Annotated in this window: 50 protein-coding genes (2 of these 50 only partly in view); 21 read left to right on the top strand and 29 right to left on the bottom strand. The window is 66.2% G+C overall.

Annotated elements, in window-relative coordinates:
* Window positions 1–738, top strand: partial view of a DNA polymerase III subunit delta gene (holA, locus tag ACLBKT_RS13290; RefSeq protein ID WP_410183386.1) — the 3' portion only. 327 nt of this gene lie to the left of the window's left edge; 738 of the gene's 1065 nt are visible here — the last part of the coding sequence; its start codon lies off the left edge, out of view; it ends in the stop codon at window positions 736–738.
* A 56-nt stretch (window positions 739–794) separates the two neighbouring features.
* Here the strand turns inward: holA and ACLBKT_RS13285 are convergent, their stop codons facing one another.
* The 3 genes from ACLBKT_RS13285 to ACLBKT_RS13275 are packed head-to-tail and all read right to left on the bottom strand — an operon-like array spanning window position 795 to window position 2689.
* On the bottom strand, window positions 795–1376 hold the full coding sequence (locus tag ACLBKT_RS13285; RefSeq protein ID WP_410183385.1) for an LptA/OstA family protein: 582 nt from the start codon (window positions 1374–1376) through the stop codon (window positions 795–797).
* Window positions 1376–2044, bottom strand: coding sequence for an LPS export ABC transporter periplasmic protein LptC (lptC, locus tag ACLBKT_RS13280; protein WP_410183384.1), 669 nt, complete (start codon window positions 2042–2044; stop codon window positions 1376–1378). The genes ACLBKT_RS13285 and lptC overlap by 1 nt, the downstream gene beginning before the upstream one ends.
* Before the next feature lie 24 nt (window positions 2045–2068).
* On the bottom strand, window positions 2069–2689 hold the full coding sequence (locus ACLBKT_RS13275) for a ribonuclease D (RefSeq protein ID WP_410183383.1): 621 nt from the start codon (window positions 2687–2689) through the stop codon (window positions 2069–2071).
* 103 nt (window positions 2690–2792) lie between these two features.
* Here ACLBKT_RS13275 and ung point away from each other — a divergent pair, with 103 nt between their 5' ends.
* The 3 genes from ung (at window position 2793) to ACLBKT_RS13260 (ending at window position 4658) form a co-directional block, all read left to right on the top strand.
* Window positions 2793–3476 (top strand): uracil-DNA glycosylase, encoded by a 684-nt coding sequence (gene ung / locus ACLBKT_RS13270; RefSeq protein WP_410183382.1) that lies wholly within the window; start codon window positions 2793–2795, stop codon window positions 3474–3476.
* A complete protein-coding gene (locus ACLBKT_RS13265; protein WP_410183695.1) occupies window positions 3476–4261 on the top strand; it encodes an enoyl-CoA hydratase in 786 nt (261 codons plus the stop codon). The genes ung and ACLBKT_RS13265 overlap by 1 nt, the downstream gene beginning before the upstream one ends.
* 139 nt (window positions 4262–4400) lie before the next feature.
* A complete protein-coding gene (locus ACLBKT_RS13260) occupies window positions 4401–4658 on the top strand; it encodes a GIY-YIG nuclease family protein (protein ID WP_410183381.1) in 258 nt (85 codons plus the stop codon).
* 265 nt (window positions 4659–4923) lie between these two features.
* Here ACLBKT_RS13260 and ACLBKT_RS13255 read toward each other — a convergent pair whose 3' ends face one another.
* On the bottom strand, window positions 4924–6162 hold the full coding sequence (locus ACLBKT_RS13255; protein WP_410183380.1) for a polyhydroxyalkanoate depolymerase: 1239 nt from the start codon (window positions 6160–6162) through the stop codon (window positions 4924–4926).
* A 246-nt stretch (window positions 6163–6408) separates the two neighbouring features.
* On the opposite strand from ACLBKT_RS13255, the gene ACLBKT_RS13250 reads away from it, so the two are divergent.
* The 4 genes from ACLBKT_RS13250 to ACLBKT_RS13235 all read left to right on the top strand — a co-directional run bounded on the left by ACLBKT_RS13250 (window position 6409) and on the right by ACLBKT_RS13235 (window position 11832).
* Window positions 6409–8205 (top strand): ABC transporter transmembrane domain-containing protein, encoded by a 1797-nt coding sequence (locus tag ACLBKT_RS13250; protein ID WP_410183694.1) that lies wholly within the window; start codon window positions 6409–6411, stop codon window positions 8203–8205.
* 171 nt (window positions 8206–8376) lie between these two features.
* Window positions 8377–10539, top strand: a complete 2163-nt coding sequence (locus ACLBKT_RS13245) for a M13 family metallopeptidase (RefSeq protein WP_410183379.1) — start codon at window positions 8377–8379, stop codon at window positions 10537–10539.
* A gap of 147 nt (window positions 10540–10686) precedes the next feature.
* The gene (locus tag ACLBKT_RS13240; RefSeq protein ID WP_410183378.1) at window positions 10687–11490 is read left to right on the top strand and encodes an undecaprenyl-diphosphate phosphatase; all 804 of its coding nucleotides are present in this window, start codon (window positions 10687–10689) and stop codon (window positions 11488–11490) included.
* 84 nt (window positions 11491–11574) lie between these two features.
* The gene (locus ACLBKT_RS13235) at window positions 11575–11832 is read left to right on the top strand and encodes a hypothetical protein (protein WP_410183377.1); all 258 of its coding nucleotides are present in this window, start codon (window positions 11575–11577) and stop codon (window positions 11830–11832) included.
* 27 nt (window positions 11833–11859) lie between these two features.
* On the opposite strand, the gene phhA is transcribed toward ACLBKT_RS13235, so the two are convergent.
* Window positions 11860–12798, bottom strand: coding sequence for a phenylalanine 4-monooxygenase (gene phhA / locus ACLBKT_RS13230; protein ID WP_410183376.1), 939 nt, complete (start codon window positions 12796–12798; stop codon window positions 11860–11862).
* A gap of 54 nt (window positions 12799–12852) precedes the next feature.
* On the opposite strand from phhA, the gene ppk2 reads away from it, so the two are divergent.
* Window positions 12853–13626 (top strand): polyphosphate kinase 2, encoded by a 774-nt coding sequence (gene ppk2 / locus ACLBKT_RS13225; protein WP_410183375.1) that lies wholly within the window; start codon window positions 12853–12855, stop codon window positions 13624–13626.
* A gap of 145 nt (window positions 13627–13771) precedes the next feature.
* Here ppk2 and ACLBKT_RS13220 read toward each other — a convergent pair whose 3' ends face one another.
* From ACLBKT_RS13220 to ACLBKT_RS13195, 6 genes are all read right to left on the bottom strand, one after another.
* Complete coding sequence (locus ACLBKT_RS13220; RefSeq protein WP_410183374.1) at window positions 13772–14620, bottom strand: MaoC family dehydratase N-terminal domain-containing protein; 849 nt, start codon at window positions 14618–14620, stop codon at window positions 13772–13774.
* Window positions 14617–15846: an acetyl-CoA C-acetyltransferase gene (locus ACLBKT_RS13215; RefSeq protein ID WP_410183373.1), complete on the bottom strand. Its 1230-nt coding sequence runs from the start codon at window positions 15844–15846 to the stop codon at window positions 14617–14619. Before ACLBKT_RS13215 ends, ACLBKT_RS13220 begins: the two co-directional genes overlap by 4 nt.
* A gap of 74 nt (window positions 15847–15920) precedes the next feature.
* Window positions 15921–17162, bottom strand: coding sequence for a CoA transferase (locus ACLBKT_RS13210; protein ID WP_410183372.1), 1242 nt, complete (start codon window positions 17160–17162; stop codon window positions 15921–15923).
* Window position 17163: 1 nt separating this feature from the next.
* Window positions 17164–18366: an acyl-CoA dehydrogenase family protein gene (locus ACLBKT_RS13205; protein WP_410183371.1), complete on the bottom strand. Its 1203-nt coding sequence runs from the start codon at window positions 18364–18366 to the stop codon at window positions 17164–17166.
* Between the two features lie 47 nt (window positions 18367–18413).
* On the bottom strand, window positions 18414–18638 hold the full coding sequence (locus ACLBKT_RS13200; RefSeq protein WP_410183370.1) for a hypothetical protein: 225 nt from the start codon (window positions 18636–18638) through the stop codon (window positions 18414–18416).
* An 8-nt stretch (window positions 18639–18646) separates the two neighbouring features.
* The gene (locus ACLBKT_RS13195; RefSeq protein ID WP_410183369.1) at window positions 18647–18934 is read right to left on the bottom strand and encodes a hypothetical protein; all 288 of its coding nucleotides are present in this window, start codon (window positions 18932–18934) and stop codon (window positions 18647–18649) included.
* Between the two features lie 109 nt (window positions 18935–19043).
* Here ACLBKT_RS13195 and ACLBKT_RS13190 point away from each other — a divergent pair, with 109 nt between their 5' ends.
* Window positions 19044–20006 carry a right-handed parallel beta-helix repeat-containing protein gene (locus ACLBKT_RS13190; RefSeq protein WP_410183368.1) on the top strand — a complete coding sequence of 321 codons (963 nt, stop codon included), beginning with the start codon at window positions 19044–19046 and terminating at the stop codon, window positions 20004–20006.
* Here the strand turns inward: ACLBKT_RS13190 and ACLBKT_RS13185 are convergent.
* From ACLBKT_RS13185 to ACLBKT_RS13175, 3 genes are read right to left on the bottom strand one after another with little or no spacing between them, the layout of a single operon-like run.
* Entirely contained in the window at window positions 20003–20509 is a 507-nt protein-coding gene (locus tag ACLBKT_RS13185) for a GNAT family N-acetyltransferase (RefSeq protein WP_410183367.1), read from the bottom strand. The genes ACLBKT_RS13190 and ACLBKT_RS13185 overlap by 4 nt on opposite strands.
* Window positions 20506–21534, bottom strand: a complete 1029-nt coding sequence (ribA, locus tag ACLBKT_RS13180; protein ID WP_410183366.1) for a GTP cyclohydrolase II — start codon at window positions 21532–21534, stop codon at window positions 20506–20508. Before ribA ends, ACLBKT_RS13185 begins: the two co-directional genes overlap by 4 nt.
* A 38-nt stretch (window positions 21535–21572) precedes the next feature.
* Window positions 21573–22361, bottom strand: a complete 789-nt coding sequence (locus tag ACLBKT_RS13175) for an exodeoxyribonuclease III (RefSeq protein ID WP_410183693.1) — start codon at window positions 22359–22361, stop codon at window positions 21573–21575.
* A gap of 108 nt (window positions 22362–22469) precedes the next feature.
* On the opposite strand from ACLBKT_RS13175, the gene ACLBKT_RS13170 reads away from it, so the two are divergent.
* Window positions 22470–23948, top strand: coding sequence for an alkaline phosphatase (locus ACLBKT_RS13170; RefSeq protein WP_410183365.1), 1479 nt, complete (start codon window positions 22470–22472; stop codon window positions 23946–23948).
* Between the two features lie 357 nt (window positions 23949–24305).
* On the opposite strand, the gene ACLBKT_RS13165 is transcribed toward ACLBKT_RS13170, so the two are convergent.
* The 5 genes from ACLBKT_RS13165 to pabB form a co-directional block, all read right to left on the bottom strand.
* Window positions 24306–24986, bottom strand: coding sequence for a LolA family protein (locus ACLBKT_RS13165; RefSeq protein ID WP_410183364.1), 681 nt, complete (start codon window positions 24984–24986; stop codon window positions 24306–24308).
* A gap of 81 nt (window positions 24987–25067) precedes the next feature.
* Complete coding sequence (gene rpmG, locus ACLBKT_RS13160) at window positions 25068–25235, bottom strand: 50S ribosomal protein L33 (protein ID WP_017664380.1); 168 nt, start codon at window positions 25233–25235, stop codon at window positions 25068–25070.
* Window positions 25236–25388: 153 nt separating this feature from the next.
* Window positions 25389–25817, bottom strand: coding sequence for an alternative ribosome rescue aminoacyl-tRNA hydrolase ArfB (arfB, locus tag ACLBKT_RS13155; protein ID WP_410183363.1), 429 nt, complete (start codon window positions 25815–25817; stop codon window positions 25389–25391).
* Window positions 25810–26487, bottom strand: a complete 678-nt coding sequence (locus ACLBKT_RS13150) for an RluA family pseudouridine synthase (RefSeq protein WP_410183362.1) — start codon at window positions 26485–26487, stop codon at window positions 25810–25812. Before ACLBKT_RS13150 ends, arfB begins: the two co-directional genes overlap by 8 nt.
* 57 nt (window positions 26488–26544) lie before the next feature.
* Complete coding sequence (gene pabB, locus ACLBKT_RS13145; protein ID WP_410183361.1) at window positions 26545–28359, bottom strand: aminodeoxychorismate synthase component I; 1815 nt, start codon at window positions 28357–28359, stop codon at window positions 26545–26547.
* Window positions 28360–28459: 100 nt separating this feature from the next.
* Here pabB and ACLBKT_RS13140 point away from each other — a divergent pair, with 100 nt between their 5' ends.
* The gene (locus tag ACLBKT_RS13140) at window positions 28460–29998 is read left to right on the top strand and encodes a helicase HerA-like domain-containing protein (RefSeq protein ID WP_410183360.1); all 1539 of its coding nucleotides are present in this window, start codon (window positions 28460–28462) and stop codon (window positions 29996–29998) included.
* Window positions 29999–30128: 130 nt separating this feature from the next.
* Here the strand turns inward: ACLBKT_RS13140 and ACLBKT_RS13135 are convergent, their stop codons facing one another.
* From ACLBKT_RS13135 to ACLBKT_RS13125, 3 genes are all read right to left on the bottom strand, one after another.
* Window positions 30129–30524, bottom strand: coding sequence for a cupin (locus ACLBKT_RS13135; RefSeq protein ID WP_410183359.1), 396 nt, complete (start codon window positions 30522–30524; stop codon window positions 30129–30131).
* A complete protein-coding gene (locus ACLBKT_RS13130; RefSeq protein WP_410183358.1) occupies window positions 30521–30913 on the bottom strand; it encodes a VOC family protein in 393 nt (130 codons plus the stop codon). Before ACLBKT_RS13130 ends, ACLBKT_RS13135 begins: the two co-directional genes overlap by 4 nt.
* A gap of 171 nt (window positions 30914–31084) precedes the next feature.
* The gene (locus ACLBKT_RS13125) at window positions 31085–32890 is read right to left on the bottom strand and encodes an aminopeptidase P family protein (RefSeq protein ID WP_410183357.1); all 1806 of its coding nucleotides are present in this window, start codon (window positions 32888–32890) and stop codon (window positions 31085–31087) included.
* A gap of 135 nt (window positions 32891–33025) precedes the next feature.
* Here ACLBKT_RS13125 and ACLBKT_RS13120 point away from each other — a divergent pair, with 135 nt between their 5' ends.
* Window positions 33026–35248, top strand: a complete 2223-nt coding sequence (locus ACLBKT_RS13120; RefSeq protein WP_410183356.1) for a S9 family peptidase — start codon at window positions 33026–33028, stop codon at window positions 35246–35248.
* 87 nt (window positions 35249–35335) lie between these two features.
* Window positions 35336–35734: an acyl-CoA thioesterase gene (locus ACLBKT_RS13115; RefSeq protein ID WP_410183692.1), complete on the top strand. Its 399-nt coding sequence runs from the start codon at window positions 35336–35338 to the stop codon at window positions 35732–35734.
* 118 nt (window positions 35735–35852) lie between these two features.
* On the opposite strand, the gene ACLBKT_RS13110 is transcribed toward ACLBKT_RS13115, so the two are convergent.
* A complete protein-coding gene (locus tag ACLBKT_RS13110) occupies window positions 35853–37589 on the bottom strand; it encodes a diguanylate cyclase (protein ID WP_410183355.1) in 1737 nt (578 codons plus the stop codon).
* A gap of 246 nt (window positions 37590–37835) precedes the next feature.
* Between ACLBKT_RS13110 and ACLBKT_RS13105 the strand changes: the two genes are divergently transcribed.
* From ACLBKT_RS13105 to ACLBKT_RS13095, 3 genes are read left to right on the top strand one after another with little or no spacing between them, the layout of a single operon-like run.
* Window positions 37836–38897 (top strand): substrate-binding domain-containing protein, encoded by a 1062-nt coding sequence (locus tag ACLBKT_RS13105; RefSeq protein ID WP_410183354.1) that lies wholly within the window; start codon window positions 37836–37838, stop codon window positions 38895–38897.
* 44 nt (window positions 38898–38941) lie between these two features.
* Complete coding sequence (locus ACLBKT_RS13100; RefSeq protein WP_410183353.1) at window positions 38942–40087, top strand: DUF2157 domain-containing protein; 1146 nt, start codon at window positions 38942–38944, stop codon at window positions 40085–40087.
* The gene (locus ACLBKT_RS13095; RefSeq protein ID WP_410183352.1) at window positions 40084–40635 is read left to right on the top strand and encodes a GDYXXLXY domain-containing protein; all 552 of its coding nucleotides are present in this window, start codon (window positions 40084–40086) and stop codon (window positions 40633–40635) included. The genes ACLBKT_RS13100 and ACLBKT_RS13095 overlap by 4 nt, the downstream gene beginning before the upstream one ends.
* A 7-nt stretch (window positions 40636–40642) precedes the next feature.
* Here ACLBKT_RS13095 and ACLBKT_RS13090 read toward each other — a convergent pair whose 3' ends face one another.
* The 3 genes from ACLBKT_RS13090 to ACLBKT_RS13080 all read right to left on the bottom strand — a co-directional run bounded on the left by ACLBKT_RS13090 (window position 40643) and on the right by ACLBKT_RS13080 (window position 46334).
* Window positions 40643–43009 carry a TonB-dependent receptor gene (locus tag ACLBKT_RS13090; protein ID WP_410183351.1) on the bottom strand — a complete coding sequence of 789 codons (2367 nt, stop codon included), beginning with the start codon at window positions 43007–43009 and terminating at the stop codon, window positions 40643–40645.
* 223 nt (window positions 43010–43232) lie between these two features.
* Window positions 43233–45647: a DNA translocase FtsK 4TM domain-containing protein gene (locus ACLBKT_RS13085; protein WP_410183350.1), complete on the bottom strand. Its 2415-nt coding sequence runs from the start codon at window positions 45645–45647 to the stop codon at window positions 43233–43235.
* Window positions 45648–45797: 150 nt separating this feature from the next.
* Window positions 45798–46334 (bottom strand): thiamine phosphate synthase, encoded by a 537-nt coding sequence (locus ACLBKT_RS13080; protein ID WP_410183349.1) that lies wholly within the window; start codon window positions 46332–46334, stop codon window positions 45798–45800.
* 22 nt (window positions 46335–46356) lie between these two features.
* On the opposite strand from ACLBKT_RS13080, the gene ACLBKT_RS13075 reads away from it, so the two are divergent.
* Together ACLBKT_RS13075 and ACLBKT_RS13070 are read left to right on the top strand one after the other, a co-directional pair.
* Window positions 46357–47019, top strand: coding sequence for a YggS family pyridoxal phosphate-dependent enzyme (locus tag ACLBKT_RS13075; RefSeq protein ID WP_410183348.1), 663 nt, complete (start codon window positions 46357–46359; stop codon window positions 47017–47019).
* A complete protein-coding gene (locus tag ACLBKT_RS13070; RefSeq protein ID WP_410183347.1) occupies window positions 47016–47372 on the top strand; it encodes a hypothetical protein in 357 nt (118 codons plus the stop codon). Before ACLBKT_RS13075 ends, ACLBKT_RS13070 begins: the two co-directional genes overlap by 4 nt.
* Before the next feature lie 191 nt (window positions 47373–47563).
* Here ACLBKT_RS13070 and ACLBKT_RS13065 read toward each other — a convergent pair whose 3' ends face one another.
* From ACLBKT_RS13065 to ACLBKT_RS13055, 3 genes are all read right to left on the bottom strand, one after another.
* Window positions 47564–49927 carry a TonB-dependent receptor gene (locus ACLBKT_RS13065; protein ID WP_410183346.1) on the bottom strand — a complete coding sequence of 788 codons (2364 nt, stop codon included), beginning with the start codon at window positions 49925–49927 and terminating at the stop codon, window positions 47564–47566.
* A gap of 117 nt (window positions 49928–50044) precedes the next feature.
* The gene (locus ACLBKT_RS13060; RefSeq protein WP_410183345.1) at window positions 50045–52804 is read right to left on the bottom strand and encodes a [protein-PII] uridylyltransferase; all 2760 of its coding nucleotides are present in this window, start codon (window positions 52802–52804) and stop codon (window positions 50045–50047) included.
* Window positions 52805–52811: 7 nt separating this feature from the next.
* Window positions 52812–54527: a class I adenylate-forming enzyme family protein gene (locus ACLBKT_RS13055; RefSeq protein ID WP_410183344.1), complete on the bottom strand. Its 1716-nt coding sequence runs from the start codon at window positions 54525–54527 to the stop codon at window positions 52812–52814.
* Window positions 54528–54735: 208 nt separating this feature from the next.
* Between ACLBKT_RS13055 and lgt the strand changes: the two genes are divergently transcribed.
* The gene (gene lgt, locus ACLBKT_RS13050; RefSeq protein WP_410183343.1) at window positions 54736–55614 is read left to right on the top strand and encodes a prolipoprotein diacylglyceryl transferase; all 879 of its coding nucleotides are present in this window, start codon (window positions 54736–54738) and stop codon (window positions 55612–55614) included.
* On the top strand, window positions 55518–55734 hold the 5' end (the start) of the coding sequence (locus ACLBKT_RS13045) for a class I SAM-dependent methyltransferase (RefSeq protein WP_410183342.1). The gene runs 1826 nt beyond the window's last position; only the first 217 of its 2043 coding nucleotides appear in the window; its start codon is at window positions 55518–55520; its stop codon lies beyond the right edge, outside the window. Before lgt ends, ACLBKT_RS13045 begins: the two co-directional genes overlap by 97 nt.

The following is a 55734-nucleotide window of genomic DNA, read 5'->3' as shown; positions in this document are numbered from 1 at the left end:
GTCATCGTGGTGGCGACGTCTGCCACCGACAAGTCGCGCACGGCCAAGCTGCTGGAAAAGCGGCAGGATGCGCTGGTGGCGATGTTCCATCCGCCCGAACTCAAGGATGTCGTGCAGGCGGTGCGCGACATGGCCAGCGCGGCGGGGCTGCGGCTTGGCGGCGATCTGGCGGAGCGGATCGCGCGCGGTGCGGGGCTTGATGTCCGGCTGGCGCAGTCCGAGGTCACCAAGCTGGCGCTCTATTGCGATGCCGATCCGCAAGCCCCGCGCGCGGCCACGCCCGAAGATCACGCCGCGATTGGCGCAGCGACCGAAGAGGATGGCTTTGCCCCGCTGGTCAACGCCGTGCTGGGCGGGGAGCTCGGCAAGATTGCGGGCGAGATCAAGCGGATGCGCGAGCTGGGGCTGAACCCGGTCGGCGTGGCGCTGGCGCTGGAACGGCGCGCGGCGCAGCTGGCGCAGATCGCCGCCTACCTTGGCCCGCGCGGCAATTTCGACCAGATCGACAAGGGCGCGGAAATGCGGCTCGGCATCTTCTTCAAGGAGAAGCGCGACATCGGCAACCAGTTCAAGCGCTGGACCCTGCCCGCGGCGCGCGGTTCGGGCGAGACACGGCTCGACCGGCTCATCCCGCGCCTCACCGCGCTGCACCGCAGCCTGCTCGCAAATAGCCAGTCCGCTGAGCTGCTGCTCGCGCAGGAGCTGGCCGAAATCGCGCGGTTTGCCGCGAAGCGGTAGCCGGTTTCCCTCCCCCGCGTACCGCGATCAGGCAGCATCAGGGCAGAGCGGGCGGATCAGTTCTTTTGCGGGACCGTGAAGGTGCCGGTGACGCGGCCCTGACCGGCAGGCGCGCCGGGCGCTCCGATGCTGGAGCCCGAGGCGGTGCCATCAACCGTCGATAGCCCGCTTTCGAGGTCGATCACCAGACGTCCGCCATTCAGCGTATCGGTCCCGCGGCGCAGGCGCACATTGCCTGCCATGGTGATGACCCGGCGGTTGAAATCATAGACCGCATTGTCGCCGCTGGCGCGCTCGTTGCCGCGGGTGACGACCACCCCGCCGGTGGCGGTGATGCGCTGGATCTGGAGCTGTCCGCCCGTATCGGTGAAGTTCACCAGCATGCGATCGGATTCGACCCGCAGGCCCGCCTGCGTGATGATCACACCGCCGCTCCCGATACCCTGATTGGTCTTGTCGTTGAGCACGAACTTGCCCGCGTCATAGGTGACCGGCGCGTTGGAATCGTGGCGCGCAATGCCTTGCGCGTTGAGGCTCATCCCGCCCACCAGCGCGGCGGTCAGCGCGAAGCCGCCGATGCCCCAGATCAGAGCGAGCCGGGCAAACGGGGTGCGGGAAGCGGGGGCATTCTGATCCATCACGGCATCCTCAGCTGGCCGGGTATCATTGTCAGGCGGGCATTGCCTTCGAGCGTGATCGTGCGCGCGGACAGATCGGCACGCATCGTGTCGGCGGAAAAGGTCCCGGCCGGAACCTCACCCGAAACCCCGGCATCGCCCTGCATGGTGCGCGCCTTGAGATCGACCGAAACCCCGCGCGCGGTCATGACATAGCCATCCGACGCCGTCAGGCGGACCGGGCCGTCGACCGTCACGGTCTCGGCATTCAGGTCATAGATGCCGCCGTCCGCGCTCAGGCGCGCCGGCCCTTCGGTCAGCAGCAGTTGCGCCACCAGATCGCGCATCCGCACCAGGCCTTCGACACTGGAGCGCTGCACCGCCTCACCCGCCAGCAGCGAGAAGGGGCGGCCCTGATTGTCGCGCCCGCGATACATCGCATTGTCGACGCTCAGGCGCTCGTCAATCTGGGCGACCTTGTTGCGATCCAGCAGGAAGCTGACCTCGCCGCGCGGGCTCAGAGGCGTGATGATCATCAGCGCCGCGACCACGCCAACGCCCATCGGCAGGGCCCGCGCGAGGAACCGCACCAGCCGATCATGCGAGCCGCCCGGCGCAGCAAAAGTTTGCCGCCGGCTGCGAAGCGCGCGCGCTTCGGAGGTTTCGATGGTGGTTTCGGCGGGGGCCATGACGGGGGTGTGCCTCGGGCGTCCTTACATGTGGCTGAAGATGTCGTTGTCGGCCCAACCGGCGACGTCGAGCAGCGCCCGCGTCGGCAGGAAATCGAAGCATGCCTGCGCCATCGCGGTGCGCCCCTCGCGGTCCAGCCGCACAGTGAGCTCATCGCGCAGCCGGTGGAGATAGCGCACGTCCGACGCGGCGTAATCGCGCTGCGCATCGGACAGCACCGGCCCGCCCCAGTCGGAGCTTTGCTGCTGCTTGGAGATGCTCTCGCCCAGCAATTCCTCGACGAGGTTCTTGAGCCCGTGGCGATCGGTGTAAGTGCGCACCAGCTTGCTGGCGATCTTGGTGCAGAACACCGGCCCGGCCATCACGCCGAGATAGTGGTGGATCGCGGCGAGATCGAAGCGGCCGAAGTGGTAGATCTTCACCCGCGACGGATCGCCCAGCACCGCTTTCAGGTTTGGCGCGTCGTAGCGGCTCCCGGGGTTGAAGCGCACGAGATGCTCGTTCCCCGTGCCGTCCGAAATCTGCACCACGCACAGCCGGTCACGCGCGGTGATGAGGCCCATGGTCTCGGTGTCGACCGCAAGATCGGTGGTGCCGGTCAACACGCCGGCGGGGAGGTCTTCTTCATGAAAATGGACTGCCATGCCGCTCGCCCTACGCCGATTGGGGAAAGAGGGGAAGGGGCGAGTGGCGCGGAGAAAGAACCTGCCTTACCCCGTTCGCCTCGAGGCGAAGGGAGAATTGTTTTTGTCCGAAACCATCCCCGATACCTGGCGCCCAGCGCTCGAGCCGGTGCTGCGCACCCCCGAGGCGCGCAAGCTGGGCGGGTGGCTCAAGGCCGAGGAAGCCGCGGGCAAGCAGGTCTATCCCCCGCGCGGCACCCGGCTCGCGGCGCTGGCGCTGACCCCGCTGCCCGAGGTGCGCTGCGTGATTCTGGGGCAGGACCCCTATCACGGGCCGGGACAGGCGCATGGGCTGGCCTTTTCGGTGCAGGCGGGCGTGAAGGTGCCGCCCTCGCTGGTGAACATCTACAAGGAGCTGGAAGCCGACCTCGGCCTGCCCCGCGCGGCGACCGGCGATCTGACGCCGTGGGCGAAGCAAGGCGTGCTGCTACTCAACAATACGCTGACGGTCGAGGCGGGGCTCGCGGGCAGCCATGCGGGGCGCGGGTGGGATGCGATCACCGATGCCTGCGTGGCGGCGGTGGCGGAGCGGGCGGAGCCGACGGTCTTCATCCTGTGGGGCAGCCACGCGCGGAAAAAGGCGAGCCGCGTGCCCGCCCTCGCCCGCAATTCCCACCATCTGATAGTGGCCTCCGCCCACCCCAGCCCGCTATCGGCGCATAACGGCTTCTTCGGCTCGCGGCCCTTCAGCCAGACCAATGCGTTTCTTGAGGCGAACGGGCGGGGGGCCATCGACTGGAGACTATGATGTCCGACGATGTAATTCTGTGCGACGTGGCTGACGGCATTGCCACCGTCACTCTCAACCGTCCGCAGGCGATGAACGCGCTCAACCGTGCCCTGCGCGCGCGGCTGGCGGAGGTTATGCGCGCGGTCGATGCGGATGATGCGGTGCGCGCGGTGATCCTCACGGGTGCGGGGGAGCGGGCCTTCACCGCCGGTCTCGACCTCAAGGAACTGGGCAGCGAGGCCGGCGCGCTCGGCAGCGCCAATGCGACCGATCCGGCCGACAATCCGGTCAAGGCGATCGAGCTGTGCCGCAAGCCCGTGATCGGCGCGATCAACGGGGTGGCGATCACCGGCGGCTTTGAAGTCGCACTCGCCTGCGACGTGCTGATCGCCAGCACCAACGCCCGTTTCGCCGACACGCACGCGCGGGTCGGGATCGTGCCGGGCTGGGGGCTGTCGCAGAAATTGTCGCGTATGATCGGGATTTCGCGGGCCAAGGAACTCGCCTTCACCGGCAACTTCCTCGACGCCGCGACCGCACACAACTGGGGGCTGGTGAACCACGTGGTCGCGCCCGACGCGCTGCTGCCGCTGGCGCGCAAGCTGGCGGGCGACATGGCGGGCATCGATCCAGCCTTCCTCGGCCTCTACAAGCGCCTGATCGACGATGGCTATGCCGCCAGCTTCGGCGAAGGGCTGGCGCTGGAGGCGGAACGGTCCAGCGCCGCCAATTCCGCTGTCGCCCCCGAAGAGGTCGAAGCCCGCCGCGCCGCCGTGCAGGAACGCGGGAGGGGACAGGGGTAACGGCAGGTTTTGAGCATGCGGCTAGCTCGGCCGCAAATGGCGGGAAATGTGTGGAATCCTGCCACTCCCCTCACCGTCGCCCCGTGCTTGACACGGGGCTTGGCTTTTCTTTCTTCGGCCTTCGCGCGATACTCGGCGTATGGAGAAGGGTGGCTGGGTCTACATCATGGCGAACCGCTATCGCGGCGGCATGTATGTCGGTGTGACGGCGGATGCACTCGCCCGGGTCTATCGACACCGCGAAGGCACGGGTTCGCGCCACGTCGCGGATTTCGCGAAAACGCGGCTGGTCTATGTCGAGCGCCACGACACGATCGAAGGCGCCATCGTCCGCGAGAAGCTGCTAGCCAAGCCCCGTGTCAAGCACGCGGCGACGAAAATGAAAGGTCCGAACTGAGGTCGCTTCCCGAACGGCAGCTCTCGGCAAAACACCCTCGATTGCCGACATTTCCTACATCCCGGCGCACCGCTAGGATCGCGGTCGGCTCTTTGTCATCGTTGTGCGCGGCCTGCGAGGCCGTTGGAAACCCAAGGCATGACAATGCCCCGCGCTCTCCTGTCCGTCCGCTTGGCGAAAGCGGCAATAGATCGTTGTTTATAAAACAAAATTCTTGACGTCATGAAGCGGACACGGTGTCCGCTTTGTAACGCTTATTTCTGCGTCAGCCCGCGTGGGCGGCGATCCATTCTTCCACCACCGGCGCGACCTTGGTGCGCCAGCGGCTGCCGTTGAAGATGCCGTAATGCCCGGCGCCTTCGGCCATGTAATACCGCTTCTTGCTCTCGGGCAGATTCGGCGTCAGCTTGAGCGCCGCCTTGGTCTGGCCGAGGCCGGAGATATCATCGCGCTCGCCCTCGATCGCCAGCAGCGCGGTGTCGGTGATTTGGGTGATGTCGACCAGCTCGCCCTTGTGGCGGAACTCGCCCTTGGGGATCGAGTGCTTCTGGAACACCTCTTCCACGGTCTGAAGATAGAACTCCGCCGTCATGTCGCAGACCGAACGATATTCGTCATAGAAGGTCTTGGTCGCCTGCGCGCTTTCCTCGTCGCCCACGGTGAGGTGTTTGAACATCTCGTAGTGGCTCATCATGTGGCTCGAGAGGTTCATGCTCATGAACGCCGAGAGCTGCATGAAGCCCGGATAGACCCGCCGCCCCGCGCCCGGATATTTCATCGGCACGGTCGCGATCACCGACTGGCGGAACCATTCGATCGGGCGCTGCATCGCCATGTTGTTGACCACGGTGGGGCATTCGCGCGTGTCGATCGGCCCGCCCATCATGGTGAGGGTGGCGGGGGTTGCGGGCGACTTGTGGAGGTTCATCAGCGCGACCGCCGCGAAGGCGGGGACGCTCGGCTGGCACACGGCCATCATATGGATGCGCGAGCCATTCGCGTCGGCGTGCACGTGCTCGGCGAAGGCGATCAGGTAGTCGATATATTCATCGAGGTCGAAACTCCCCGCATCGGTCGGCACCATCTTGGCATCGGCCCAATCGGTGATGAACACGTCGGCGCTTTCCAGCATCCGCTCCACCGTGCCGCGCAGCAGCGTGGCGTAGTGGCCGCTCATCGGCGCGACGATCAGCAGGCGCGGCCGGTCTGCCGGAGTGCCTTCGACAGTGAAGTGGAGCAGATCGCCGAAGGGACGCTTCAGCGCGATGCGCTCGATCACGGGGTGCGACTGGCCGCCGATCTCGACCGCGGTGATGCCGAATTCCGGCTTGCCATAATGCGCGGTCGCATGGGCGAACACGTCAAGCGCGTTCGCCACGATCGGCCCCATGCCCATATAGCCGAAGGGATTGGTGGGATTGTTCAGCATCCCCGCGCTGATCGAAGCCAGCGCGCTGGCGCTGTTCAGCCAGCTGCGCTGGAGCTCATAAGCGTGATAAAGCATCGGTTTACCTCAGGCGACGAACGGTTTGGCGCCTTATCCCGTGGCACCTTGGCGATACAGATGCGCCTTCCCTGACCATTGTGCAATGCACAATTATGGGGAAAGCCCGTGCGGGTGCTTGTGGGCTTGCCGCTTTTTGCACGTGAAATTCATGCTCCGGCCCGCTAGAGCGCTGCGATCATGCAAGCTGACCTCCAGAAGCGCGAACCCTCTGACGTCCCGGCGGATGCTGAGGCGACGGCTGTCATGCCTGAAACGGTGGCGGTGGTTGGAGACGCGCCTGCGCCCAAAGCGCGCTCTCTCGGGCCGCTGCGCATGGTGTTCCGCACCACGCTGCAATACCCGCGCGAGATCGCCTTTGCCCTGCTGGCGCTGGTGATCACCTCGGCGGCGACGCTGGCGATTCCGTGGCGCTTCAAGGTCATTATCGACGAGGCGTTCACCGGCGCGGCCAATGCCGACGATATCGCCCACGCCTTCCAATACCTGCTGATGATCGTCGTGATCCTCGGACTGGGGACGGCCCTGCGGTTCTATTTCGTCAGCTGGCTGGGGGAGCGGGTGGTGGCCGATATCCGGCTGAAGGTGCAAGCCAATCTGCTGCGCCTGTCGCCCGGCTTCTATGAGGTCAACAGCCCCAAGGAAATCTCCAGCCGCATGACGAGCGATACGGCGGTGATCGAAAATGTGGTCGGCACCACGGTCTCGGTTGCGCTGCGCAATTCGCTCACCGCAATCGGCGGGATCGGGCTGCTGGTGTACCTCGCGCCGTCGCTGACCCTGGGCCTGTTGATCGGCATTCCGCTGGTGATCGCGCCGATTGTGTTTTTCGGCCGCAAGATCCGCGCGGTCTCGCGCTCCAGTCAGGACCGGATTGCGGACGTCGGCGCCTATGTCACCGAAGTCCTCTCGGCGATGAAGATCGTCCAGAGCTTCGGGCAGGAACGGCGGGAGAGCGAGCGGTTCGCCAGTGTGGTCGAAGGCACCTTCGAGACCGCGCGCCGCCGCATCCTGCTGCGCGCGGCGATGACGTCGGTGGTGATCCTGCTGGTGTTCGGCGGGGTGGTGCTGGTGATGTGGCGCGGCGCTCTGGCGGTGGCCGATGGGCTGATCAGCGGCGGCACCATTGCGGCCTTCGTGCTGACCGGCGGGCTTGTGGCCGGCGCGCTTGGTTCGCTCACCGAAGTCTATGGCGATCTGCTGCGCGGCGCGGGTGCGGCGAGCCGGCTGGCGGAACTGCTCGAATCCAAGCCCGACATCGCCGCCCCCGCCCGGCCCGAGCGCCTGCCGGTGCCTGCGCGCGGGAGCCTCTCCTTCCGCAATGTCACCTTCCGTTATCCCGCGCGGCCCGAAACCGCCGCGCTCAAGGACTTCACGCTCGAAATCGAGCCGGGAGAGACCATCGCCATCGTCGGGCCCTCGGGCGCGGGCAAGAGCACGATCTTCCAGCTGGTCGAGCGGTTCTACGATCCGCAGGCGGGCACGATCCGCCTGGACGGCGTGCCGCTCACCAGCGCCGATCCTGCCGAGATCCGTTCGCGCATTGCGCTTGTGCCGCAGGAAGGCGTGCTGTTCAGCGCCAACGCCCGCGACAATCTGCGCTATGGCAATTGGGACGCAACCGACGAGGACATCTGGCAGGCCGCTCGCGCCGCCAATGCCGAAACCTTCCTGCGCGCGCTGCCGCAAGGCCTCGACACCTATCTCGGCGAAGGCGGCACGCAGCTTTCGGGCGGCCAGCAACAGCGCGTCGCCATCGCCCGTGCACTGCTGCGGGATGCGCCGATCCTGTTGCTCGATGAAGCGACCAGCGCGCTCGATGCCGAAAGCGAGCAATTGGTGCAGCAGGCCTTGGACGGGCTGATGCAGGGACGCACCACGCTGGTGATCGCCCACCGCCTCGCGACCGTGCGCGCGGCGGACCGGATCGTGGTGCTGGATGAAGGCCGGATCGTCGAACAGGGTCCGCATGAGGTGTTGAGCAAGGCGGGCGGGCTCTACGCGCGTCTCGCGCGGCTGCAATTCGCCGCCGACGCGGCGTGATCCCACACCAGCCTCTCCCCATCCGTGCCGGACGGGGAGGGACAAGGTTCGCCCCACCCTATTCGACGAATGACGACATGCGCCGGACAAAGCGCAACTCTTTCCCTCGTCTGACGTTAATGTGACGTCAGGCCGACACTCTGTCGCCATTCTCAGGGACTCGAGATTGACATGATCCACAAGACCGCCGCCCTCATCGGCGCGAGCCTGCTTGCCCTCGCCGCCGCCCCCGCGCTGGCCGATGACCATGCGCATGATGACGCCACCGAAACGCTCCAGAGCGCCGATACAGGTTCCGCCCTGCCGACGATGAGCTTTGGCAGCTGGGGTGTTGATCCGGCGCTGCTCGCCGATGACATCAAGCCGGGCGATGACTTCAACGCCTATGTCAACAAGCGCTGGATCGACGCCACGCCGCTCCCCGCCGATTTCAGCCGTATCGGCGCTTTCGTGCTGCTGGGCGAAAAGAGCACCTATGACGTCAAGGCGCTGATGGACGAGCTGATGGCCAAGGACGCCGCCAGCCTTTCGGGTGACGAGCGCCGCATCCTCGATACCTATCGCACGTTCCTCGACACGAGCGCGATCGAAGCCGCGGGACTTGCCCCGGCCCAGCCCTATCTCGCGCGGATCAAGGGCGCCAAGACGCTCGACGATCTCGCCATGCTGTGGGCCGAGCCCGGCTTTGCCAGCCCGGTCGGCGGCGGGGTCGGTGTCGATGCCAAGCAGCCTGACCGCCACATCGCCACTGTCGGCTTCGGCGGGCTGGGGATGCCGGACCGCGACTATTATCTCGACACATCCGAGAAAGGCGTCGCGATCCAGGCCAAGTACAAGGAATACCTGACCTTCCTGCTGGGTGAGGCCGGTTACGCCAACCCGGCGGCGATGGCCGAGACGGTCTATGCCTTCGAAGACACCATCGCCCGCAAGGTTGCCTGGGACCGCGCCGTGCGCCGCAACCGCGACCTCACCTATAACCTGCTGACCGCCGACGAACTCAGCGCAATCGGTGGCAAGGTGCCCGTCACCGCAATGCTCGCCGCCATCGGGATCGACAAGAGCCCCGGCTTCGTCGTCAGCCTGATGCCGCCCACGCCGGAGGAAATCGCCAAGTTCAAGCTCGACGAAGCAACGCAGGCCAAGATCGGCACCGGCCTTCCGGGCATGTTCGCGCTGCTTGGCGAAACCCCGGTCGAAACCTTGCAGGCGTGGATGATCAAGGAGTTCCTGTCGGCCAATGCCGCCGTGCTGCCAGCGCGCTTTGATGCGGCGAACTTCGAATTCTTCGGCAAGACCCTGCGCGGCACGCCGCAGCAGCGCCCCCGCTGGAAGCGCGCCATTGGTGAGGCGGAAGGCCTGCTGGGCGAGCTGATCGGCAAGGAATATGTCGCGCGCTACTTCCCGGCCGAAAACAAGGTCGCGATGGATGAACTGGTGGCCAACCTGCGGCTCGCGCTGCGCGAATCCATCGGTGAGATCACCTGGATGGGCGCGGAGACCAAGACGCAGGCGCTCGCCAAGCTCGACAGCTTCGATCCCAAGATCGGCTATCGCCCGAACCTCGAAACCTATGACGGCCTCGCCATCACCGCGGGCGATCCGATTGCCAACCGCATGGCCGCGGCCAGGTGGGGGCAGGCGGACAATGTCGCCAAGCTCGGCCAGCCGATCGACCGCACCGAATGGGGCATGCTGCCGCAGACGGTGAATGCCTATTACAACTCGGTGAAGAACGAGATCGTCTTCCCGGCCGGCATCCTCCAGCAGCCGTTCTTCGCACTCTCCAACGACATCGCGGTCAATTACGGCGCGATTGGCGGGGTGATCGGGCATGAAATGGGCCACGGCTTCGACGATCAGGGCTCCAAGTCCGATGCGACCGGGATGCTGCGCAACTGGTGGACCGACGAGGATCGCGCCGCCTTCGACAAGCTGGGTGACCGGCTGGTGGCGCAGTACAACAGCTTCTGCCCGCTCGATGAGGGCAAGACCTGCGTGAACGGCCGCCTGACGCTGGGCGAGAATATCGGCGATGTCGGCGGGCTCTCGATGGCCTACCGCGCCTACAAGATCGCGACCAAGGGCATGGATGTGCCGGTGATCGACGGGCTGACCGGCGACCAGCGCTTCTTCCTCGCCTGGGCGCAGGTGTGGCGTTCGACCCAGCGCGAGGCGAATTACCGCAACCGGCTCGTCACCGACAGCCACAGCCCCGAGGAATACCGGGTCAATGGTGTCGTGCGCAATCTCGACGAATGGTACGAGGCCTTCGGTGTGAAGCCCGGTGACGCGATGTATCTGCCCCCGGAAGAGCGCGTGCGCATCTGGTAATTCGCATCCTCCGTCCCGGGTTTGACCCGGGACCTCGCTTCTTTCGTTGTCTGATCGAAAGAAAGCGGGGCCCCGGGTCAAGCCCGGGGCGGGGAAATCGAGGTTTGGGTTTGACACCCCGCGCCGCCTCGTCGATGCGGTGCCCCCATGACCGATACCTTAGCCGCGATCCTGCTCGGCATCCTCGAAGGGTTGACCGAGTTTCTGCCCGTGTCATCGACCGGCCACCTGATCCTCGCCACCGAGGTCCTTGGTTTCAACCAGGATGAGTGGGAGGTGTTCAACATCGCGATCCAGCCGGCCGCGATCCTCGCCATCGTGGTGCTGTACTGGCGGACCTTCTGGGATGTCGCCAAGGGGCTGTTCGGGTTCGAGAAAGGCGCGCTGGCCTTCGTGCGCAACTTGCTGGTGGCCTTTTTCCCGGCGGTGCTGCTCGGCCTCGTCTTCGGGGATGTGATTCAGGGCTGGCTGGGCAATCCGGTGTTGGTGTGCTGGTCGCTGGTGCTGGGCGGCGTCGCCATTCTGGCGGTGGAGCGCTGGGCCAACCCGCCCGCCGAAGGCCCGGGCGTTGCCGGCGTGCCCTTGCGCACGTCAGTGCTGATCGGCCTGGTCCAATGTCTTGCGATGATCCCCGGGGTCAGCCGCTCGGGCGCGACCATTCTGGGCGCAATGGCCTTCGGGGTGGACCGCAAGACCGCCGCCGAATTCAGCTTCTTCCTCGCGGTGCCGACGCTGACGGGGGCGACTGTGTATCAGCTCGCCAAGCATGGGTCGAACCTCACCGCGGACGATGCGCAGCTGATCGGGATCGGTTCGATCGCCGGGTTTGTGACCGCGCTGGTGGTGGTCAAGATCTTCGTGGCCGTGGTGACGAAGATCGGATTTGCCCCCTTTGCCTGGTATCGCATCGTGCTGGGCCTCGCCGGTCTGGCCTGGCTGACCTGGCGTTAGAGCACTTTCCCGGAACCGCTTGCCGCTCCACTGGTTAGGGAGTCGAACCGCCGCGCGGCGGCGAAGACGGAGACTGAAGACAAAATGGCGTTGCTGGTGCTGATCGTGTTGGGGGCAAGTCTGGGCTGGCTGGCCTCGATCCTCGCGCGGACCGAGGCGCCGGGCAGCATCCTGCGGCAGGTCGCACTCGGCATGGCGGTATCGGTGGTCGCGGGCGAAATCGCCAATGACGGCACGATGATCGGCAGTCTCTCGTTCCTCAGCCTCGGCATCGCGCTGGCCGCGACCGGGGTTGCGCTGGTGCTGTATCACGCTGTCGCCCGGCGCGGCGCGAAAGCGTAATTCCTTTCGACCTCGGGCCCCGGTCCCCTAGACCGGCACCGCCCCGCTGCCACGACCGCCGCGCAGGTGATATTCCTGCGTCCCCCGGTGCAGCACATTGTCGACATCGATCACCGCGCTGTTCGCATAGGTGAACCCGGCCGGCAGGCTGCGATAGAGCCGGTCGAAATCGCGCTCCACCGTCTGCCGATACAAGTCCGCAAAGCTTTCGATCACGAAGTAGGTCGGCTGCAGGTCGCTGATCACGTAATCGGTACGCATCACCCGGTCGACATTGAGCATGATGCGGTTGGGGCTTTGCGCTTCCACCGCAAAGCGCGCTTCGGTCGGGCCGGAGAGGATGCCTGCGCCGTATGCCCGGACGGAGCCCGCCTCCTCGATCAGCCCGAATTCGACCGTGTACCAGTAGAGCGCCCCCAGAGCCTTCAGCCGGTTGTAGCGCATCGCCTTCCACCCGGCGCGGCCATATTCCTGCATGTAGTCGGCATAGGTGGGATCGGTGAGCATCGGGACATGGCCGAACACGTCGTGGAAGACGTCCGGCTCCTGGATGTAATCGAAGGTTGCGCGCGTGCGGATGAAGTTGCCCGCCGGAAAGCGGCGGTTGGCGAGGTGCCAGAAGAACACGTGATCGGGGATCAGCATCGGCACCGGCACGACGCTCCACCCAGTGAGCGCGCCCAGTTCCTCGGACAGCGCGCCGAATTCGGGTATGCCCCCGCGTCCGAGATCCAGCTTTTCGAGGCCCGCCATGAAGGCCGAGCAGGCGCGGCCCGGCAGCACCTCCATCTGGCGCGCGAACAGATCGTCCCAGACGGCGTGATCCTCGGCGGTGTAGGCGGTCTGCGCAGGCTCCAGCCAGTCCGCGCCCACGTGGGCGGGCTTTACGAGCGGCGCGGTGAAGACATCCGCCGCCATGTCTGGCAGGATGGCGAAATCGGGCTGGGGGTCTGCGAGCGTGGCCATATCGTTGCAGATGATACTACCTTTGCGAAGGCAGCACAAACAGGAGGGACAGCCATGGCGATGAAGCGCAAGGATTACGAGGCGGCGCTCGAACCGCTCAGCCTGGAACTGGTGAGCATGGCGCGCTGGGTCAAGGCTACGGCTGCGCGGGTCGTGGTGCTGTTCGAAGGGCGCGACACGGCGGGCAAGGGCGGTGCGATCAGCGCAGTGCGCCAGGAACTGAACCCGCGCCAGTGCCGCACGGTGGCGCTGAGCAAGCCGACCGAGGCGGAGATGGGTCAGTGGTATTTCCAGCGCTATGTCGCCCACCTCCCCACCGCCGGCGAAATCGTGCTGTTCGACCGCTCATGGTACAACCGCGCGGGCGTCGAGAAGGTCATGGGTTACGCGGATACGGCGCAGGTCGAGGCCTTCCTGAAGGCGGTGCCGCTGTTCGAAAAGCTGCTGGTCGATGACGGCATCCTGCTGTTCAAATACTGGCTCGCCGCCGATCAGGACAAGCAGGAAGAACGCCTGCGTGAGCGGCTGGAGGATCCGCTGAAACGCTGGAAGCTCTCCCCCATCGACCTCGCCGCGCGTGCAAAATACGACGATTACACCAAGGCGCGCGAGGCGATGCTGAAGGCGACCCATGCGGATCACGCGCCGTGGACACTGGTCGATTTCAACGATCAGCGGCGCGGGCGGCTGACACTGGTGCGCGATCTGCTCAGCCGCATTCCCGACACCCACGCTGAGCCGGATGCGATCGACTTCCCCGATCTGGGGCGCGAGCCGGCGAAGGAAAAGTTCAAAGTGCTGAAGCCGATTCCTGATTGGGAGGGGTGAGCGGATAGCCCCCTCCTCTTCAGAGGAGGGGGTTGGGGGTGGTGGCGCGGCGCGTCAGCCTCGCGCTCTGCCGCATTCACCACCCCGCTGCGACTAGGCCGCGAGCGGCCAAGTCTCGCGGCCCTCCTCTGAAGAGGAGGGCGGGTTAGACCCCCGCGCTCGCCTGCGTCACCTGCCGGCCGTCGCCCGCAAACGCCGCCAGCTCATACCCCGCTTCGCCCTTTCGCATCACCAGATGCAGCGACTCGCCCGCGATGGCGGGGGAGAGACCGCGGAAGGCGAAACTGCGCAGCCGGTTCTCGCCGAGTTCGCGCGCGGCGAGTTGCAGCAGCAGGCTTGCGGTCAGCGGGCCGTGCACCACAAGGCCGCGATAGCGCTCAACCCCTTCGGCATAGGGCGCGTCGTAGTGGATGCGGTGGGTGTTGAAGGTCAGCGCCGAGTAGCGGAACAGCAGCCGCGCGTCGGGGGTGAGAGTGCGGTGCGCATCCCAGCCTGTGGGGTCGAATCGTCCGTCACCTAGCGGCGGCGGGCTGAGCGGCGCATCGGGCGCGGCGGCCTCGCGATAGACCAGCGTCTGGGTCTCGATCACCGCGATGCTGCCGTTGGCTTTGGTGACATGCTCGACATCGACAAAAGCGAGGCGGCCCGATCCGCCCTCTTTCTCGCTGACCGAGGCGACCTTGCTGACGCGCTCGATCACGGCCCCGATGGCGATGGGGGCATGGAAGGCGATCTTTGAGGAGGCCCACATCCGGCGCGGCATCGGGAAGGGCGGGAGGAAGCTGTCCGGGCTGTCATCCCGCGCCGGGTGCCCATCCTCGCCGAGCGTGGCGCTGGGGGCCTGCGGGGTGCACAGCGCGAAATGGATGCCCTGCGGCATGATCGGCGGAAGGGGTTTCGCGAGATTGAAGGTGGCGAGCCAGCGTGTCGCCAGCCCCTCGTCGAGCCGGTCCGTCGCGCGCGTCTCGCGCCCGATCCACGCCTCGAAGGTCATTCGGCGCGCTCGAACACCGCCGCGATGCCCTGACCGCCGCCGATGCACATCGTTTCGAGCCCGTAGCGCACCCCGCGCCGATGCATTTCGTACGCCATGTCGGCAAGGATGCGTCCCCCGGTCGCCCCAATGGGGTGGCCGAGGCTGATGCCCGATCCGTTGACGTTGAGGATGTCGCGGCGGCTGTCGTCCGCCGACCAGCCCCAGCCCTTGAGCACGGCGAGCACCTGTGGCGCGAAGGCCTCGTTGAGTTCGACCAGCCCGATATCGTCCCACGAATAGCCGCGCCGTTCGAACAGGCGCTCCACGGCAGGCACCGGGCCGATGCCCATGCGCGAGGGGTCGCACCCCGCCGCCGCCCAGCCGCCGAACCACAGCATCGGGGTAAGGCCCAGTTCCTCGAGCTTGTCCTCCGCGACCACGAGACAGGCGGCCGCCGCATCGTTCTGCTGGCTGGCATTGCCCGCGGTGACGATGGCTTCGGGGTCGCGGCGCAGGTCGATCGGGGCGAGCTTGCCCAAGGTCTCCATCGAGGCATCGGTGCGGTAGCCCTCATCATGGTCGAACACCACCGGGTCACCTTTGCGGCTCGGAATGGTGACGGGGACGAGCTGCTCGGCAAACTTGCCCTCGGCCCAGGCCTTGGCCGCGTTCTGGTGCGAGCGGACCGCGAAGGCATCGGCCTCCTCGCGCGAAATGCCGTAGTCCTTGGCGAGGTTCTCGGCGGTCTCGATCATGCCGGTGATGACCCCGAACCGCTCGACCGGCTGGCTCATCACCCGGCCGCGGCTGAGGCGGTCATGCAGCACCATGTCGCCCATCCGCACACCCCCGCGCGCGGCAAGGGTGTAGTGCTCGACATTCGACATGGACTCAACGCCGCCCGCGACCACGACATCGGCCATCCCGGTCTCGACCATCATCGCCGCCGTCGCCACCGCCTGCACGCCGGAACCGCAGCGCCGGTCAAGCTGGAAGCCGGGGACTTCGATGGGCAGCCCCGCCGCGAGCCAGCTCCAGTGGCCGATCGCGGGCGCCTCGCCATTGCCGTAGCCTTGCGAGAAGACCACGTCATCCACCCGCGCCGGATCGATGCCGGATCGCTCCATCAGCGCCTTGAGGATCACCGCGCCCAACTGGCCCGCGTTCATGCTGGAAAGCCCGCCGAGGAACTTGCCCACGGGGGTGCGCAGGGGCGAAACGATGGCGGCGCGACGAGAGGACATAGGTTTAACTCCGTTCGGGCTGAGCCTGTCGAAGCCCTGCCCTTCTCTTCAAGAAATGCGGCCCTTCGACAAGCTCAGGGCGAACGGGTGGTGTGTTGATCCGAAAGAGCCACCGTCCCCGCATCGACCAGCTTGCCGATCGCGCCGGAGGAGAGGCCCAGCTTGTCGGCCAGCACCTCTTCGGAATGCTCGCCAAGATAGGGCGCGGGTGCGGGGTTGCCCGCCTCGCGGCCCGGCAGGTTCGCGAAGCTGCGGGTGGCAGGATAATCAAATCTGCTCGGGTTGGCAGGAGCGGGGCCGAACAGCGGGTTGTTCGCCACCAGCTGCGCGTCATTCGCCGCCTCGTAGGCTGTGCGATAGCGCTCGAAGGTGCAGGTCTCGGCGGTCATCCGCGCTTCGAGCGTGGCGTAGTCCATCGTCTCGGCAGCGCGCTGGAACAGATCGAACAGCGCGGCGCGGTGCTGGAAGCGCGGGGTGTCGCCATCGGCGAAGCGGACGCCGTGCTGCGCTTCGAGGGCGGCGATGCCGTCCTGCAATCCGAAGGCCTTGACCAGCCCGCTCCACTGCTTGGGCGTGAGCGCGGCGACCATGAAGCGCACCCCGTCCCGGCTGCGGAAATCCCGCCCGAACGCGCCCCAGATCGCATTGCCGAGCCGCTCACGGTCACCCCCGCGATAGAGCACTTCGGCCATCAGCCCCGCGTTGGCCATGGTGCCGATAGCGACGTCGCCCAAGGGCAGGCGCACCTCGCTGCCCTCGCCCGTCCGGTCGCGGTGGCGCAGCGCGGCGAGCATGGCGAAGGCGCCGTAGGCTCCGGTGATGAAATCCCACGCAGGGAGCACCTGGTTGACGGGCGGGGCAGTCGCCGGGTCCCACTCCTCCGGCCCGCACATCAGCGGGTAGCCGGCGGCGGCGTTGACGGTGAAATCCATCGCCTGCCGCCCGTCATGCCAGCCCATGACGCGCAGGGAGATCATGTCGGCCCGCCGCGCCTGCATAGCGGCGTGGCTGAGGAAGGACTGCTCGGGCAGGTTGGTGATGCACTGGCCGACCTTGGCCGCCAATTCGACCAAGAGTTCGCGCCCCTCGGGCGATTGCAGATCGAGCGCGACCGACTTCTTGGCGCGGTTGAGGTTCTCCCAGCTCAGCGAGCGCCCTTCGCGGGTCAGCATGTAGCGGTTGTAATCGAGCCCGCCCGCCTTGTGGTCGACGCGGATCACCTCCGCGCCCAGCTGCGCGCAGTAAAGCCCGGCGGTGGGCGAAGCGACGAAGCTCGAGACTTCGACGATGCTCAGGTCATTGAGAAGGTTGTACATCTCAGGCGTTGGCCGCCCACTCGCGCAGCATGTGCTTGGCGATCTGGAGTTGCAGGATCTGCGTCGTGCCTTCGTAGATGCGGTAGATACGCGCATCGCGGAAGAAGCGTTCGGCGTCGTATTCGGCGAGATAGCCTGCGCCGCCGTAGACCTGCACCACGCGGTCGACCACGCGGCCGCACATTTCGGAGGCGAAGACCTTGAAGGCGGCGGCCTTGACGAGAATGTTCTCGCCCCGGTCGGCGCGGGCCGTGACGTCCTTCATCATCGCTTCGGCGGCGTAGATCTCGATCTCGCTGTCGGCGAGCATCTGCTGGATCAGCTGAAAGTTGGCGATGGGTTCGCCAAACGCCTTGCGCTCGTTGGCGTAGCGCAGCGCAGAGTCGAGCGCACGCCGCGCATAGCCGGTCGCCGCCGCGCCGACGCTGATGCGGCCGTTGTCGAGGCTCTTCATCGCGAAGACGAAGCCCTTGCCGGTCTCGCCGCCGAGCAGCGCATCCCCCGGCACCCGCACATCGTCGAGCATGATGTCGGAAATGTGCGAGCCTGATTGCCCCATCTTCTTGTCGGGGCTCCCGCGCGAGACTCCCGGTGAGTCCATCGGCACGAGGAACGCGCTGACATGGGCGTTCTTGGGCAGCGCCTCCTTGTTCGTGCGCGCCATGATCAGCGCAACGTCTGCGTGGGGCGCGTTGGTGATGTAGCGCTTGGTCCCGTTGAGGATCCAGCCATTGCCGTCCGGGTCAGGCGTGGCGGTGGTCGCCATCGCCGCGCTGTCGCTGCCCGAACCCGGTTCGGTGAGACCGAAGCAGGCGATCCGGCCTTCCGCGATCTTCGGATACCACTCGGCCTTCTGCGCCTCGGTCGCACCGTTCTTGAGCGCGCTGGCGAACATCCCGACATTGATCGAGAAGATCGACCGGTAGGCGGGTGCGGCATAGGCCATGATGTTCACGACGCGGGCATATTGCGTCATGTTGAGCCCCGCGCCGCCATATTCCTCGGGCACCGAAAGGCCGAACAACCCCATCTCGCGCATTTCCTTGACGATCTCGTCAGGGATGCGGTCCTCGGCGATCACCTGCGGCTCGGCCGGGATCAGCCGTTCGCGGACGTAACGCTTCAGCTGTTCGGCGAATTGTTCGAAGGTCTCCTCGTCCATGCCGGGGTTCGTCGGCGCGGCGAGATTGGTGGGGGCATTCATGGTGAGCAATCATCCTTGGGCAGGAAGGCAGGCTGGCCTGCTCGCGCCTACTTGCGCGGAGCGGCTGCGTCGCCTGTCATTTCGGCAGGGGCTGGCACAGGCGCATCCGAGGGGAGCGCCTCGGGCGGCAGGCGGCGCTCGTCCAGCATCGCGGCCGCATCCTCAAGCGCCTTGGCCTCGCCCGCGCTGACCCCGCCCGGCGCGCTCGCGCCTTCACCCCCGCACGCAGCGAGGGTGAGGGCGAGGCTGACGGCGATTGGCCAGCGCGGCATTGCGCGGCTTATTCGGCCGGTTCTTCAGCCGCAGCCGCGGCTTCGGCAGCGACATTGGCGGCGGCTTCGGCCGATTGTTCGGTGGTGGCCGTGGTCTCGGCGTCCACGGCGGGCGCGTCAGTCGCCGTAGCGGACGGATCGGCCACCGGGACCTCCGCCACCGGCGCGAGCGCGCTGTCGGCGGGCATCTCCACGGTATCGGCGCTTGCTTCGGTCGAGGCATCATCGGCGCTGCCGCAAGCGGCGAGCATCAGGGCGGCGCCGGCAAGGGCGGTAAAGGGAGCAGCTTTGCGCATCGGGTAGGGTCCTCTCGTCGGTCAGGCTATGGCGGGGGTTTAGCCAAGCCAAGGGGGATACGCCAAGCGGCAAATCGCGCTTTAACCATTGTCGGTTAGGCTGCCGCGCATGACCCGCAACCACGCCCTCGCCCTTTCCGCGCTTGTTGCTGCCGCTGCTACGGCCGCGCTCCCTGCCGCCGTGCTGCTGGCCCAGCCTGTTCCCGGGGCCTTCACCGTGGTCGAAACCGGGCGCAGCTACCGCACCTTGCAGGACGCGGTCAGCGATATCGGCAACACCCGCGCCACGATCCGCATCGCGCCCGGCACCTATCGCCAATGCGCGGTGCAGGAAGAGGGCGTGATCATCTACGAAGCCGCCGAGCCTGGCACCGTCACGCTGGCGGGCCGCGCCTGCGAGGGCAAGGCCTCGCTGGTGTTGCGCGGCACCGGCGCCGAAATCCGCGGGCTGACCTTCAGCAACATCAATGTCGCCGATGGCAATGGCGCGGGCATCCGGCTCGAAGCGGGCGCGCTGAATGTCGCCTATGCGCGGTTCGAGAACAGCCAGCAGGGCATCCTGAGCGCCGCCAATCCGTCGATGCGGGTCTACATCACCCGTTCGACCTTCACCGGGCTTGGCACCTGCGAGAATGACGCAGGCTGCGCGCATTCGCTCTATATCGGCGACATCGGCTCGCTGACCGTGCGCGAAAGCCGGTTCGAGCGCGGCACCGGCGGCCATTACCTCAAGGCGCGGGCCACCGAGGTCGTGATCGAGGGCAACAGCTTCGACGATGCGGGCGGGCGCGGCACCAATTACATGATCGATCTGCCCGCCGGCAGCGTCGGCCGGATCGCGGACAACTGGTTCGTGCAGGGGCGCGACAAGGAGAATTACTCGGCCTTCATTGCGCTCGGGGCCGAAGACCTGCTCCACCCGTCGGACGGGCTTCAGGTGGTGAACAACGAAGCCCGCTTCGTGCCCGGCCTGACCCGCCAGACCGCTTTCTTGGCCGACTGGACGGGTTCGCGGATCGTGATGCAGGGCAACACGCTCGCGGCGGGGATCACACCGTACGAGCAGCGCTAGCCGGCGCGGAAAGCGGGGGCATAAGTGACCTCGCCGATGGGCAGATCGCCTGTCAGCACGAGGCACTGGAAATATTCGGGTGGCGGGCCGGGGTAGCGTAGTTGCGGCTCGTGCCGAAAGCCGAAGCGGCCGTAATAGGCCGGACTGCCGAGCAGCACGATCCCCGCCGCGCTGCGCATCCGCAAGGTCGCGATGCCGTGCCGGATCAGTGCGCTGCCGATGCCCTGCCTGTGCAGGTCCGGCCAGACCGAGACCGGGCCAAGATCGTACCAGTCGGGCGTGCCATCGCTGATCGCCACGCGCGAAAAGGCGATGTGCCCGACGATCCGCGTCCCATCCTCGGCGACCAGCGACAGCGCGAGATCGCCGTCGCGGCGCAGCGCGTCGACGAGGTGCTGCTCGTCACCCTCGCTGAAGGGCATGTCGCGAAAGGCGGCTTCGGTGAGACGGTGAATCGTGGCCTCGTCACCCTCACGTTCGGGGCGGATGGCGAGGGTGCTCACGTCAGCAAATGCCCCGAGCGATCCCGTTTGGTCGCCAGATACCTCGCATTGTGCGGGTTTTCGGGGAGCTGGTGCGGCACGCGCTTGGTCACGGTGATGCCCGCGGCTTCCAGTGCGATGACTTTCGCCGGGTTGTTGGTCAGCAGCCGGATCGTCCGCGCGCCCAGCAGCTCCAGCATACGCGCCGCCACGGGGAAATCGCGGGCCTCGTCCGGCAGGCCGAGGCGCTGGTTGGCCTCGACGGTATCAAAACCCTGATCCTGCAAACGATAGGCGCGCAGCTTGTTGACGAGCCCGATCCCGCGCCCCTCCTGCCGCATATAGAGCAGCACGCCCCAGCCCCCGCTGTCCCGCGCCTCGTGCGCCATCGCGTGGAGCGCGGCGTCGAGTTGCGGGCCGCAGTCGCATTTGAGGCTGCCGAGGATGTCGCCGGTGAGGCATTCGGAATGCAGCCGGACGAGCGGCTGGCGGTCGCCCGATTGCTTGCCGATGACGAGCGCGACGTGTTCGCGCAGGTCAGCGGCGGACCGGAAGGCGACGATCTCGGCGTCCTCGCAGGCGCTGACGGGCAGGCGGGCGCGGGTGACGATCCGCAGCGCGCCCGCAGCGGAGTAGGCGGCAAGATCGGAAACGGCGACCGGCTGCGCCTCGCCCGCGTCCACCGGATCGACCAGAAAGGCCGGCAGGATTCCCGCGATCCGCGCCAGTTCCAGCGCGGCGCGGGCGGACTCTTCCCAGTTCAGCGTCACTGCCTTGAACGGGCCTTTCAACGGATTGCCCAGATCGAGCGCCGGATCGGCGATCGGCAGGGCGTCCCGCATGGTGAAATCCTCGCCGCCTGCAATCAGGACGGGCGCGTGCGGCACGGCAGCCTCGCGCTGGTTGGCGAGTTTCAGCGTCGCGGCGCGGGCGGCGGAGATCAGCATTCGCGGCGCGCTGGCTCCCTGTGCGATGGCGGTCTCGACCGGCAGAAGAACCGGCCCACCCGCGAACGCCAGCGGCCAGCCGTGACGCAGCGCATCCACCGCCTGTGCCGCGCGGCGGGACGGGGAGGGCGGCTCGCTCAGAGGTCGAACTCCGTGATCAGCGGCACGTGATCGGACGGCTGCTCCCAAGCGCGCGCGGCTTCCAGCACGCGGTGCGCGCGTGCCTGCTTGGCCACCGCGGGTGAGGCCCACATGTGATCGAGGCGGCGACCCTTGTCGTTCTCCTGCCAGCCGGGATTGCGGTAGCTCCACCAGGAATAGTAGCGCTGCGGGGCGGGGACGTGCTGGCGGCCGAGATCGATCCAGCCGTGGGCGTCCTGAAACCGGCCCAGCGTCTCGACCTCAATCGGCGTGTGGCTGACGACCTTGAGCAGCTGCTTGTGGCTCCACACGTCGCTTTCGAGCGGGGCGATGTTGAAATCGCCGACGATCAGCGTGGGCCGGTCAAGCTTGTCCGCCCACTTCGTCATCCGCCCGAGGAAATCGAGCTTCTGGCCGAATTTCGGGTTCACCTCCCGATCCGGCACATCGCCGCCCGCCGGGACATAGACGTTCTCGATCAGCAGGTCCTTGCCCAGCACCTCGACCCCGATGTGCCGCGCTTCACCATTGTCCTGCCAATCGTGACGGGTGAGTTCGCGGATCGGCACGCGGCTGACCGTGGCGACGCCGTGATAGCCCTTCTGCCCGCTCACCGCCTGATGGGTGTAGCCCAGTGCCGCCAGCGCCTCGGCCGGGAACAGGTGGCTCTCGCACTTGATCTCTTGCAGACACAGGATGTCGGGCGCGGCCTCGGAGAGCAGCTTTTCGATCAGGCCCACGCGCAGGCGGGCTGAATTGATGTTCCAGGTGGCGACAGTCAGCATGGCAGCGGACTTAGGCATGGGTGGCACCAAAATCCAGCCACTAGGATGGCGATCATCGCTTTACCGTCCCATCGCCAACCGATAGCGGGCAGCCTGAGGAGAACGCCGATGACCACGACCCGCGCGATGATCGCTCTGCTGGCCGCAGCCCTGCCTTTGGGCGGCTGTGTGACCACCATCAACACCAGCGGCACGGGCGATGCGCGTCCCGCTCCGAAGGCTCAAGCCCCCGCGCCGCAGCGGGCAAAGAACGTGATCCTGTTCATCGGTGACGGCATGGGCATCTCCACCATCACCGCCGCGCGCATCTACGAAGGGCAGAAGCGCGGCGAGACGGGGGAGGAAAACCGCCTCAGTTTCGAGAAGTTCGACAACCTGGCACTGGTCAAGACCTACAACACCAATGCGCAGGTGCCCGACAGCGCCGGCACGGCGACCGCGATGCATTCGGGGACCAAGACCCGCATCGGGGTGCTCGGCATCGGGCCTGAGGCGGAAAAGGGCGTGTGCCAGGATGCGCTCGCCCATCCCTTGCCCTTGCTGGGCGAGGAAGTGAAACAGCGCGGCCTCGCGCTCGGGATCGTCACCACGACGCGCCTGACCCATGCGACTCCGGCCAGCGTCTATGCGCGCAGCGCGGATCGTGACTGGGAGAGCGACACCAACATCCCCGCCGACCAGCAGGGGCAGGGCTGCAAGGACATCGCGCTGCAATTGGCGGAGAGCCAGTTCGATGTCGCGTTGGGCGGCGGCACGGCGGTGTTCTACGGCAAGGACAAGGATCGCACTGGCCGCCGAATCGATGCCGGGGCCGATCTGCCCGACCAGTGGGTCGCGGCCAACGACGGCACGGTGGTCAAGACCGCCGCCGAATTGGCCGCCGCGCCGTTGGACAAGCCGGTGCTCGGCCTCTTCAACCCCGGTCACCTGACCTTCATGGCTGACCGCAAGGCGGATTCGCCCGAGCCGACCCTGACGGACATGACCGCGCAGGCGATCACGCGGCTGAAGGCCGATCCTGATGGGTTCTACCTGATGGTCGAAGGTGGCCGGATCGATCACGCGCATCATGCGGGGCAGGCGGGCTATGCGCTGGAGGAGGCGGTCGAGTTCGCGCGCGCGGTGCAATATGCGGTCGACAACACCGATCCCGCCGAAACGCTGATCATGGTCACCGCCGATCACAGCCACGTCTTCACGATCGCGGGCTATCCCCAGCGCGGGAACGACATCCTCGGTCTGGTCGTCCCGCCGAAGGGCAATGGCGAGGATGGCGGGGACGGCACATCGCCCCTGCTCGCTGCGGACGGCAAGCCCTACACCACCTTGGGCTATGCCAACGGGCCGGGCGGGTTATTGGCCAAACAGCAGGGCGATGACGATGATGACCACGATCATGGCCGACCGATGCCCGAAACCGGGATCAAGGCCCGCCAGCAGGCGCTGGTGCCGCTCGGCAGCGAGACCCACGGCGGCGAGGACGTCGCCCTGTTCGCCACCGGCCCCGGCGCGAACCGGGTGCGCGGTGTGATCGAGCAGAACGTGATCTACGCGATCATCCGCAAGGCGCTGGGCTGGGCGGAGTAAAGAGCGAAGGCTGCTTTATCGCGCTGACCGGCGGGCGTAGCCACGCCGCAAGGCCGACCGGCCGCCCGCAGCGATGCGGCCTTCAGGCCGCATGAGCGAGGATTTCGCGCGCCGCAGGCGGGCGCAAGAAACGCCCCAAACACCAAAAAACCCTCGACCCGGGGGCGGTGGGTCGAGGGTTCCATGGAGCGTTCGTCACGCTTGTACAAGGCAGGCCCAATTCCGAAGGGTGGGCAACAGGGGGGAAACCTCCCTTCGAGCCGCCTTGTTGAGAATGATTAGCCCGTCCCGGCTTTCATTCACATGAACACGACGAGAATTTTGTCGCGTTCTTACAACAACTCGCCGTGCCGCCGTTCATCCTGGACGACGAGTTGAGCGGCGCGGGTCCTTGAAGGTGAACGTGCTGTCGGCAACCGCCACGCCATAACGCTGGTTCGACAGCACCACCTTGGTGCGGTTGTTCTGCGCATCGAGCGCGACCCAGTGGGTCAGCTGCAAACCGCCGGGTGCCGCGGCGTTCTTGGTGAAGATCAGCGTGATCATCCCGAACTCGGGCTTCTTGGGATCGCGCACTTCCACGCTCAGCACGTTGGGATTGCTGGTCGGCACCATCTTGCCGAACTTCTTCACATCGCGATCAGGATCGAACAGCGCGCCCAGCGGCGAATTGCCGATCGGCCAGCGTTCGACCTGATTGACCTCGTAATCGATCACGTAGAGCGACTTGCCGTTCGAGATGACGAGGAAATCCGCATCCTTCCCATAGTCGAAGCGGATCTTGCCCGGGCGCTTCAGCGTCATCTGCCCGCGCAGGGTCGTGCCCTGGCGGTCGGTCTGGGTGAAGTCGGCCTTCATGGTGGAAATGCCGCGCAGCGCGGCGACCACCTTGTCGAGGTTGGTGGCGGACTGGGCCGCGGATTGCGCCGCAGCAGGGGCAGTCAACGGGGCCGTGCCAGCCGGGGCAAGGCCAAGCGCCAGCGCACCGGCCCCGAGGCCGATGGCGAGCGTGCGAAGGGAAGCGATGGGTGTTGTCATGCCGATGCGCCTAAGGACGCGGGCTTGAACTGTCGATGAATTATCGCGCCCCGCCGTGAGGAAGAGCGCGGGAGCCAGATCTTACTTGATCTTGGCTTCCTTGAATTCAACGTGCTTGCGCGCCACGGGATCGTACTTGCGGAAGCTCATCTTCTCGGTGATGTTGCGCGGGTTCTTCTTGGTCACGTAGAAGAAGCCGGTGCCCTCGCTCGAGACGAGGCGGATCTTGACGGTGGTGGGCTTCGCCATGGCGGGTTCCTGTCAACTGGGTCGGCCCGGCGAACATTTCACGCAGGGCTAAAAAAGCAAATAGCGGCGCGCCCGGAAGGCCCGGCACACCGCCACACGGGCGCGCCATTCGCCGATTCACAGGGAAAAGTCAAGGCAGGGTTGGGCCCGCGCTTACCAGTCCGCGCTGCTGGGCTTGCCGCGATTGGCCTTCACCGTGCCGCGCACCTTCTTGACCTTGAGCCGCTCGGTCTTGCCCACGCGGTTGAGGCGGGTCTTGGCGCGGCGCTTGGGCTCGGTCTGGGCCTCCTCCAGCAGCGCCGCCAGCTTGCCGCGCGCATCCTGCCGGTTGGCCTCCTGCGTCCGGTGCGCCTTGGACGTGATGATGAGATCGCCATTCCCCGCCAGCTTCGCACCGGCCAGCTGGCGCAGCCGCGCAAACACCGGCGGGCTGAGGCGCAGCGCGTAGATATTCACCCGCAGTTCGACTTCGGTCGCGACCTTGTTCGCGTTTTGCCCACCGGGGCCGGAGCCTGCGAGGAAGCTCTCGCTCGCCAGACGGATCGCGCGGGCGCTCAGCGGTTCGGGCGAATCGTCATCCATCCGTCGCCCCGCCATCCTTCGCCCCCAGAGCGAGGAAATCATTCGGCAGCGCGGCGCGCGCTTCGATGGCGCTCTTGCCGGGGCGGGCGACAGTCAGGCTTTCGGCGTGGAGCATCGTGCGCTTGGCACCCGGCGCATTGCCCGCGCCATAGATCGGATCGCCCAGCAGCGGCAGGCCGAGGCCCGCCAAGGCGTGGACCCGCAGCTGGTGCGTGCGGCCAGTTTCAGGGCGGAAGCGGATCAGGCTGTGCGGCCCCAGCTCGTCCACCAGCTCCCAGTGCGAGATGGCCGGCTTGCCCTTCTTGGCCGGGATCATGCGCCAGCCCTTTTCCGCCGAACTGATCTTCGACAGCGAAAGCGCGATTGTCCCTTCCGTCCCCTGCGGATGCCCGGCGAGGATGGCGAGATAGGTCTTGCCGACCAGCCGCTCCTCGAACGCCTTGTTGAACCGGGCGAGCGCCTTGGGATTGCGGGCGAGCAGCAGGCAGCCGCTGGTATCGGTGTCGAGCCGGTGCACCGCGACAGGCGGGCGCTGGAAGCCCAGCTTCAACCGCTCAAGGTGGTCTTCCAGGCAGATTCCGCCCTTGCGCGGCCGATCGACCGACATGCCCGAAGGCTTGTCGATCACCAGCGCTTCACCGTCTTCGTAGAGAATTTTGATATCAGCCATGGGCCCCACTAACCGCTCGCCCGATGCTTGTCTAAGCCTGTCCCGCGCGGCTGAAGTTCAGACCAGCTCCGCCCGCATCATTCCGCGCAGCGCATTGCCGATCCAGAAGCCGCTGGCGAGATCGTCCAGCGTCAGCGCCACCTCACGCGCCTTGCCCTCGGCGAGCAAGTGCGCGCGCAGCACGCCGGGGAGCAGGCCGAGGTGAGCGGGCGGCGTCAGCAGCACACCGTCGGGTCCGTCCGCGAAGACACAGGTGAAGCTGCCTTCCGTGACCAGTCCATCGCCGCGCACCAGCAGCGCCTCGTCCGCGCCAAAGCTGCGCGCGGCCGCCAAGGCCTCGTCGTAGAAGCCCCGGTCGGAGGTCTTGTGCATCAGCCGCCAGTCCGATGGATCAAGCGGATGGGGTAGCGCGGCAACTGTCACCGGCTCGCCCAAAGGTGCGGGCAGCGGCGCGGTTTCGAGCGCGCTCGCCCCGGAGCGCGACACCAGCAGCCGCACGCGCGCCGGGGCGTCGAGTTCGAAGCACAGCGCCTGGATCTGGTTGCGCAGGGCATGGCGATCAAAGGCAAAACCCAGCGCCGCTGCGCTCGCCTTCATCCGCGCGAGGTGAAGTTCGAGCAGGGCGATCCCGTTGTCCGGTTCGAACCGCATCGTCTCGATCAGGTCGCATTGCGGCGCGTTGAGGCCGGGTGCCGCGCGGCGCAGGAAGCCGGCCTTGACCTCGCATTCGCGCCGTTCGGACAGCGCATCACTATCCGCCACAATCGCCGAGCCGATGCCGAGCACCGCTGACCCTTGCCCGTTTTCGATGGGGGTGAGCCGCAGGGTGCGGATCGCGACATTGAACGCCGCCGTCCCGTCCGCATCGATCCGCCCGATCGCCCCGCAATAGGGCCCGCGCGCATCGCGCTCCACCTCGCCCAGCAGTTCCATCGCCCGGATCTTGGGCGCGCCGGTGATCGAACCGCAGGGGAACAGCGCCCGCACCAGATCCATCGCCCCCTTGCCGGGGCTGAGCCGCGCGCGCACCGTGGAGACCATCTGGTGCACCGTCGGATAGCTCTCGACCGCGAAGGGCGCATCGACATGGACGGAGCCGGGCTCGGCCACGCGCGACAGGTCATTGCGCATCAGATCGACGATCATCAGGTTCTCCGCGCGGTCCTTCACCGAGGTGGCGAGGTCGTCCGCCAGCGCCGCGTCTGCCGCTGGTTCCGGGCTGCGCGGGCGCGTGCCCTTCATCGGCTTCACCTTGGCCTCCGCGCCATTGAGCGCGACGAAGAGTTCGGGCGAGAAGCTCAAGAGCCAGTGCGAACCATCGAAGATGAGCCCGCCATAGCCCGCCGCCGCGGCATCGCGCAGCGCGGCATAGAGCCCGACCGGATCGCCGCGGAATGATCCCGCGAGGGGGTAGGTGAGGTTCGCCTGATAGATATCGCCTGCGTGGATCGCCTCACGCAGGGCATGGAACGCCGCTGCGTATCCGCCGGGGGAGAGTTGCGGCTCCATCGGGCCGAGCGTGCCGCTGCCCTCCGCCCGCGCGGCGAGCCAGCCGGGCACATCGCTTGCTGCAATGCGCGTGGGCGGATCGAACAGGCCGAGCCACACCAGCGGCCCCGCCGCGCCGCTGCGCGCGGCGGCAAGGCCTGCCAGCTTCGGCTCCAGCGCGAGGCCCGCTTCATAGGCGATATAGCCCGCCAGCGAGCCGCCCTCTGCCATGCGGGCAGCCTCCGCTGCAGCGAGAACGCTGTCCACCTCGTCCGGCCGATGCGCCACGAACAGCGCGCGCGGCGCTGCGTAGAGCAGCGCGTCGGCGGCATTTTCCCCGGCGCGAGCATCGTCAAGCAGCACGAAAGGCGGAGTCTGACCCATGCCGGATAGCCTTAGCCAAATGTGCGCCGCTGTCGAGAACTTGACCGCTGCGGACGGCCCCTGCACATCAGGGTCAGGCAGAGTGTGACGGGGATCAGGCATGGGTGAGCAGGCGGGTGATATCTATCTGGGGCTGGGGTCGGACGGATCGCGCCGCGCGCTCGCGCTGAGCCGGTCGAACCGCCACGGACTGATCGCGGGCGCGACCGGGACGGGCAAGACCGTGACCTTGCAGGGCATCGCCGAGAGCTTTTCCAAGGCAGGCGTGCCGGTGTTCGTCGCCGACGTGAAGGGTGATCTGTCGGGCATCGCCATGCCGGGTTCGCCCACCTTCAAGCACGCCGACAAGCTGGAGAGCCGCGCCAGGGAACTCGGCATCACCGATTATAGCTATACCGACAATCCGGTGATCTTCTGGGACCTCTATGGCGAGCAGGGCCACCCGATCCGCACCACCGTGTCGGAAATGGGGCCACTGTTGCTGTCACGGCTGCTCGATCTCAACGAGACGCAGGAAGGCGTGCTCCAGATCATCTTCCGCTATGCCGACGAGAACGGCCTGCTGCTGCTCGATTTCAGCGACTTGCAGGCGCTGCTGGCCTGGGCGAACGAGAATTCGGCGGAATTGTCAGGCAAATACGGCAATGTCACCAAGCCCTCGGTCGGTTCGATTCAGCGGCAATTGCTCAGCTTCGAAGCGCAAGGGGCGGACAATTTCTTCGGTGAGCCTGCGCTGGAGATCCATGATTTCCTGAAGGTGGACGATCAGGGCCGCGGGTATGTCAACGTGCTGGCGGCCGACAAGCTGATGCGCAGTCCCAAGCTTTACGCCACCTTCCTGCTATGGCTGCTCGCGGAACTGTTCGAGAGCCTGCCCGAAGTCGGCGATCCCGAAAAGCCCAAGCTGGTGTTCTTCTTTGACGAGGCGCACCTCCTGTTCGACGATGCGCCCAAGGCCTTGCAGGACACCATCGAAAACGTGGTGCGGCTGATCCGATCCAAGGGCGTGGGCGTGTTCTTCGTCACGCAGAACCCGATTGATATTCCCGAGGAGGTCGCGGGCCAGCTTGGCAACCGGGTGCAGCACGCCTTGCGCGCCTTCACCCCGCGCGATCAGCGCGCGATCAAGGCGGCGGCGGAGACGTTTCGGGTCAATCCGAAGCTGGATGTCGAGACCGCGATCACCGAGCTGAAGGTCGGCGAAGCGCTGGTTTCCACGCTGGATGAGGACGGTGCGCCCACCATTGTCGAGCGCACGCTGATCAAGCCGCCGCGTTCGCGCCTTGGCCCGGTGACGCCCAAGGAGCGTGCGATCATTCAATCGATCAGCCCGCTCGACGGCAAGTATGACACCCGCGTCGACCGCGAAAGCGCCGCCGAAGTGCTCGCCGCCAAGGCTGCGGATGCGGCGGCGACAGCGGAGGAGGTCGCGGCAAAGGGACGCGAGGAAGTCGGCAAGCGCGAGCGCAAGACGCCGTCCGTGTGGGAGAAGGCAGGCAAGAGCGCGATGACGGCGGCGGGCGGTTCGCTGGCGTCGATCGCGGTGGCGGCGGTGCTGGGCAAGAAGTCCGGTGCCAATCCGCTGCGCACCGGTGCGACCGCTTTCGTCAGGAACCTGATCGGCGGGCTGATGCGCTGACGTCCGCCCGGACACACGCGGCAGACCAGGATACAGGCCGCCGACTGTTTCACGTGAAACACGCAAAGACCCGCCAATGATTGCACAAAAACCGCGCAACGCTGGGGCCTTACGCGCCGTCGCGACAAGGCTAGCGCGGGCGGTGTGCGGTGCCCTCCCCGGCGGTGATGAAGATCGCGGTTGCGCTTTGTGCCACATCGGCGGTGTGCCACACGCCGGGCGGGTTGATCGCATATTCGCCTGCCGTCAACGGCACTTCTTCAAGCCGTCCATCGGGATATTCCTGCACCAGCACCATCGCACCCGCGGTGCAGATCACCACTTCGTCGCCCACCGGATGCATTTCCCACGACGTCCAGCTTGTCGTGAAGGTGTATTGCGACACCAGCCGTCCTTCGGCCCCGTCAGCGGCAGCACGCGCGCCATAGGCTTCGTACCAGTCCATCCCGGTGAAGGGCGCCAGCACCTCGGCCTTGGCACCAAGGCCGAGATGGATGAAGCGCTCCTCCAACCGAGGCGCGGTCACGCTTCGGTGCCGTTCGCTGCGACCATGCAGAAGGCGTTCAGCTTGTTGCCATCGGGATCGCGGAAATAGCCCGCATAGAAGCCATCATTCCCGCGCGGGCCGGGCGCACCTTCGTCACTGCCGCCGTGGGCCATCGCGATATCGTAAATCGCATGGACATCTTCCGGCGTCTTCACTTCGAGCGCGACCATCACGCCGTTGCCCACGGTGGCGGGCTGGCCATCGAACGGCACCGTCGCCGCAATCCCCGGCGCCCCGCCCCATTCGCCCCAAGCGATGAAGGTTTCGAACTCCATCATCCGCTTGACGCCGAAATGCGCGGCAATCGCGTCATAGAACGCCGCCGCGCGCGGCAGATCATTGGTGCCCAAGGTGACGTAGCCGATCATTGATGTTCCTCCCATGCAGTGCGAATCGATGGGGGAACATTACAGGAACATCGGAAGTGCGGCAAGCATCCCCTCCCCGTCCCGGGCTTGACCCGGGACCCCGCTTTTCTTTCAGGCGGTTGCAACAGTGCAAAGGCAGCTGGGCCCCGGGTCAAGCCCGGGGCGGGAAGATTAGAGGGGCTGAGTTTCCCGCTCCACCCACGCCCAATCCTCGCCGGTCAGCCGCGGCGCAAGCACCTCGCGCACCCGGGCATGGTAGGCATCGACCCACGCGATTTCCTCGGCCGTCAGCAGCGCCTTCTCGATCAGCGTGCGGTCCAGCGGCACGAAGGTCAGCGTCTCGAACCCGAGATACTTGCCTTCCTGACCGGCAATCTCCCGCTCCTCGACCAGCACGAGATTCTCGATCCGGATGCCAAAGGCGCCCGGCTTGTAATAGCCCGGCTCGTTGGAGAGGATCATGCCCGCGAACAGCTCCTGCCCGGTGCCCGCCTGCCCGCCCGAAGGCTTGGCAATGCGCTGCGGGCCTTCGTGCACGGCGAGCACGCTGCCCACGCCGTGGCCGGTGCCGTGGGCGTAATCGACCCCCGCTTCCCACAGATATTGGCGCGCCAGTACATCGAGCTGCGCGCCGCAGGTGCCCTGCGGGAACACTGCGCGGGCGAGCTGGATGTGGCCTTTCAACACGCGGGTATTCCGGTCGCGCATTTCCGCCGTCGGCTCACCCGGGCCGATCCACACGGTGCGGGTGATGTCGGTGGTGCCGCCGGGATATTGCCCGCCCGAATCGACCAGATAGATCGACGATGGCGGGATCGGGATATTGCTGTCCGCGTCGACCTTGTAATGCGGCAGCGCGGCATGGCCAGCGGCGGCCGAGATGGTGTCGAAGCTGAGGTCGGAAAGGCCCGGATCTTCCGCGCGGAACGCCTGCAACCGGGCGGCGGCGGAAAGCTCGTCCACGCCCCCCTTCGGCGCTTCGATTGCCAGCCAGCGCAGAAACCGCGAGACCGCCGCCCCGTCCCGCGCCTGCGCATCGCGCTGGCCGTCCTGTTCGGCGGGGTTCTTGATCGCTTTGGCAAGGATCGTCGGGTCCTGCTTGAAGGCGAACGTGGCACCGCCCGCCCGCAGCGCCTGGGCGATGCCGACCACCGCGAAATCGGGATCGAGCGCGACGCTCTTGCCCGCATATTCGCGCAAGGCACTCTCGAACGCCGCACGGTCGCGGATCGTGACCGCGTTGCCGAGGTGGCGGGTGAGTTCGGGCGTGACCTTCTCGGGGGCGATGAACAGTTCGGCGCTGCCGTCCTTGCGGGCGATGACATAGGACAGGGCGACGGGGGTGTGCGCCACGTCCGCACCGCGAATGTTGAGCAGCCATGCGACCGAATCGAGCGCCGGGATCACCACCGCATCATGGCCTTCCCTGACCAGCCAATCGGCCACCGCCGCGCGCTTGTCTGCCGAGGAGCGCCCGGCGCGCGCTTCGTCGTGGACCGTCGCCACCGCCGCCGAGGGGGCAGGGCGATCGGCCCACACCGCGTCGATCGGGTTGCTCGCCGCCGGAACGAGCGTGATGCCTTTGGGATTGACCTGCTTTTCCAGCGCTTCGACCCAGGCCCAGGTATGGAGCCACGGGTCATAGGCGATGCGCGCGCCATCCTCGCACACCTCGGCCAGCCATCCGGCGAGGCTTTCGGCCGGCACGCTCTTGTAATCGAACAGGTGCCCGTCGACTTGCTCGCGCACCTGCACGGTGTAGCGCCCGTCGACGAAGATCGCCGCGTGGTTGAGCGTCACTGCCGCAAACCCGGCTGAGCCGCCGAAACCGGTCAGCCAGCCCAGCCGCTGGGCATAGTCGCCGACATATTCGCTCATGTGCTCATCGCTGATCGGCACGATGAACCCGTCCACGCCGCGGCGCTTCAATTCCTCGCGCAACGCGGCCAGGCGGGCTTCATGGGTCTGCATCAGCATGTCGTCGATCCTCGGCTTATCGCGCGGGGCTCTTGCCGCGCCGGAATGTATCACTAGAACGGCCAACATAGGCCCAAAACCCGCGTCTTTCCACCCGGACGCACGCTGGCCTCCTGCCATAAGGGACGACCCATCATGACCCGCCCGATCAGCCGCCTTGCTCTTGCCACCGCGCTGGCGGCCACCACTTGTGTGCCAGCCGCCGCGAACACCACCACCCGAGAGGAACAGTCCCGCGTGACCACGTCATCCGCCGCTTCCACTGCCGCCAGTACCGACATCGCACCGCCCGTCGCGGCCAAGCGCCCGCACACCTACACGCATCACGGGATCACCATCGAAGACCCCTATGACTGGCTCTACGACAAGTCTTACCCGGTGGTGGATGACGAGGATGTGCTGAACCACGTCAAGGCCGAGAACGCCTATTTCGAAGCGAAGATGGCGGGCCAATCGGCGCTGACCGAAGCGCTGTTCACCGAGATGCGCGCCCGGATCAAGGAAGACGACAGCACCGTCCCGCAGAAGGATGGCGATTACCTCTACTGGTCCGAGTTCGAGGAAGGCGCGCAGTATCGCAAACATTGGCGCAAGCCCGTTGCAGGCGGCGAGGCTGAGCTGCTGATCGATGAGAACGCGCTGGCCGAGGGGCAGGAATATTTCCGCCTGGGCGCTGCCTCGATCAGCCAGAACCAGCGCTATCTCGCCTTTTCGACCGACACCAACGGGTCGGAGCGCTACACCGGGCGGATCAAGGATTTGCAGACCGGCGAATTGCTGCCCGATGTGCTGGAAAACCTGCGCGGCGATCTGGTGTGGGTCGCGAATGATACGGCGCTGGTCTATGGCCCCTCGACCGAAGAGTGGCGCACGCTGGAAGCCAAGCTGCACGTGATCGGCACACCCGTCGAAAGCGACGTCACGCTCTACAAGGAGGAAGACCAGAGCTTCGGCGTCGGCACCGGGCTGACGGCGCAGGAAGACTGGCTGATCATCGCCACCGGCGACAACGAGACGAGCGAAGTGCGCCTCGTCCCCGCCGCCAACCCGACGGCCGAACCGATTCTGGTGAAGGCGCGCAAGAAGGGCGTCGAATACAGCGTCGATGTGCGTGACGGCGAGCTGTGGGTGTGGACCAATGACGATCACATCAACTTCCGCCTCGCCAAGGCGAGCCTCAAAGCGCCGGGTGACTGGCAGACGGTGATCGCCGGGTCGGACGAATTCTATCTGACCGGCTTCGACCTGTTCAAGGACTTCTTCGTCACCGAGGGGCGCCGGAACGGCCTCGATCAGATCGAACTGCGCCAATATGCCGATCCGGCCAAGATCACGCCGATCGCCTTCCCGGAAGCAAGCTACACCGCGGGCCTGTCCAACAACCCCGAATATGACATGACCAAGCTGCGGCTGTCCTACCAGAGCATGGTCACGCCGAGCACGGTCTATGACTACGACGTCAAGACCGCCAAGCTGGAGACGCTCAAGACGCAGGAAATCCCCAGCGGCTATGACGCCTCGCTCTACACCACCGAGCGTGTGACCGTGCAGGCGCGCGATGGCACGATGGTGCCGGTCAGCATCGTGATGCGCAAGGACCGGGCCGAGATCCTGAAGAAGGCCGGGATCGAGGGGCCGGGGCCGCTGCATCTCTATGCCTATGGCGCCTATGGCTATGCGATCCCGCCGGGCTTTTCGACCTCGCGCCTCTCCCTTGTGGATCGCGGGTTCGCCTATGCCATCGCGCATATTCGCGGCGGGGACGATCTCGGGCGGCGCTGGTATCTGCAAGGCAAGATGTTCGAGCGGACCAACACCTTCAACGATTTCGTCGATGTCGGCCGCGGCCTGATCGCCAAGGGCTACACCGCCGAGGGCATGGTCACCGCCAGCGGCGGCTCGGCCGGCGGCGAGCTGATGGGCGCGATCATCAATCAGGACCCCAAGCAGTACGGCGCGATTGTCGCGCACGTGCCGTTTGTCGATGTGCTCAACACGATGCTCAACGAGAAGCTGCCGCTCACCCCGGGCGAATGGCAGGAATGGGGCAACCCGATCACCTCCAAGGCGTCCTTTGCCTATATGCTGTCCTATTCGCCCTATGATCAGGTGGTCGCGCAGGACTATCCGCCGATGCTGGTGACCGCGGGGCTGAACGATCCCCGCGTCACCTATTGGGAACCGGCCAAGTGGGTCGCCCGCTTGCGCGAACTCAAGACCGACGACAACCTGCTCTTGCTCAAGACCAACATGGGCGCAGGCCATGGCGGGCAATCGGGTCGCTGGAACTCCCTCAAGGAGACGGCGGAAGAATTCGCCTTCATCCTGTGGCAGATGGGGATGGCGCCGAAGGACTAAAGCCCTTCAAACCCGTTCGTGTCGAGCGAAGTCGAGACACTTGTCCTGAAGCCTCTCGCCTACGCTCGAGGCGAACGGAGAATAATGATGCCTTCGACCTTCACCCGCACCTTCGTGGCGCTCCCCGAGCACATTGACGAGCTCGGCCACGTCAACAACACCGTGTGGGTGCAGTGGATACAGGACATGGCGACGGCGCATTGGGATGCTGTCGCGCGGCCCGAGGATCGCGCGGCATTCTTCTGGGTCGTGGTGCGGCACGAGATCGATTATCGCGGCAACGTGTCCGAAGGCGACACCGTGACCGCGACGACGTGGATCGAGGGCCCGGCGCTGGGTGCGAAATCGCTCCGGCGGGTGGAGTTTGCCGATAGCGCAGGCAAACGCCTTGTCAGCGCGGCGACGACATGGGCGATGCTCGACCGCGCCACAGGCCGGCTGGCGCGGGTGCGACCCGAAGTGCTGGCGGCGTTTGCGGACGACTAATCAACCCCGTTCGTTCGTCCTGAGCTTGTCGAAGGACTGCACTTTTCCTGACAGCCTGCACCAAGGCCGGAAAAGCAAAACGGCCCTTCGACAAGCTCAGGGCGAACGGAGCGAGTTGCTATGCCAAGCGTTCCCGGCCGCGCTCCGGCGGGGCGCTGGTGAACACTGTCAGGCGTTCATAGGCGAGCCGGTTGCGGCCCGACGCCTTGGCTTCGTACATCAGCGCGTCGGCGCGGGCGTAGAAATCGGCGAAGGCCATCTTGTGGCGGGTCGCTTCGGTCAACACGATCACGCCCATGCTGGCGGTGACCGGCAGGTCGAGCCCGGGCACTTCCTTGGCGATCCGCATCGGAATCGCCTGCCGCAGCGCCTCGGCCCGTTCGAGCGCGCGTGGTCCGCGCAGCAGCACCACGAATTCCTCGCCCCCCAGCCGCACCGCGATCGAATCCCGGTCCCCGGTCGCGCGGATCGCGCTGGCGCAGGCGATCAGCGCGGCATCGCCAACCTGGTGGCCGTGGAGGTCGTTGATCGCCTTGAACCGATCAAGATCGACCAGCGCGAAGGTATCGAAGCCCTGCGCCACCAGCTCGTCGAAGCGCGCTTCGATGGCGCGGCGGTTCATCAGGCCCGTGAGCGAATCGCGGGTCGAGATCTGTTCCAGCATCTTCGCTTCGGTCAGCGCCGCATCGCGCTCGCGCCGCAGGGCGAGGAAGCGGTCCGCAATCGCGAGGCTGATCACCACCACTTCGATCCCGACCGCGACATAGATCATCTGGTCGAGACTGGAGGGGCCGACGTGCCAGCCAAAGCCGCGCAACAGACGCTCGATCGAGGCAATGATGATCGGCATCCAGGCGGCGGCAATATAGCGCGCCGAGCGGCTGCCCCGCAGCACCGCCGCGATCACCGCCATGCTGATCACAAGGATGCAGGGGATGAACGTGATGAAATAGCCGCGGTCGTCGAATGGCTGGGTCGCATCGAGCTGGAGCGCGAAGAACCCGGGCGCGATCATGGTGAACCAGCCGGTCATGATCGTCAGGTTGCGCATCACCCGCGATTGCGCGCCGCGTTCCAGAAAGGTCGCCAGGAACAGCATCGAAAGCCCGGCGCCGATGGCGTAGGACAGGGGCGACACGACGGCGAGAACAGCAACCGGCAGCGTCACGAAGGCCGAAGCCAACCCTCCCGCGGTCACCACATAGGTCATCATCGCGCTGACCATTGCCGCATGGAGCACCACGAAGCGTTCGCGCAGCACCAGGAAGAAGCTGATGTCGAACAACAGCGGCAGCACCAGCATCCCGGCCACGAAGGCCAGCAGCATCATTTCGGATTGCGACCATTCGGCCTCGCCCGGATCATGGGTGATGCGCGCCTCTGTCAGCAGCGGGACCGAGTGTGGGGCTTCGATCCGGGCCAACAGCACGGTCGTCTCGGCCGTGATTTCGGGCAGGGGGAGCTGGAACACCGGGCCAGACGGGAACGGCACGCCATCGGCCTCCGTGAGGCGCGTGACGCGGCTCTCGCCATCGGCGTCGAGCGCGTGGAAGGTGATCGATGTGAACCGGGCAATGCGGGAGAAGAACTGCCGCGGGAGCTTTTCGCCCTCCCAGCGTCCCGCCTCGAACCGAAGCCAGACCACGGGCACGTCGGACCGCCATGATTGGTTGTTGCAGACCCAGCGCCCCTGCGCCTGCATGTCGCGCGCGGTGGCCTCTACGCCGCTGGCGGCATGGCAGGTCGGCGCAAAGACAGGCACAGTATGATCATTCGCCGCAGCCGGACGCGCGGCCAGCAGCGCGATGAGCGCAGCAGCCAGAACGTAACGGAACATGAGGCGCGCAAGTGCCATGTGGCGGCTCATACTATGCAAGCTGTTACGATGCTGTTAAGCGAAAAACCGCCATTTTGGAGGAATATCACGCATTGTCATGCACTTGCGTGGAGTTACCTATACTGCTGTATTCAAAAAATTCAGCATACCGATCCGGGTGAAGGATAGTCACAAGCTTGTCATGAAGTCCGCCTAGGGGCGGAACGGGGCGCGCCTTTTGCGCCATCTGGGCAGGGGTTCGATCCGAACTCATCGGGAAAAATCATGGCACATTCAATCACTAAGTTCTTCAAAGTCGGCGGGTTGCTGGCACTGGGCGCGGCAAGCCTGACCGCTTGTGACAGCGGCGACGGTTCGGCCAATCAGTCGGTCCACGCGGTGGGTTCTTCCACCGTCTATCCCTTTGCCAAGCTGGTGGCGGAGAATTTCGCCCGGTCGTTCCCCGACAAGCGTTCGCCCCTGATTGAATCGACCGGGACGGGGAACGGCATCCAGCTGTTCTGTTCCGGGCTCGGCCCCAACACCCCCGACATGGTGAACGCCTCGCGGCGGATGAAGCCGTCGGAATTCGATAGCTGCGCATCGAACAAGGTGGACGAGATCATCGAACTGCAGGTCGGGCTGGACGGTATCGCCTTTGCCTCGGCGAAGGGCGGGATCATGCTCAACCTGTCGCCCAAGACGGTGTATGAAGCGCTCGCCGCGCGGCCCTATGGCAAGCCGCAGACCGCCAAGACCTGGAAGGATGTCGATCCGGCGCTGCCGGCCGATCCGATCCTCGTCTATGGCCCGCCCAGCACCTCCGGCACGCGCGATGCGCTGAAGGAGCTGGTGATGGAAGTCGGTTGCAAGACCGATCCGGCGATGAAGGCGCTCAAGGACAGCAACGAGGACGAATATCGCCAGATCTGCACCGAAGTGCGCGATGATGGCGGCTATGTCGATCAGGGCGAGCAGGATAACCTCATCGTCCAGAAGATCGTCGGCAATCCGCGCGCGGTGGGCGTGTTCGGCTATTCCTACATGGAAGAAAACGCCGACCGGGTGCAGGGCCTGCCGATGAGCGGGGTCGATCCGACCTACGACAACATCGCCAGTTTCAAATACCCCGGCGCGCGCCCGCTGTTCGTCTATGTCAAGAAAGCGCACATGCGCGCGATCCCGGGGCTTGAGGACTTCATGAAGGAATGGGTCAAGAGCTGGGGCAAGACCGGCCCGCTCGCCAAGGTCGGGATGGTGGCGATGCCGGATGATGCGATGACGGCCAACGCCGCCAAGGTGCAGAACATGGTGCTGCTGACCAAGGCCGAACTCGAAGCCAAATAGCCGCGCCGATTGCCCGGCAGCGGGCAAGCGGGTAGCGTGTCGCGATGAGCGCGCGCAAGATCGTCCAATGGCACGACGCCGGCCTGATCGACGCGGCCACGCGTGACCGGCTGCTGGCCTATGAGACCGAACACGCCCGCCCGCTGGTGCTGTGGGCGGTGTTCGGGATCGGCGCGCTGGCGATCGGGTTGGGGCTGGTGTCGGTCATAGCGGCCAACTGGGAAGATATTCCCGGTCTGGTGCGGCTGTCGGTCCACTTCGCGCTGATGGCAGGGACGCTGGCCGCGCTGTTCCTGCGCGAAGAGCGGCTGGCGGAGCGCTCCCCCTGGGTGGTCGAGGCGCTGGTGTTCGTCACCGCGGCGCTCGGCCTCACCTTCTTCGGGCATCTCGGGCAGGTCTATCAGACGTCCGCGCCGCTGTGGCAGCCGCTGGCGCTCTGGCTGGCGCTGTTCGCGCCGCTGCTGCTGCTGATGGGGCGCAGCTGGCCTGCGGCTCTCGCCGTGATGGGCGGCAGCGTGTGGACGGTGTGGGAATATGCCAGCGCCAACACGGGATACGGTGTCATCCTCGATACCGGCTGGAGCGTATGGCTCGCCTTCGCCACGGCGCTTCCGGTTGCCTTTGCAGCGCTGGCCGCGGGGATGCGCGGCCGCAGCGCCCGCCCGGATTTCTGGCGACGGCTCGAACAGCTTGCACTCGCCTACGCCGTCTGCGGCGCGTCATTCGCCTGCGCCGTCGCAAGCGCGGGGGGCTTTCACCAAAGCGCGCTCTCACGCGAAGCCGCGAGTGTGCTGACAAGCGGTGTGGTCGCCGTGCTGGCCGGTCTTGGCGTGATGCTGGCGCGGCCCTCCGTCTCGGGGCGGATGGCAGGCGCGATCATCGCCGGAGCGGGATTGGCCGTGCCGATCGCTTATGTCACCGACGGTGCGACTGTCCCTGCCGCGCTGCTGTTCATGGCGCTGTGGGCGGGGTTCGCCGCCGCCGCGCTGGCGGCACAGTGGCGCGGGGTGTTCCAGCTCGCTGTCGGCGTGATCGCGCTCAGGCTCATCATCCTCAGCTTCGAACTGGCGGGCGATCTGTTGACGAGCGGCTTCGGGCTGATCCTGTCCGGGGTGATGATCCTCGCCGTGGCTTGGGTCGCGGTGCGGGTGTCCAGACGCTTCGCCCCGCGTGAGGAGCCCGGCGCATGAACCGCCTGATCCGCCTTGCCGCTGTCATTCTCCCCGTCCTCGGCCTCGGCGCGCTGTGGGCGCAGAGCGACCGCACCTACCATCAGGGCACCGAATGGGAGGTGCCGATCATCGGCTACGATCCGCGCGATTACCTGCGCGGGCACTATATCGAGTTCGCCTATGACTGGCCGGGTTTCGACGAGACGCAGGACGGCGTGATTTCCGAATTGTGCCTTTCGGGCGAGGCGCCGCGCCTTCGCACGGTCGCTCGCCGGACCGCAGGGCAGCCTTGCGCCCACCCCGTGCGGCTGGAAGCCGACGGCGTCTACCGCGCGAATGGCCTCGTCAATGGCCGCCTCTATCTCGGTCAGGACCGTGCCACCCGGCTCCAGGAGCAACTCAGCAGCGGCGACCAGCGCGGGATCGTGACCATCCGCCAGCGCGAGGATGGCAGCTTCACGCCCGTCGACATCCGCTTCCGCCCGCTGACCCCCGCCGAGATTGCCGAACTTGATGCGCAGCCGGCGGAGGAATCGCTTCCCCCGCCCGCCATCAAGTCCCGTTAGGGCACGGTCAGAACTTCGCCGTGACTTCCACCCCGTAGAACTGCGGTTCGGCTGGGATGAAGGTCGGAATGCCGAACGCTCCGCCGGTGTTGCCCGCATCGAGCAGGTAGTCTTCGTTGAAGGCGTTGCGGATGAAACCGGCGATCTCGTACCGCTCATCGGCAAAGCTGAGCCCGGCGCGCGCGTTCACCAGCGTCACCGCTTCCTGCGCGATCAGCGGGTTGTTCGGCACTTCGAAGAAGATCCGGCTGCGGTGGGTCACGCTCGGCGTGGCGAAGAAGCGCATCCCGTTGCCGAATGCGTAATCGACCGTGAAGCCGCCAGCGGCCTGAAATTCCGGCTGCAACCGGAACCGCGCGCCAGAGAAGGCCGGCGAGAACGCGCCGTCCTCGTCAATCCCGCCGTCGATATAGCCGAAATTGCCGAAGACATTGAGCCAATCGGTCACGTCCACCGCCAGCTCCGCTTCGACCCCGAGGTTCGAGGCCTTGCCCGCACTCTGCGTGACGAAGGCACCGGTCGGGTTGCCATTGGCATCGAGCTGCGCGACCGAGACCTGGAAGTCGTTATAGACCTGGTAATAGACCCCGATCGATCCCGAGACGCGGCCCGTCGCCAGCTTGATCCCGCCTTCGTAGTTCCAGACGGTTTCCTCGGCGATGGTCTGGACGTTGGGTACCGGACGCCCGCCGCTGCGCGCGGCGGCGACCTGCACCACCGGCGACCGGCGACCCTTGGAGATGGTGGCGAAGACATTCACGTCATCATTGATGCGGTAGAGCGCGTTGACGCGGGGCAGCCACGCTTGGAACCACTTGTCGGCTTCAAACGTCCGGCCGCCGGTGTCGATCTGACCGGGGATCAGCGCCGCACGGCTGATCTGGCTGTTGGGCACGCGGGCGAAGAATTGCGAGCCGCGATATTCGGTCAGCCAGCGGATGCCCGCGGTCAGTTCGAGGCTTTCGAACGGGATCCAGGTGGCGTCGGCAAACAGCGAATAGGCTTCGTTGCGGCCCTGATTCTCGAACACCGAGGTATAGGGAATCGCCGTCGCCGCCCCGCCGGTGAGGATTGCGGTCACGCCGCTCGCCGGGACCGAGCCGTTGGGCGCGACGCAGGCGATGCCCGGCACCAGCGGCGCACCGAACAGCGAGGAGAGGCACTGGAGGAAGGTGCCTTCCTCGGTGGCGAAGGGCACGTTCTGGCGGCCGTCCTCGATGAAGGCGTTCCAGCCGAAGCTCGAACGCAGCTTGGTGCCGGAGTAGGTGAAGCGGCCTTCGTGGCTGACCTGCCAGCCCTCGGCGATCTCCGCAAATTCGAGGAAGGGCGCGGCCGAGCCGTCGGCGTCGAACACTTCGGCGCTGTCGAACTTGCGATAACCGTTGACGGTGGTGAAGCTCCAGTCGGTATCGAACTGGTGGTCGATGGTGAGGTTGAGGTCATAGACCTCGCGGTTGAGACCGAGCTGGTCATTGCCCAGCGCTGCCGCGCCCGCCGGATTGCCGCCGAGATTGGCGTCGCGGAAGGCATTGGCCGATCCGCCGGGCGCGCCGGTGAAGGCCGGGAAGCGGCCCGAAATGAACGGCGTGCCGCCATTGCGCTGCTGGTCATAGGTGCCGACGAGGTCGACCGTCAGATCCTCGGTCGGGCTCCAGCGCAGCGAGGCGCGCAGGCCGAGCTGGTCCTGCGCGTAGAGCTCTTCGTCCTGATTGGGCGAGAGGTTCTCGACATAGCCGTCGCGCGTGCGCCATTCGCCCGCCAAGCGGAAGGCCAGTGTGTCGCTGCCGACATTGACGAAGCCGCCGAGCAGGGTCTGGTTGAAATTGCCATAGCCGCCGCGCACTTCGGCCGAGAAGCCTTCGCGCGGGCGGGCCGAAACGAGGCTGATCGCGCCGACCGCGCTGGCGGTGCCGAACAGGGTCGCCTGCGGGCCCTTGATCACTTCGACGCGTTCGAGATCGTAGATCGCCTGATAGGACCCGCGCGAGCGCGAGATGTCGACGCCGTTGTAATAGAGCGTGACGCGCGGACCCTGCTGGGCCGAGCCGCTGTCCGAGGTGATCCCGCGGATCACGATGCCGGGGTTGTTGGCGCTCTGCTCCTGAATCAGCAGGCCGGGGACGTAGCTGGAAAGCTCATCCAGATCGGTGACGCCGAGATCGCGAATCCGCTCGCCAGTGGTGGCGGTGATGGTGATCGGCACGTCGACCGCGCGCTGTTCGATCTTCTGGGTGGTGACGATAATCTCGTTGCCCGAGGCGGTGTCGCTGCCTTCCGGGGCTACGGCGGCCTGCGCAAAGGCGGCCTGCGGTGCGGCAGCGAGGATGGTGGCGACCGCGACGAGCGAGACGCGCGAGAGGGTGGTGCGGTTCATGTTCTGGCTTCCCTGTTGCATGAGAGAGGCCTTGCCCGTGACACCTATTGGTGACGCAGAGGCGACGGGCGGATGAAGCGCGCGTTACAGGGAATTTACAATTTGAAGGCGTTGCCGAATTGCATCGGAGGCCCCGAGTTTCTCCCTGTCCCGGACTTGATCCGGGATGGGGAGGGACCGGGGTGCCCCATCGCGCAAGGGAACGGTACTTCCGCGTGGGATGCTAAAGCGGATTGCCGTCCTTGTCCCGGTAGATCTCGCGCCGGCCGACATGATTGGCGGGGCCGACGAAGCCGTCTTCCTCCATCCGCTCGATCCACTTGGCGGCGGTGTTGTAGCCCACGCCCATCTGGCGCTGGAGCCACGATCCTGACGCCTTCTGGTTTTCGAACACGATCTGGCAGGCCTGGCGGTACTTGCGTTCTTCCGGGTTGTCCGACGCGGTGAATTCATCGTCGAAGCCGAACCCGCCGCCGTCCTCAGGCTCTTCGGTGACGGCGTCGATATAGGTCGGCGATCCTTGCGCGCGCCAGTGATCGGCCACGGCTTCGACCTCTTCGTCGCTGACGAACGGCCCGTGGACGCGCAGCATCGCGCCGGTGTTGGGCTTGTAGAGCATGTCGCCCTTGCCCAGCAATTGCTCCGCGCCCTGTTCGCCGAGGATCGTGCGGCTGTCGATCCGGCTCGTCACCTTGAAGCTGATGCGGGTCGGCAGGTTGGCCTTGATGACGCCGGTGATGACATCGACCGAAGGCCGCTGCGTCGCCATGATGAGGTGGATACCCGCCGCGCGGCTCTTCTGGCTGAGGCGCTGGATCAGGACTTCGATTTCCTTACCCACCGTCACCATCAGGTCGGCCAGCTCGTCGACGATCAGCACGATCTGCGGGAGCGGCTGGTAATCGAGCTGTTCTTCCTCGAACAATTGCTCGCCGGTTTCTGGGTCGAATCCGGTCTGCACCCGGCGTCCCAGCGGCTTGCCCTTGGCGATCGCGGCGCTGACCTTCTCGTTGAAGGAGGTGATATTGCGCGACGAGATCGCGCTCATCATCCGGTAGCGCCGCTCCATCTCCTCGACCGCCCATTTCAGCGCGCGCACCGACTTGGCCGGCTCGGTCACCACCGGCGAGAGGAGGTGGGGGATATCGTCATAGGTCTTGAGTTCGAGCACCTTGGGATCGATCAGGATCAGGCGCAGTTCGGTTGGCGTGAAGCGGTAGAGCAGGCTCAGCAGGATCACGTTCAATCCGACCGACTTGCCCGATCCGGTCGTACCCGCGACCAGCAAGTGCGGCATGGCGGCCAGATCGGCGATGATCGGTTCGCCCGCGATATCCTTGCCGAGGATGATTGGCAGGTTGCCCTTGGCTTCGGCAAAATCGGCGCAGGCGGCCAGCTCCTTCAGCGCCACCATCTGGCGATCCTGATTGGGCAATTCGATGCCCATCACGGTGCGCCCGGGGATCGGCGAGACACGCGCGGAGATAGCGCTCATATTGCGGGCGATGTCTTCGGCCAGGCCGACCACGCGGCTGGCCTTGATGCCCGGGGCGGGCTCTAGCTCGTACATCGTCACCACCGGACCGGTGCGCACGGCGGTGATTTCCCCCTTCACGTTGAAATCGTCGAGCACGTTTTCGAGCAGGCGGGCGTTGCGTTCCAGCGCCAGCTTGTCGAGCTTGGGAGCCTTGTCCACCGGGGGTTCGGCGAGCAGGTCGAGGCTCGGAAGGTTGAACGGCGCGAACATGTCGGTTTGCGCGGTCTTGCCCGCCGCCGCGCGCTTGGGCGGGGCGGAGGGATCGCTGATTTCCGGCGGACGGCGCGGGGGCTGCGGGCTTGGCTCCGTCGCCGCCTCACCCTTGCCGATGCGGCGCGGGCGCGGGGCAATCACATCATCGTCGTCGGTGTCGTCTCCGGCAAAGCCGAGCGCCGGGACAGATTCGCGGCCCGGCAGCGGCAGGCGGCGCATCAGCCCGGACAGCGAACCGCCACCCAGAAACTCGGGCAGGCTCATCAGCACGCGCCAGTCGATCGCGAAAATCCGCGTCAGCAGGCCCACGCCGATCGCAAGGCTGGTGAGCGCGAGGCCGAGAATGACCCAGCCTTCGGCATCCGCGCCGAACCGCGCCGCCACTGCCTGAATTGCTCCGGCGCCGAGCAGCCCCGAAAGGCCGCCCGCCTGCGCGGGCAGCGTGCCGCCCTGATCCTCGAACGCGAGGCTCAGCACGGTCGCAATCAGAGTCATCGCGATCAGCAGCAGCGCGGTGGGCATCCACCAGGCGGTGGTTTCGGGCGCGTCGCCGTTCTCGACATCGCGCCACAGCTTGCGCGACGAGACATAGAGCAAAGGCAGCAGCAGCACGCCGGGCAAGCCGAAGATCAGCAGTACCTTGTCCGCCGCCCAAGCCCCCATCGTCCCCATCCAGTTGGCGACCTCGCCCGGATCAGCCGCGGTCGATCCGCTGGGATCGGTCTGGGTGTAGCTCGCCAGCGCGAGCGCGAGAAACACCGCCGCGCCCAGCAGCAACCCGGCGCCGGTCATCTGCGCGATTCGGCGCAAGCTGCGGCGCAGACCTGCGCGCCATTCGGCGTCAGTCTGGCGACCGGGTTTGACGGGTGTGACCGCGCGGCTGGCCATGGGGGTTCTCCTGTGCAGAACACATCATGAATCCTCGGCGGACTCGGGTCAAGGAAAGAGCGATGAACGACATGGCGGCGGGATCGTCCCTAATCCCCTGCGTCGCTCGGCAATGGCATCATTGTCACCCCGCCGGCGCGGGGTGAAACGTCAGGAAAGTCCGTCAATCGCCGCCCAGCGCTTCCAGCCCAGCGCATGCGCCCGCGCCGCATCCATCCCGCCCAAGGCGATCACCGGCAGCCCCGCTTGCCGTGCCAGCAGACGGAACCGCACCGGCCCCAGCACCCGGCCGCCCGGATGCGAGCGGGTCGGGAAGACCGGCGAAAGCAGCGCCGCATCTGCCCCCAGCCGCGCCGCCAGCCCCAGTTCGGTGAGGTCATGCGCGGTGGCGAGGTGGATCAGGCCGCTGCGGCGCGGGGTCAGCGCGCGGGGTGCGCCATAGATCCCGTCCGCCCCCCACTCGCGCGCGGTCAGCGCCGAATCGGCGAGGATCGTGACATGACCCCTCGCCCGCGCGATCCGCCGCAAGGCCCGAAACCGCGCGTAACGTTGCGGCCCGGCGAGATGGTAATGGCGATAGATCCACCCCGATCCGCGCGGCAGCTTGGCCAAGGCGCGCGCCAGCCCCGCGTCATTGCGCGCATCGCTGATCAGCCACAGGGCGGGGAGGGGCTTTGCGCGCGTCACGCACCCGCTATAGAGCGCCCCCATGGAAAATGCAGCGTCCCGCCTCGCCGAAGTCCGCGCCAATATTGCCAAGGTGTGCAAACCCGCCCGGCGCGCGCCTGCCGACGTCACGCTGATTGCGGTCAGCAAGACCCACGATGCGACCGCGATCCAGCCGCTGATCGACGCGGGCCAGCGCGTGTTCGGGGAGAACCGGGTGCAGGAAGCGCAGGCCAAGTGGCCCGCCCTGCGCGAAAGCCATCCCGATATCGAGCTCCACCTCATCGGCCAGCTGCAATCGAACAAGGCGGAAGAAGCCGTGGCGCTGTTCGACGTGATCCATTCGCTCGACCGTCCGAGCCTGCTGACCGCGCTGGCCAAGGCGATGGACAAGGTGGGGCGGCGGGTGCCGTGCTTCGTGCAGGTCAATATTGGTGACGAGGCGCAGAAGGGCGGCTGTCCGATCGCGGAGCTGCCCGCCTTTCTGGAGGCTGTGCGTGCCGCCGATGTGCCGCTGGCCGGACTGATGTGCATTCCCCCCGCCGACACCGAAGCCGCGCCGTTCTTTGCCCTGCTGGCGAAGCTGGCGGCGGATCACGGCCTCACCGGCCTCAGCATGGGGATGAGCGGCGATTACGAGACGGCGGTGATGCTGGGCGCGACCCATGTCAGGGTGGGCACCGCGCTGTTCGGGTCTCGCGGGTGAGCGCAACGCTTGCCCGGCTCGACGCCTTCAATGCCGCATGGCGTGCACGGCTGTGCGCGGGGACGGCCCAAGTCCGCATTGAGGGGCGCCCGCTCGACCATCCGCCGGGCCTGCATTCCGCTTGTGCTGACGCTCTGGTCACCAGCCTCGGTTATCAGGCGATTGGCGGCAATTGGGAACTGCTCGATGCCGAGGCGGAGCCGGATGGCCCACGCTCGGCCCGGGCCGCGCTGGTCGAGGCCTTCGCGCGCCAGATGGTGTTCGCGCACGAGCCGTGGCTGGGTGAGGCCGATGCGCTGTCGATGGGCGAGGATTTGCTCTCCTGCTTCGACCCCGCACCCGCCAGATCGTGACCAACCGCATGTATTTCGGCTGGAATCCAATCACTTCGGCGACCTTCGAATGGGCCTTCGTCGCGTTCGACGATACCGCCATCGCGCTGTTGCTCGCCACCGCCGAAGACTGAACGAAAAAGGGCGCCCCGTTGCCGGAGCGCCCTGTTCAGTGAGAACGATCGCCCGGAGGGGCGATCGCCACACAAACATCAGAATTCAAACAGCGCTTCGATCCCGACGTTGCGGCCGCGCAGCAGCGGGCTGAAGGTACCGGCTGCCGGACGGTCAGCAAAGGGCAGGCGCACGCCGGTCGACAGCGGGCCGCCGAACGGAACCTGCGTGTCGCCGCCTTCCTGGACCTCGTCGAACAGATTGCGCCCGTAGACCGAGAGCGACAGGCCTTCGACCGGGGTGTTCCAGGTGATGTTGGCTTCCAGCTGGTGGATATCGTTCAGCCAGCCGAAGTTGTCATCGGTATAGGCCGCCGTATCGCGGTACTGGTAGTTCACGCGGGTCAGGATGTTGCTGCTGCCCAGATCCAGTTCGTGGATCAGGCCCGCGCCCACCGTGACCGGAGGAACGCGCGGCAGGCTCAGCGCCAGGTCACGCCCGTTGATCTGGCCATCGCCCGAGATGTCGAACAGGATCTCGGTATATTCGGCGTCGATCACGCCGATATTGGCGGTCAGGATCAGCGCGTCGGTCGCACGCAGCCGCATTTCGGCTTCGATCCCGTTGATCGAGGCGTTGGCGGTGTTGAAGATCGACTGGGCCACACCGGCGGTCGGCGACGACTGGTTCACCTCGCGCTGCATGTTGTCGATCTTGGTGACGTAGCCCGCGACGTTGAAGGTGAACACGCCGTCGGCGGTCTGGAACTTGCCGCCCACTTCGTAGGTGTCGACCTTTTCCTCGTCGAAGGCGAGCGAACCGCCCGGCGCCAGCGCGATCTGTTCGAAGGCGTTGGCGTTGGTGATGCGGAAGTTATAGCCGCCCGAACGGAAGCCGCGGCTCCAGTGGCCGTAGATCTGGCTGTCGCCGAATTCGTACTGGAGGCCGAGCTTCGGCGAAACGTTGCGGAACCGCACGCGATCGGTGAAGCCGTTGTTCTCGGTTGTCGCGCCGGTCACCGGGTTGAGCAGAACCGGGTTGCGGCCCGAGGTCGGGCAGGTGCCATCCACCACCGAACAGGCCGGACGCGGCCGGACGTAGGTGACGGCGGCGTCCTTGGTTTCCTGGTTCCAGCGGATGCCCGCGATGACCGAAAGGCCGTCGATCACTTCGTACTGCGCGTTGGCGAACACGCCGAGCACTTCGTGATCCTGACGGCCACCGCCGAAGAACTGGAGCGGGCTGGCAAGCGGCAGCGCGCGCTGTTCGGTGTAGGCGAGGTTCTGATCGAACCAGAACCCGCCGAAGGTCAGGTCGAGCCCGCTTTCGGTCGAGATCGCGTAGCGCAGCTCGTTCGAGAACTGCTCCTGCGCGGTTTCGGTTTCCGAGTGGAACAGGAAGCGCGGGGTCGCGTCGATATCGCCATCGGTGGTGGCGTCATACTTGCGCCAGCCGAACACGTTGGTCAGCGTGCCTGCGCCGATATCCATCGTCGCGGTGAGCGAGCCGGTCCAGATCTCGTTGGCGTAGCCGCCGGGGTTGTCGATCGCCAGATCATAGGTGTTGCGATCATAGATCCCGCGGTTCTGGGCCGACGGGCCGTCGCCATCGCTTTCGAAATAGTCGAGCTTGCCGAGCAGGGTCAGACCGCCAAGCCGCGCTTCGAGCGCGCCGCGCAGGATCTTGGTTTCGGCCTTGCCGTGGTTTTCGGGGATGTTCGGGTTGGTCAGCGAGGCGAGGTTGCGGAAGTAACCTTCGTCCTTGTTGTAATAGGCGCCGAGCTTGAACAGCAGCACGTCTTCGACGATCGGGCCGCTGATCACACCGCTGACGGTGTAGTTGGGGCCGCCGCGTCCGCCATCGAGCGCCGGGCCGTCAACTGCGGCGCGGAACTTGCCGCGGAAATCTTCGGTCGGGTTGCCGGTGTTGATCACCACCGCGCCGCCGGTCACATTGCGGCCGAACAGCACGCCCTGCGGGCCGCGCAGCACTTCGACGCTGTCGAGGTCGAACAGGTCGAACACCACGCCGCCGTTGATGCCGAGATAGACGCCGTCCACGAACACGCCGACGGTCGGGTCGATCGACGGGATCGACGAGTTGATGCCCAGACCGCGCACCGAGAAGTTGGCGGTGCCACGGCTGGTGCCGACCTGGTCGAGGCTGACGCTGGGCGCCTGGAACGACAGGCCCGAGATGTCGCGGATCTTGAAGGCTTCCAGCGTGCCGGCGTTGAACGCGGTCACAGCCAGCGGCACGTCCTGCACGTTTTCGGCATCCTTGGTCTTGGTGCCGGTGACGAGGATTTCGTTGATGGTGTCGAGCGCGCTGGTCGTTTCTTCCTGCGCGGGTGCTTCAGCGTCCTGCGCCTGCGCCGCGACCGGGATCAGCGCCGCGGTCGAGACCAGCAGCGCCAGCTTGCCGAGCCGGAGGCGGCGCGGCAGGGATTGTGCGATGTTCATGTTATAACTCTCCCTGAATTGAGGGCCGCCCCCATAGCAATACGTTTCGGGATTGCAACCTATCGTGCAAATCGCCCGTCAGAGCGCGCAAATGCCGATGTCTTCAAGCTTTTGCAGTTATGCTTTTTCGAGCTGTTGCTGGCGCTGATCGCTGGCCGCAGCGAGCAGGGCCGCCTCGATTTCGGCGAGGCGTTCGGGCGCCTTGATCTTGGCGGCGGTCAGATCGGTCACGTAGAACGTGTCCGCCGCAGCCTCGCCATAGGCCGTGATATGCGCCGAATGGACGATCAGGTTGGCCTTGTAGAGCGCATGTGCCAGCCGGTTGAGCAGCGCTGGCCGGTCGCGCGCGGTCACTTCGATCACGGTGAAGTGGTTCGACGCGTCATTGTCGAACCCGACGCGCGGGGCGACATCGAAGGCCTTGGCGCGCGAATGGGCGAGCGGGCGCGCCGCGAGCTTGGGCACCAGTTCGACCTTGGCCAGCAGGGCGTCGCGGATGCCTTTCTCGATTCGGGCCATCTGTGCCGCCTCGCGGAAGGGCTGGGCATTGTGGTCCTGCACCAGGAAGTTGTCGACGGCATAGCCGCTGCGCGCAGTGTGGATGCGCGCGTCGATGATGTTCGCGCCGGCCAGGTGGATGCCACCCGCCATGCGGTAGAACAGGCCGGGGTGGTCCGCTGCGATGACGCTGACACGGGTGGCGCCGCGGGTTTCGTCAACTTCGCACCGGATCGACAGCGGTTCGCCTGCGGCATTGGCGGCGTCATATTGGGTGAGGTTTCCGGCGATGATGTCTTCCGGCTCGGCGATCCAATAGGCATCGCCCAGCAGCGCGCCGATGCTGTCGACGAGGTGGTCGGCGTCGCCCAGCAGCCGCGCGACGGCGTCCTTCTTGGCCGTGACCCTTGCCTTGCGACCGGTGCCCTTGTGCCCCAGCCGCAGCCGTTCCTGCGCCGCGTCATAAAGCTCGCCGAGCAGCTGGCCCTTCCAGCTGTTCCACGTCCCCGGCCCCACCGCGCGGATATCGACCGCGGTGAGGATCGCGAGATTGCGCAGGCGTTCGAGGCTTTGGACCTCGCCCACGAAATCCTCGATCGTCTTGGGATCGGTAAGGTCGCGCTTCTGCGCGGTGCGGCTCATCAGCAGGTGTTGCAGCACCAGCCAGGCGACCAGATCGGTCTCCTTCTCGTCGAGCCCGAAGCGCGGGCACAAATGGTGCGCGACATCCGCGCCGAGCACAGAATGATCGCCCCCGCGCCCCTTGGCGATATCGTGCAGCAGCACCGCGACATAGAGCGCGCGGCGCGAGCCGAGCTTGGGGAACTCGCGGGTGGCGCGCGGGTGATCGGCTTCCAGCATCCCGCGCTCGATCTGGCTCAGGAGGCCGATGGCGCGGATCGTGTGCTCGTCGACCGTGTAGTGGTGATACATGTCGAACTGCATCTGGGCGTTGACCCGGCCAAAGTCGGGCACGAAGCGGCCGAACACCCCGGCCTCGTTCATCCAGCGCAGCGCGGTTTCGGGATCTTTGCGGCCTGATAGCAGATCAAGGAACAGCGCATTGGCTCGCTTGTCGCGGCGCAGCTTGCCGTCGATCAGCTTGGCATCACGCCCGACCTGCCGCATGGTTTCGGGGTGGACTTCCAGCCCCTCGGCCTCGGCCAGCTGGAACACTTCGATCAGGCGGACGGGATCGGCGCGGAACCAGTCATCCCCCGGCGCCCGCAAACGGCCGCCTTCGACGGTATAGCCCTTGAACATCCGCGGCCGCTGGGTCCAGCCCGCGAAGAACCCGGTGCGCGGGCGCTTCTTGGCGAACTCCTCATCAAGGTGCGCAAGAAACACCCCGGTCAGGCTGCCGACGCGTTTCACTTGCAGGAAATAGTACTGCATGAACCGCTCGACCGCGCTCTTGCCCGGCCGGTCGGCGAACTGCATCCGCTCCGCCACGGCGCGCTGCAAGTCGAAGGTCAGACGGTCTTCGGCGCGATCGGTGATGAGATGCATGTGGCAGCGCACCGCCAGCAGGAACCCTTCGGCGCGGCGGAAGCTGCGATATTCATTGGCCGTCAGCAGCCCGACATCGACCAGCTGTGCGCCATTGTCGACGCGGTGGATATACTTGCCGATCCAGTACAAGGTCTGGAGATCGCGCAAGGCCCCCTTGCCTTCCTTGATATTGGGTTCGACGACATAGCGGCTGTCGCCCATGCGCTTGTGCCGCGCATCGCGTTCGGCGAGCTTTTCGACAAGGAACTGGCGTTCGCTGCCCTTGGCGACCTCGTTCCAGAACCGCGCGCGCAGCTCCTCGTACAGCGCCTGTTCGCCCCACACCAACCGGCTTTCCAGCAAGGCGGTGCGGATGGTGAGATCCTCCTTCGCCATGCGCACCGTATCCGCGACCGTGCGGCTCGAATGGCCGACCTTGAGGCCCAGATCCCACAGCAGGTAGAGCATCGTTTCGATCACCTGCTCGCACCACGGCGCGCGCTTTCCGGGGGTGATGAAGGCGACATCGACGTCCGAATGGGGCGCCATCTCGGCCCGCCCGTAACCGCCCACCGCGAGGATCGCGAGGCGCTCGGCCTGGGTGGCGTTGGGGGCGGGGTAGATATGCGTGGTGACGTGATCGTGGATCACCCGCAGCAGCTGATCCATCAGGAAGCTGAAGCCGCCGGTGACATCGTGCCCGGCCGAAGGCGTTTCGGCCAGCCGCCGGGCCAGTTCCGTCCGCCCCCCATCCAGCGCATCGCGCAGCGCCTTGACGATCGCCGGGCGCGCACGTTCCCCGCCTGCCTCATGCAGGGCAGCGATTTCCTCGGCCAGCGCGCGCCGATCAATGATCGCGCGCTGGCCGGGGACTCGTCTGGGGCTCACGGGTGGCTCACGCGGCGACAGCCTCGGCGGTGAAGCGGGCCTTGACCGTGCGCTTGTCGATCTTCTGGGTACCGAGGCGCGGCAGGGCCTCGCTGGTGAACCAGATGTGCTGTTCGAGCGGCACCTTGAAGGGCGCAATCCGTTCGAGCAGGAAGGCGCGCAGCTCGGCAGGCGTGATCGCCGGGTGGCCTTCCTTCATCGCATAGACCGCCGCCGGCACTTCGCCGAAGCGCTCGTCCGGCAGGCCGAACACCGAACATTCGCCGACATCGTCATGGGCGTAGATCGCGTCTTCCACCTCGATGCAGGAGATGTTCTCACCACCGCGGATGATGATGTCCTTCTTGCGGTCAACGATGAAGAGATAGGCGTCTTCGTCGAGATAGCCGAGATCGCCGGTGCGGAAATAGCCAGTGTCGGTGAAGGCGGCCTTGGTCGCCTCCTCGTTCTTCCAGTAGCCGCGGAAATTGGCGACAGAGCGAATGCAGACCTCGCCCACCTGACCCTGCGGCAGTTCGTTGCCGAGGTCGTCGAGGATCGCCAGATCGACCAGCGGCTTGCTGGCGCGCCCGGTCGAACCGGGCTTGGCGAGGTAGTTCTCGTTGAAATTGCCGCAGCCGACCGCGTTGGTTTCGGTAAGGCCATAGCCCAGCAGCGGGAAGCCACCGGGGAAGGCCTCCTTGATCCGGGTGACATGCTCCACCGGACGCGGTGCGCCGCCCGCGGCGAAGCTCTTGCAGGCCGACAGGTCGTAATTGGCGCGGTCAGGGTGGTTGGCGATCTCGTAGCTCATCAGCGGGACGCCGACGAAATAGCTGACCTTTTCCTCCGCCATCAGCCGGATCGCGAGGCCCGCGTCCCACTTGGGCATCAGCACCAGCTTGCGCGCGATCGCGAAGCTCTGGAGGAACAGCGGCACTTCGCCCGTCACATGGAACAGCGGCACCGCGACCAGTGCGCAGGGCTGATCGGTGATGACCTCGCCCTGGCTCTCGATATGCACCTTGGCCATCGCCGACTGCGCGACGTAGTTCATCACGCCGTTCACGACGCCGCGGTGATCGGACCAGGCACCCTTGGACTTGCCGGTCGAACCCGAGGTGTAGAGGATTGTGGCGATGTCGTCCGGGCCAAGCTCACCCAGCATGGCCATCGCCGCGCTCGTGCCTTCCGGCAGCGCCCAGGTGTTGGCGAGGCCTTCTGACGGGGCATTGCCGTGCGTGAACAGCACGATCTTCGCCGGATGGGCATGGCCCTCGAGCCGCGCGGCGCGGCCGTCGTCGGCCAGCAGCACCTTGCATTCGGCCAGATCGAGCCCGTAGGCCAGCTCCTCGCCCGAGGAGAACCCGTTGAGCAGCGTCGCGCAGCCGCCCGCCATCAGGATGCCCATATAGGCAATCATCCAGTTGGCCGAATTGCGCGCGGCCAGCCCGATCCGGTCGCCCTTGGCGATGGCGTGGTGTTTCACCAGCCCTTCGGCCACGCAGGTCGCGGCGGCATAGGCCTCGCCAAAGGTCAGGCGGATGTCGCCATCGACCAGAAACGGCAGATCCTTGTTCTGGTTGGCGAAGTGGGCGAAGTAATGCGCGAGGCTCGGCGGGGCGCCGGCGAAGGCGGGCATCGTCACGCCGTCACGGGTGAAGGGCACGGTGGCGAACGGCTGGCCTTCAGCGGTGAGGGCGGTGATGATCGCTTCGAGCGCATTGTCCAGCTGGGTGGGCATGCGGTGGTGTTCCTCTCTCATTGTTGTTGCGGCCGTTCAGCCGGGGTGCGACCCACGTCCGAATTGCCTGTCCCATTCCGCCCGGCGATCCCGCGCCCCTTCCCCTGCCCCGGATGCTGTGCCAGAAGCGCCAGCGCGACCGGAGCCCAAACGTGTTCGCTTCGGGCCCGCCGATACGGCATCTCATTGTCAATAAGAGGTTCGCTCCGTGCTGTCACTACTTGCCGCAAGCATCCCTGCCGATCCGATCCATTGGACCGATCTCGGCCTCAAACCGGGGATCGAACTCGGGTTCTTTACCCTGCGGTTTTATTCGCTTGCGTACCTGATCGGGGTGATCTTCGCCTATTGGCACACCTCCAAAATGCTGAAGCAGCCCGGCGCGCCGATGGCGCAGCGCCATGCCGACGATCTGTTTTTTTACTGCACGCTCGGGGTGATTCTCGGCGGGCGGCTGGGTTACGCGATGTTCTATGACCAGAGCCTGTGGACCGACTTTTCCGGCGATGGCTTCGTGACGTGGAAGCTGTTGCGGCTGTGGGACGGCGGGATGAGCTTCCACGGCGGCCTTGCCGGGGTGACGTTGGCGATGGCTTACGTGGCGTGGCGCGATAAGCTCAATTTCATCCGCGTGGTCGATTACGTCAGCGTCGGGGTGCCGATGGGGATGCTGCTCGGCCGCCTCGCCAACTTCGTCAACGGCGAGCTCTGGGGCCGGGTCAGCGATGTCCCCTGGGCGATGGTCTTCCCCCGCGCCGGTGATTTGCCGCGGCATCCCAGCCAGCTCTATCAGGCAGGGTTGGAAGGGCTGGCGATGCTGGTCATCATGTTGGTGCTGTTCTGGTTTACCCGTGCGCGCTATCGGCCTGGCCTGCTGGCGGGGGTCTTCACCACCGGGATGGGGGTGTCGCGCTTTGTGAACGAATTTTTCCGCGAGCCAGATCAACAACTGGCTGACTTTGCAGCCCGAACCGGGCTATCGATGGGACAATGGCTGACTATACCGCTCATCCTGACTGGGTTGATTGTCGTGTTCTACGCGCTGCGGAAGAAGCCGCTGGCGGCGGGGATCAACGCGCCGGCCTGAGCGACGGGGCGGCTGTCTGGCGGAGCGCGCTCAGGCTGATCGATCCGAAGCCCGCACCCCAACCTGTGGCGCGCCCCGCGCCCGATCCGGCCGCGCGCGCTGCGGCTGAGGCACAGGCGC

Source organism: Erythrobacter sp. W302b (assembly GCF_046452395.1).
Taxonomy (GTDB): Bacteria; Pseudomonadota; Alphaproteobacteria; order Sphingomonadales; family Sphingomonadaceae; genus Erythrobacter.
This window is presented reverse-complemented; position numbering and strand designations above follow the sequence as displayed.

What these genes read in the sequence shown, in the direction of transcription:
- ACLBKT_RS13285 (WP_410183385.1), bottom strand. Translation starts at nt 1,376, where the DNA reads ATGGATCAGAATGCCCCCGCTTCCCGCACCCCGTTTGCCCGGCTCGCT.
- lptC (WP_410183384.1), bottom strand. Translation starts at nt 2,044, where the DNA reads ATGGCCCCCGCCGAAACCACCATCGAAACCTCCGAAGCGCGCGCGCTT.
- ACLBKT_RS13275 (WP_410183383.1), bottom strand. Translation starts at nt 2,689, where the DNA reads ATGGCAGTCCATTTTCATGAAGAAGACCTCCCCGCCGGCGTGTTGACC.
- ACLBKT_RS13265 (WP_410183695.1), top strand. Translation starts at nt 3,476, where the DNA reads ATGTCCGACGATGTAATTCTGTGCGACGTGGCTGACGGCATTGCCACC.
- ACLBKT_RS13260 (WP_410183381.1), top strand. Translation starts at nt 4,401, where the DNA reads ATGGAGAAGGGTGGCTGGGTCTACATCATGGCGAACCGCTATCGCGGC.
- ACLBKT_RS13255 (WP_410183380.1), bottom strand. Translation starts at nt 6,162, where the DNA reads ATGCTTTATCACGCTTATGAGCTCCAGCGCAGCTGGCTGAACAGCGCC.
- ACLBKT_RS13250 (WP_410183694.1), top strand. Translation starts at nt 6,409, where the DNA reads ATGCCTGAAACGGTGGCGGTGGTTGGAGACGCGCCTGCGCCCAAAGCG.
- ACLBKT_RS13245 (WP_410183379.1), top strand. Translation starts at nt 8,377, where the DNA reads ATGATCCACAAGACCGCCGCCCTCATCGGCGCGAGCCTGCTTGCCCTC.
- ACLBKT_RS13240 (WP_410183378.1), top strand. Translation starts at nt 10,687, where the DNA reads ATGACCGATACCTTAGCCGCGATCCTGCTCGGCATCCTCGAAGGGTTG.
- ACLBKT_RS13235 (WP_410183377.1), top strand. Translation starts at nt 11,575, where the DNA reads ATGGCGTTGCTGGTGCTGATCGTGTTGGGGGCAAGTCTGGGCTGGCTG.
- phhA (WP_410183376.1), bottom strand. Translation starts at nt 12,798, where the DNA reads ATGGCCACGCTCGCAGACCCCCAGCCCGATTTCGCCATCCTGCCAGAC.
- ppk2 (WP_410183375.1), top strand. Translation starts at nt 12,853, where the DNA reads ATGGCGATGAAGCGCAAGGATTACGAGGCGGCGCTCGAACCGCTCAGC.
- ACLBKT_RS13220 (WP_410183374.1), bottom strand. Translation starts at nt 14,620, where the DNA reads ATGACCTTCGAGGCGTGGATCGGGCGCGAGACGCGCGCGACGGACCGG.
- ACLBKT_RS13215 (WP_410183373.1), bottom strand. Translation starts at nt 15,846, where the DNA reads ATGTCCTCTCGTCGCGCCGCCATCGTTTCGCCCCTGCGCACCCCCGTG.
- ACLBKT_RS13210 (WP_410183372.1), bottom strand. Translation starts at nt 17,162, where the DNA reads ATGTACAACCTTCTCAATGACCTGAGCATCGTCGAAGTCTCGAGCTTC.
- ACLBKT_RS13205 (WP_410183371.1), bottom strand. Translation starts at nt 18,366, where the DNA reads ATGAATGCCCCCACCAATCTCGCCGCGCCGACGAACCCCGGCATGGAC.
- ACLBKT_RS13200 (WP_410183370.1), bottom strand. Translation starts at nt 18,638, where the DNA reads ATGCCGCGCTGGCCAATCGCCGTCAGCCTCGCCCTCACCCTCGCTGCG.
- ACLBKT_RS13195 (WP_410183369.1), bottom strand. Translation starts at nt 18,934, where the DNA reads ATGCGCAAAGCTGCTCCCTTTACCGCCCTTGCCGGCGCCGCCCTGATG.
- ACLBKT_RS13190 (WP_410183368.1), top strand. Translation starts at nt 19,044, where the DNA reads ATGACCCGCAACCACGCCCTCGCCCTTTCCGCGCTTGTTGCTGCCGCT.
- ACLBKT_RS13175 (WP_410183693.1), bottom strand. Translation starts at nt 22,361, where the DNA reads ATGCTGACTGTCGCCACCTGGAACATCAATTCAGCCCGCCTGCGCGTG.
- ACLBKT_RS13170 (WP_410183365.1), top strand. Translation starts at nt 22,470, where the DNA reads ATGACCACGACCCGCGCGATGATCGCTCTGCTGGCCGCAGCCCTGCCT.
- ACLBKT_RS13165 (WP_410183364.1), bottom strand. Translation starts at nt 24,986, where the DNA reads ATGACAACACCCATCGCTTCCCTTCGCACGCTCGCCATCGGCCTCGGG.
- rpmG (WP_017664380.1), bottom strand. Translation starts at nt 25,235, where the DNA reads ATGGCGAAGCCCACCACCGTCAAGATCCGCCTCGTCTCGAGCGAGGGC.
- arfB (WP_410183363.1), bottom strand. Translation starts at nt 25,817, where the DNA reads ATGGATGACGATTCGCCCGAACCGCTGAGCGCCCGCGCGATCCGTCTG.
- ACLBKT_RS13150 (WP_410183362.1), bottom strand. Translation starts at nt 26,487, where the DNA reads ATGGCTGATATCAAAATTCTCTACGAAGACGGTGAAGCGCTGGTGATC.
- pabB (WP_410183361.1), bottom strand. Translation starts at nt 28,359, where the DNA reads ATGGGTCAGACTCCGCCTTTCGTGCTGCTTGACGATGCTCGCGCCGGG.
- ACLBKT_RS13140 (WP_410183360.1), top strand. Translation starts at nt 28,460, where the DNA reads ATGGGTGAGCAGGCGGGTGATATCTATCTGGGGCTGGGGTCGGACGGA.
- ACLBKT_RS13130 (WP_410183358.1), bottom strand. Translation starts at nt 30,913, where the DNA reads ATGATCGGCTACGTCACCTTGGGCACCAATGATCTGCCGCGCGCGGCG.
- ACLBKT_RS13125 (WP_410183357.1), bottom strand. Translation starts at nt 32,890, where the DNA reads ATGCTGATGCAGACCCATGAAGCCCGCCTGGCCGCGTTGCGCGAGGAA.
- ACLBKT_RS13120 (WP_410183356.1), top strand. Translation starts at nt 33,026, where the DNA reads ATGACCCGCCCGATCAGCCGCCTTGCTCTTGCCACCGCGCTGGCGGCC.
- ACLBKT_RS13115 (WP_410183692.1), top strand. Translation starts at nt 35,336, where the DNA reads ATGCCTTCGACCTTCACCCGCACCTTCGTGGCGCTCCCCGAGCACATT.
- ACLBKT_RS13110 (WP_410183355.1), bottom strand. Translation starts at nt 37,589, where the DNA reads ATGGCACTTGCGCGCCTCATGTTCCGTTACGTTCTGGCTGCTGCGCTC.
- ACLBKT_RS13105 (WP_410183354.1), top strand. Translation starts at nt 37,836, where the DNA reads ATGGCACATTCAATCACTAAGTTCTTCAAAGTCGGCGGGTTGCTGGCA.
- ACLBKT_RS13100 (WP_410183353.1), top strand. Translation starts at nt 38,942, where the DNA reads ATGAGCGCGCGCAAGATCGTCCAATGGCACGACGCCGGCCTGATCGAC.
- ACLBKT_RS13095 (WP_410183352.1), top strand. Translation starts at nt 40,084, where the DNA reads ATGAACCGCCTGATCCGCCTTGCCGCTGTCATTCTCCCCGTCCTCGGC.
- ACLBKT_RS13090 (WP_410183351.1), bottom strand. Translation starts at nt 43,009, where the DNA reads ATGAACCGCACCACCCTCTCGCGCGTCTCGCTCGTCGCGGTCGCCACC.
- ACLBKT_RS13085 (WP_410183350.1), bottom strand. Translation starts at nt 45,647, where the DNA reads ATGGCCAGCCGCGCGGTCACACCCGTCAAACCCGGTCGCCAGACTGAC.
- ACLBKT_RS13075 (WP_410183348.1), top strand. Translation starts at nt 46,357, where the DNA reads ATGGAAAATGCAGCGTCCCGCCTCGCCGAAGTCCGCGCCAATATTGCC.
- ACLBKT_RS13065 (WP_410183346.1), bottom strand. Translation starts at nt 49,927, where the DNA reads ATGAACATCGCACAATCCCTGCCGCGCCGCCTCCGGCTCGGCAAGCTG.
- ACLBKT_RS13055 (WP_410183344.1), bottom strand. Translation starts at nt 54,527, where the DNA reads ATGCCCACCCAGCTGGACAATGCGCTCGAAGCGATCATCACCGCCCTC.